The following is a 57,671-nucleotide window of genomic DNA, read 5'->3' on the forward strand; positions in this document are numbered from 1 at the left end:
TAAATGCTGAATATAATAACGCACCTTATACACGAATTGAAACTATTGTTATGAAGGCCTTTGAAGGCATGTTAAAGCCTGCAAAACCCAATTTAACTTCACCTATGAGCGAACGCGTTTATGAACTACGTAGCTATGAAAATGCAACGGAAAAGCTAGGTGATAATAAGGTTGAGATGATGAATGTTAGGGTGATAGATATTTTTACAGATTTAAATTTTAATGCAGTATTTTATGGTCAGGTAATTTCAGGTAGCACTATGCCTAATTTAATGTATATGACAACTTTTAATAATAAAGCTGACAGAGATGAGCATTGGAAAGCATTTTCTCCGGCATATGAACCTGTAAGCAAATTGCCACAATACCAAAATAATATTTCAAAAATTGTTACCTTGTTTTTATACCCAACAGATTATTCCGATTATTAATCGATCGTATAAAATAAAAGATCCTTGCATTGAACAATGCAAGGATCTTTTATTTTAAGTCAGTTCTTCTTTTTTCACCTCTTCCTTTTTCTTTTCCTTACTAATAATTAAGCGTAGCGTAGGATCATTTGTAGCGAAGGCAAAAAACCAGTTAAACATGAGGGTGAATTTATTTCTGAAGCTGGCAATAGGTATCAAGTGGATAAATAGCCATACCAACCAGGCAAAAAAGCCTTTGAAGAACCCTTTCGGTAAATCAACTACAGCTTTGTATTTTGCAATGATGGCCATACTTCCTTTATTATTGTAGCTAAAGGGCCGCAAAGGTTTATTTTCAACCATTCTTTTCAGGTTTTCTCCCAATAGGTCTCCCTGTTGAATAGCAACCTGCGCTAGTTGAGGATGGCCATTTGGATAGTGCTTATCAGATGTTTGATAGCAGATATCGCCAATTGCAAAGATATTCGGTGTTGAAAGAACCGTATTATACTCATCAACCAGTATTCTTCTGCCTCGACCAATTGATTCTGGAGGCAGACCTTTTACCTCGCAAGCTATAACGCCTGAAGTCCAGATCAGTGAATTTGTATGGATTGTTTCTCCATTGCTTAAAAATACCTTACCGTCTTTATAATCTTTTACCGGTGTGTTCAGCTTAATCTGAACACCTAATTTTGTTAAGACATTGGCAGCTTCATCTTGAGATTTTTTGCTCATCGGTCCCAATAGAGTTGGAGAGGCATCAATCAATATGATATTAAGACTTCGGTCGGTAATTTCAGGGTAATCTTTAGCTCCGATGCTGTGCACCATTTCTGCCAGCATTCCTGCAATTTCTACCCCTGTCGGACCGCCACCTGATATTACAATATTGAAATACTTTGTTTTTTCGAATTTGTTGACAGCACGTACCGCTTTCTCCATGTTCAATAAAAGATGATCGCGAAGTTTCAGAGCATCCCTAATAGTTTTCATAGGTAAAGCATTCTTCTTTACATTCTCAAGGCCAAAATAATTGGTCTCTGTACCTAAACTTAAAACCAGGTAGTCGTATGGAACAATCCCTGTGTCAGTTTCTATTGTATTCTCTTCCTGATTTACTTTAAGTAGTGAACCTATATGGAACCGAACGTTCTTTCTGTCTTGGAACATTCTTCGGAAAGGGTAACTTATATTAGAATTTTCAATAAATGCTGTAGAGACTTGATACAAAAGAGGTGGAAAGAAATGGTAATTGTTTTTATCGACTAAAGTCACATGAAACTGAGGATCATTTGTAAGCTTCTTGATAAGGTTTACACCTGCAAAACCTCCTCCAACAATGACTACTTTCTTTATATATTGTTCCATATCTAAATTAAAGATTTTTGTAAATTAAATGTTGTTGCTATACGAGAACTTCTCTTTCTCCAATTTGTTGTCGCCACATGGCATAGTAGAGCCCTTTTATGTCTAACAATTCAGTATGGCTTCCTGTTTCGATAATGTGGCCTTTCTCTAAAACATAGATTCGATCAGCATACATAATGGTAGATAGCCGATGTGCAATCATGACGGTTATATGTTGTCTTTCAGCTGTAATTCTTCTAATGGTATTGGATATTTCTTCTTCTGTAATAGAATCAAGTGCCGAAGTTGCTTCGTCAAAGATAATTAAATTAGGTTGCCTTAGCAAAGACCTTGCAATGGAAAGACGTTGTCTTTCACCGCCTGACAGCTTAAGCCCTCCTTCACCGATGACCGTTTCCAATCCATTTTCAGCACGTTGCAATATACTTTGGCCGGATGCTTTTCTTAAAGCTTCTAACATCATTTCTTCAGTAGCCTGTGGATTCACAAATAAGAGATTCTCTCTAATTGTTCCTGAAAATAGTTGGGTATCTTGAGTAACGAAGCCAATTTGATGCCTTAAGCCTTCAAAATCGACTTTGTTTTCACTAATATCATTATAGTAAATATTGCCTGCTGTTGGTGTATACAGACCTACCAGAAGTTTCACCAGCGTTGTTTTTCCGGCACCAGATGGACCAACGAATGCAATGGTTTCGCCACGTTCTACTTCAAAGGTTACATTTTCCAGCGCAGGTTGTTTTGCAATATGATGTTGGAATTTTACATTATTAAAACGAAGACTCGTGATGGAGTCAATCTTTTCTGGTATCAAAGGTTGATATTCAACCTTCTTTGAGAACAATGTTTCCAAGTTAAAGAGGGATGCTTCAGCCTCACGGTAAGACATAATGATATTTCCCAACTCTTGTAAGGGGCCAAAAATAAAGAAGGAATACATTTGCATCATCATGAGTTGGCCGACAGTTATTTGATCGTAAAAGACAAAGGAGATTAAGGCGAACATGATGACCTGTTGTAAGAAATTTACAAAGGTACCTTGAACGAAACTGATTGCTCGTATGCTTTTAACCTTTCGTAATTCTAGGTTAAGGATCTTCATGGTGGTGCCGTTGAGGCGGAGAATCTCTTGTTGGGTAAGGCCTAAACTTTTAACTAATTCTATATTACGTAAAGATTCTGTGGTTGAGCCTGCAAGGGAGGTTGTTTCTTTGGTAATATTTTTTTGGATAAACTTGATCTTTCTGCTTAAATAGCTCGTCAGAAATGCTAAGGCAAAGGTTCCTACTAAATAGATTAGGGGAAGTAAAGGACTTAAGCGAAATGCAACGATTGTTACGAATACGATCCCTACAATGGTTGCGAAGAGAACATTGACAAAGCCCGTTATAAAATTAGAACAGTCTTCCCGCGCCTTTTGCAGGATGGATAATGTTTCACCGCTTCGTTGGTCTTCAAAATCCTGATAGGGCAGGCGCATAGCATGTCGCAAGCCATCGGTATAGAGCTGTGCTCCAAACTTCTGGATAATAACGTTCACCACATAGTCTTGAAAGGCTTTGGCAATTCTTGAAACCATGGCAGCACCTATAATCATTAATAACCCTATGGCTACTCCTTTAAAGAATTCATTGTTAGTGCCCGCGGTTCTGAATTCTGCGGCCTTATTTGCAAAGGGGTCAATTAAGAAATTACCCAGAATGTATGGATTTAGCAGAGAAAATATCTGATTTATGGCTGCTAGAATGAGTGCTATAAAGATAAGTAGCTTATACTTACTTAAGTACTTGAGGAGTAGTTTCATGAATAGAGTCTTTGCCTACAGTGACGTTTTTTGCAAAGTTAGATTAATTTAAATAGATTAATTTATATTTGGATTATCAAAACCAAATATGTCACCTAAATTATAGAACGATGATTTTTAAAAACTTAATTTTGTATGCTGTGATTTCAGTCATATCCATTCCGGTTTTCGGGCAAGAAACTATTAATTTATATGACGGTGCTGTTCCTAATTCTAAGAAAAGTGAAGTCGTAGAGACTAAAACATTTGATGGGATTGAGCGGATCGCGGCTGTTACAGTTCCTCAAATCATTGCTTTTTTTCCTGATAAGAGTAAAAACACCGGTAAAGCAGCTATTATTTTTCCGGGAGGAGGCTATTCTATTTTAGCTATCGACCATGAAGGTTATGCTATCGCCAAACGCTTGAATGAAGAGGGTATCTCAGCTTTTGTTGTAAAATACAGACTTCCGAGTGATGTAACGATGGAAGATAAAAGCATCGGACCTTTGCAAGATGCGCAACGGGCTATACAGCTTGTTCGTGAGAGAGCTGCAGAGTGGGGCATTTCAAAAGATGAGATTGGGATTGTGGGATCTTCAGCAGGAGGGCACTTAGCGTCTACGCTTGGGACACATTATCAAAAAGCATTGATTCCTAATCCTAAAAACACAAGCTTACGTCCGGATTTTATGCTATTGCTTTATCCGGTAATAAGTATGAGTTCGGACATTACTCATAAGGGGTCTCAAGTAAATTTACTGGGACAGAATCCTTCTGCTAGTCAGCTTGATAACTATTCCAATGAGAAACAGGTAACGGATGATACGCCTCCAACATTTATGGTTCATGCAAAGGATGATAAAGTTGTGCCTATTGCAAATAGTGAGCGGTTTCGGGATGCGCTTATCAGCCATCATGTGCCTGTAAAGCTACTTGAATACGATGAAGGCGGACATGGTTTTGGACTGAACAACAGAACCACGGAAGATAAATGGTTCAATCATTTTATGGAATGGTTCAAAAATCTTGATTAACGTTTGTATGAATATTGATAATTTCTATCAATTCTATCATAAAAAAGAATGGTCTATTGATTTAATCAATAGACCATTCTTTTTTATGATACTTTTATTAAGAAGCGGGATCAGGAGTATAGCGTAAATATGGCTTTACTTCACGAACTCCCTTTGGAAATTTGTTAGTTGCATCTTCCGTTTTAATAGCGTTAGAAACAATAACATCGTCACCTGGTTTCCAGTCTGCTGGTGTAGCAACACTGTGGCTATCTGTTAACTGCATAGAATCTATTACTCTGATTATTTCAATAAAGTTCCGTCCTGTAGAAGCAGGATAAGTAAGCGTTAATCGAACTTTTTTATCTGGTGAAATAATGAATACGGATCTTACAGTATGAGTAGCTGATGCATTTGGGTGAATCATATCGTATAATTCTGCTACTTTATGGTCTTTGTCTGCAATAATAGGGAAATCAACATCAGTAACTTGTGTTTCATTGATATCCTTAACCCAACCCAAGTGATCTTCAACAGAGTCAACACTCACAGCTATTGCTTTGACATTTCTTTTCTTGAACTCGTTGGCTAGTTGTGCAGTTCTACCAAGTTCTGTAGTACAAACTGGCGTATAATCTGCAGGATGCGAGAATAGAACTCCCCAACTATCTCCAAGGAATTCATAAAAATCTATTTCACCAATTGTTGTAACGGCTTTAAAATTGGGAGCCGTATCCCCTAAGCGTAAACTCATAAACAATTATTTTTTAGATTAATGAATGAATATATTTTATAGACGATTAATTTTATAGACTATAAATTTTATCCAAAGATACAATAATTTTTATTTCTTATATATTCGTTTTTCCTCATGTTCAAATTGTAGATTATCGGGTTTCTGAAGATTTAAATAATAATCTTAAATATTGTATATTAGAGTTTACTTTAAAATATTAATCGTTATAGCTTTTTAGAGAATTATGGAAAAAAAAGATGACAGGTTAACTTCCACCAATGGAAGACCTATTGCGGATAATACGAATGTTCAGACCGCTGGGCCTAGAGGTCCTGTTTTATTGCAGGATGTTTGGTTTTTGGAAAAATTAGCTCATTTTGATCGTGAAGTGATTCCCGAACGAAGAATGCATGCGAAGGGATCCGGTGCTTATGGCACATTTACGGTTACACATGATATTACGAAGTATACCAAGGCTAATTTATTTTCACAGATTGGAAAGCAAACGGATATGTTTGTTCGCTTTTCTACGGTAGCAGGTGAACGCGGTGCCGCCGATGCTGAACGTGATATACGTGGTTTTGCTTTGAAATTCTATACCGAAGAAGGTAATTGGGATTTGGTAGGAAATAATACACCTGTATTCTTTTTTAAAGACCCTTTAAGATTTCCTGATCTGAATCATGCGGTAAAGCGCGATCCTAAGACAAACTTGCGAAGTGCGAATAATAATTGGGATTTCTGGACATCCATACCTGAGTCCTTGCATCAAGTGACTATTGTAATGAGCGATCGGGGTATTCCTAGGTCTATGCGACACATGCATGGTTTTGGAAGTCATACCTTTAGTATGCTGAATGCGAACAATGAACGTGTATGGGTTAAATTTCATTTTATTACGAAACAAGGAATAGAGAATTTCAGTGATCAGGAGGCTGCTGAGCTTGTAGGTTATGATCGTGAAAGTGCACAGCGCGACTTGTTTTATAGTATTGAGAAAGGTGAATTCCCGCGTTGGGAAATGAAGATACAGGTTATGACAACAGAGCAGGCTAAGGCTCATTATCATAATCCTTTTGATTTAACGAAGGTTTGGCCTAAGGGTGAATTCCCATTAATTGATGTTGGATTTTTTGAATTAAACAAGAATGCTGATAATTATTTTGCTGAGGTAGAGCAAGCAGCCTTTAATCCTGCAAATATTGTTGAGGGAATTGGTTTTTCGCCAGATAAAATGTTACAAGGACGTTTATTCTCCTATGGTGATGCACAGCGTTATCGTTTAGGGGTCAATCATAGTTCGATTCCGGTTAATCAGGCCAAATGTCCGGTAAATTCTTTCCATCGCGACGGAGCGATGCGTGTAGACGGAAATTATGGTGCGAAGACTCATTATCAACCAAATAGTTACGGTGCATGGAATGATACACCAAGTGCGAAAGAACCACCATTACCATTGGATGGAGATGCTGATAATTGGGATCATTACCAAGATGATAATGATCATTATACACAGCCTGGAAATCTATTCCGATTAATGACTCCGGAGAAACAACAATTGCTTTTTGATAATACAGCGAGAGCAATTGATGGAGCTGAAGAATTTATTAAGATTAAACATGCTCAAAATTGCTATATCGCTGATCCTGCTTATGGAGAAGGTGTTTCTAAAGCTATGAATATTGATATTGACAAGGTTGTAACCAGAGAATTATGCGATTGGTTTAGGGCTAATCCACGGTTCATGGTTAAGAAGCCTTAGCAGTAAAATGTTTTAATAAAAAAAGTAGTTGTTCTAAAAGAATGACTACTTTTTTTATGGAGATTGCTCTGTTTTTTTATTCTTTATTCGCATCTTTGAATATCTGACAAGAGAGTCTGATAAGTCTAATTAATATTAGAAAATGAAAATTGAAACTATTGCAATCCATGCAGGAAATCAGGTAGATGCCGCTACCGGGGCAGTTATTGAGCCCATCACATTATCAACAACATATGAAAGAGGAGAAGATGGAGGTTACCCGAGCGGGTATATGTACACGCGTATAGGGAATCCGAATCGTACTTCTTTAGAGAACGTTCTTTCTAAGCTAGAATGTGGGGTAGCAGCGAGTGCTTTTTCTTCTGGGAATGCAGCAGGTGCTGCAGTATTTCAAGCATTGTTGCCTGGAAGCCACGTCTTGGCTCCAACGGATATGTATCATGGTTTGCGTAATTTATTGAATGTAGTTTATAAGGGAATTCTGGAAATCGACTATGTTGATATGTCAGACCTTCAGGAAGTACGGAACTCAATCAAAGAAAACACTAAACTGATCTGGCTGGAAACGCCATCGAACCCTCTTTTAAAGATCACAGATATTCAGGCGATTACTAATATTTCAAAAGAACATCAAATAATTGTTTGTTGTGATAATACCTTTGCTACTCCCATCTTCCAGAATCCATTAAAACTTGGCGCAGACCTGGTTATGCACTCTACCACCAAATATTTGGGTGGCCATAGTGATACACTTGGTGGTGCTTTGATAAGCAAAGAAAAGAATGATTTCTGGGAACGGATTCTTAAGGTTCAAGAGCTATCCGGAGCTGTATTATCTCCTTTTGATTGTTATTTAACTGTAAGGGGAATAAAAACTCTTCCTTATCGTATGCGTGGTCATTTAGAAAATGCCAAACAGCTTGCTGCATTTCTGGAATCTCATTTACAGGTAGAGGAAGTATTCTATCCTGGCTTTGGTGGAATGTTATCGTTTTTGGTAAAGGGGGGAGAGGTTAAAGCGGCTAAAGTAGCTAATTCTACAAAAATATTTACGCAGGCTACCAGCCTTGGAGGTGTAGAAAGCCTGATTGAACACCGTGCTACTATTGAAGGTCCGAATACCAAGACGCCTAGAAATTTGTTAAGACTCTCGGTTGGTTTAGAAAATATAGAAGATTTAATTGAGGATATCAACTTAGCTATTAGCTAATATCCTCAATTAATTATAAGATACCTCGGGTGGTGTTATAGAGTTCATACCAATCTTGATGATCAAGATCGATATTAAAGGCATTGGCAATGTTTTTAATGCGCTTTTCGTCTGTTGTTCCGATTAATGGAAGAGCGCCGAGTTTGATTAACCACGCTGCTGCTACTGATTCTATGTCGGTATTATACTTTGAGCTTATTTCTTCCAGTTTCTCACGAACGCGGATAGCCTGGTCATCCTGACCGGTTGCAATTCTTCCATCAGCTAAAGGGGTAGAAGCTAACGGACGCATATAACGTTGTTTAATATAATCGACCTGTCCATTATCCATCGCTTGAACATTCAACAGGTTTAGTTCAATATGATTGGTTACAATAGGAGTGTTCAGATAAGTCGCCAGCAGCTGATGCTCAAATACAGAGAAATTAGCTACACCGATATTTTTAATCTTCCCTGATTTTTTAAGATTTTCCAGGGTTTGAGCGGTAGTCTCTAAGTCTGAAATAGGATCTAAGTGATCAAGTAAAAATATGTCGATATAGTCTGTCTTTAGCTTCTTCAGTGAGGACTCAACGCTTTTTATAATGTGGTCTCCTGATGTGTTATAATGTTTGATGCGTGTTTCAGGATCATTTGCATTCGGAGTTTTGAGTCCGCATTTTGTAAATAGAACAACGTCATCTCTTTTTATTGTTTTTTTATAAAGAAGATCTCCAAAGACCTCTTCACAGTGATAAGCGCCATAGCTGTCTCCATGATCGAAGGTATTGATTCCTAGATCAAGGCATAGGTTTACAATTTTTTCCATGGTAGAAGAAATATTTTCTACCTCATTCCACCTATAAAACCCGTAAATAGCTGGAGAAACCTTTGGTCCGGCATCACTCAAGTATATTTTCTTCATGATACAATTGTTATTAAATTATGGATCATTATATATTAACGATCCGTTAACGAAATTAATAAAATGTGCTCATGTTAAGGAATAAACTTGTGTTAATCGTTAAAAGATTTTAGAATAGTTGATGGATGCCTTGCCATTTTCTTCATGTATCCAAGCAACAAGTACCTGATCGTTTAGGGGTGTAATAACCGCGTGATGATCGGGATATTTCCCATCTGTTACTTTAACAGTCTCTGTCTTGTTTCCATTTTCAATAAGCTGAAGAACTATTTGTGCTTTACCCACTTCTGCCATAGCTGAATGATCCATCTTCATATCTGCAGTATCCATGTTCATATCCATGCTTGCATGTTGCATCTTCATGTTTGAATGTGAATTAGACGAATGCGCATCATTTCCTGACATTGTATGCGAAGTTTCTTCTGCATTTTCTTCATATACCACTGCCAGTTTATCTTTAGCGAAAGCAGTCATTTGCGGGTGTCTTCCTTTGATACTGAGTAAAGAGCGAGTCTTGAAATTCTCCGATAAGTTTGGAGAAGAAGTATAATATAGACCCGCGCCTCCTCCAGCGGTAAACCATACTGCATTTACCTGTTGGTTGATTACTGCAAGGCTTGGGCCGGTATGCGGACAGCCTTCAATCTGCCAGTTATCTTCACTAATTGGCTTTGTATTTGAAAAGGTTTTTCCATTGTCATCAGAAGCGAGATAAACCATATCTCTAACTTGTTTTCCAAACATCTTGCTTGGGAAAGCAAGACTTCTATAGGCGATATGGATATTGCCTAAATCATCAGAAAGGATATTTGTTCTACAGCATTCGCAAGTGTTCTTATCTAAAAGGGTATCCATTCCGAAGCTGGTACCCGTTGTTTTTGCGAAGAATAGGGCAGATCCTTCTTCAGATGTGCCAAATCGCCCATCTAACCAAACTGCTGCCAGTTCTCCATCTTTCAAGGTTGCTATATCAAAGAAGCTATGGCTTGTATTCTGCGAGGTATCTGAGTGGATGATTTTTTCTTCTGACCAGCTTTTACCATTATCTGTAGAAACACTGTAGTAAACTGCTCCAGCAAAAGAGTTTAAGGGACTCTCTATCCTTTTCCCGAAAATAGCGAAAATAGTACCATCAGCTTTAAAAGCAACCTTTCCCATGCTCTCTGGCGATGTACTTAAGTCGGCAGAAGTCGGGATGGTTATAACCTCGCCAAATGTATTATCGCTTTCATTATATATCGCATATTTTAATCGGTATACTGAATCAGAAGGATCTTTGGAAGTCCAGCACATCACTATATTCCCATTCTGATCTTTTGTAAGATAAGGGTTAATGGCATCGGCACTTTCATTATCTATGGCTTTTATATCCATACTTTTTTCTTTATTCTGCTCGCATGATGCAAGCAGAATAAGGAAAAAAGAAGCAACGATTAATTGAATTGTATGTTTCATTTTCATTATGATTTAATTCTTTTTTTACAATAGGTATTTTATACTAAGACCCGCATAACCGTTTCTTTCAGGAGAAGGGTTGTAGTAAGCAGGAGCAGCACCTCCAAAACCAGTTGCATTTAACGATAGAATAGAACTGTATTTTTTGTTTAATAGGTTATCTATCCCTCCATACACATCTACAACAAATGCCTTGTTTAGCTGTTTCTTGAATCCAATTTTTGTGTTTATAATGTGATAAGACGGATGATAATCTATGTTAGCGTCATTTAATGGAGTTTTATCATTGTAAAAATAACTACCATAAAAATACAATCCTAATTTTGTTTCCAAGTCTAATCCCGCCATAACAACCCAAGGTGCAATACCAGTAAGTTCGTTACCATCGTAATTTGCTATGATCTCATCACTAGCATTAAGCTTTTTGTAATCATCAAATTTGAAATCAGAATAGGTTATCGCTGTAAATGGGCGCAGGCTGGTAATGATGTTATTATTTTCCTCGTTTAAAAGCTGATAAGACAAAGCAAGCTCTACACCATTATGAATGGTTTTTCCAGAATTATTATAGATTGTAATGCCTTGTTGAACCGATTGAGCAATTAACTCACCTTTCATGTCCATTTTGAAGAGTGAGAGGTCATAGGCAAGTTTTGACTTTAAGAGATTACCCTTTGCATTTATTTCATAGTTTATGGCTTTCTCTGCTTGAATGGTAGAATTAATAAGACCATCGACGTCCTTTATTTCAGAACTTGAGGGAGGAGAGAAGCCTGAACTGACACTTCCATGCAAACTTAATACATCGCTAAATGTATGGCTTATCGCTATCCGTGGTGAGACTTGCGGATCGAATTTCTTAGAGCCACTTTGTGTGCTATTCAAATAGTTTTTAATGTTATAATTTAAGCTATTATAACTTAATCCAACTATAAAATCAGTGTTTTCGCTTAACTCTGTGATTGATTGATAGAACAAAGAAAAGTTATTGTTGTCATAATCAATGGTAGAGTTAATAGCACCTTCTTTGCCTTGATTGTTCACAAATTGAGACCCTTTAGTAATTCCATTATTGTATTCTGCCCCCAGAGTAAACTGCGTAGGAAGCACAGGAAAATCTGCTTTGTAAGTAAACCGGGTTCTTCCTCCGTAACTTTGATAATAATTTCGAAGATAAGCATAGGGTAGAGGATGATCAAGATCATAAAAATAGGTAAAAACGCTGCTGCTATTCGAGAATTGACTGTTGAATTGATAGCGTTGGCCCAAGCCAATCCTTGTCCAGTTCTGATATCTTCCAGCTTGTTTATCTAAATTTGAAGCATTTGCCTGAGTAGGGTCTGCATTAACCTGGTCTAGCGTCAAACCTCCCGGTATTTGTGAATGTTGAGTTGTCCGATTTAAAAGTACAGTTATAATACGCTTGTCGCTCGGGAAAAGTTGAAAGTTAGCGGTTATAAATCGGCGCATATCGCTACTGTGCTCTCTATAACCATCATATTCCTGCCATCCTACAGATACATAGCTGTTCATTTTATCACCACCATTTCGGTAAGTTGTCGCAAAACGGTGCAGATTGTATGAGCCCACTTGTCCGCTCATTTCAATACTTTGTTCTTGATATGGAGATCGTTGTAATTGAAAGTTGATAACACCACCTACTCCTGCCCCGTAAATGCTGGATGCCGGACCTTTAATTATCTCAGCTCGCCCGATACTATTTATATCCAAAGCTTCAATACGTGTTGTTCCATCCGCTTCCGTAACCGGAATTTCATTAACATATATTTTAATATTTCGAATCCCATAGCTTGCACGAACTCCATTTCCTCGAATAGAAATTCTAGCTTCAGAGAGCGTACTTTGCTCCATTTTGACACCTGGAATTGAATTTAGTGCCGGTTGTATAGAAAGGCCATTTCCTCTTTCTATGTTTTTTGTAGTAATTAATCCAATTGAACCTGCAGTTTCTTTATTGCTTCGGCCTTCATTGAATCCGGTTACTCTAACTTCACTTAAGTTAATAGCATCTTCCTCTAATTGAATATTGAGGTCTGTATTATTTTGATCGATTGTAACCCATTGAGTTTTGTATCCAAGCATAAGGACTTGAATAAGGCTATCGGCTGAATTTAAGTTAATACTGAAATAGCCACCCTGTTCTGATTGAGCAAGTAATGCATCAGCTTGATTTTTGATTGTGACTCCAACCAAAGGCTGTCGGGTTTGTGAGTCGTAAATATGTCCTGTAATGATTCCATCTTGTGCATTCGCTGAAATTGAAAGCACCACAAAAGTCATCAACAGATAATAGTATCTGAAAGATTTCATTAAATTTTATATAGCGGGATTATATCCCTAGCATGAGAGTATAGGCCATAGACTATCTATAAGATATAAGTCTTGTGACGTTGATTATAATGTGGATAAATGAAATTATCCTATTAAAATGCTAGGATTGATCTTGGGAGGGTGGAAAATTGTTGCTGGCTGTATAGGAAGGTCGAAAGGCATTTCTGTAGCAGTAAAGACTTTTACATACGTAAAGGGAGTTATTAAAACAACCTTTTGAGTAATGAAAGCTTCCTGGTAGTTACCTTTCTTTTGATCCTGCGTGTTATTTTTCTCCTTTTCCTGAGCCTGTTGAATCTTCTTTGCCAGATAACATTGTCCGTTACAATGTAATTCAGGCATGTCTATATTCTCACAAAGGGTAGTAGAAATATAATCACGATTAAGCTCGAAGCCAGCATAAATAAAGAACCTGCTAAAACTAGAGGTCATTAATGCGAAGATTAGCATAAAAGCTATTTGACTGCGAAACATGTAACAAATGTAAGACTAAAATGAATATGTGGATAATTAATTTAAGTTTTTTTGAAAGTTTTTAATAAGAAATGGGATTACACAGACAATTATGAATTAAACGTTCTTTTTCCACTCATTAACCTATCAACCGCTTCATCAAATGATCTGCAGGGGTTACTTCTCCAGAATTAATGAAGAATATTTCATCAGCATTTTCTATTGTATTTAATCGGTGGGCTATAATAACGCGAGTTGTACTTTCGGGTAATTTTTTAAGAATTTTTTCCAGTAATTGCTCTGTTACGGTGTCAATATTAGCTGTTGCTTCATCCAGGATCAGTATTTCTGGATTTCTTAAAACAGCACGCATAAATGCAATTACCTGCCTTTGACCCAAGCTGATGCTATCTCCACTTGAAAGAACTTTAGTTTCAAGGCCGCTTTCAAAAATTGCTAGTAATTCACCTAAGCCGGAGGTTCGGATTAATTCAGTTAGCTGTTCACTGTTATAATTCGAGTAAGTTTCGTTTCCGTAAAGAATATTATCTTGTATGGTTCCACTAAATAGAAAAGGCTCTTGGAGAATGAAACCAATCTTTTGTGAGCGATCTTTTGGTTTATAAGATCTAATATCTTTGCCTTCCAGCAGAACAATTCCTTCTGTAGGATCATATAAACGTGCCATCAGTGATGCAGTCGTAGTTTTACCTCCACCTGTCGGACCTACCAATGCATAGGTTTTACCACGTTCTAATTTTAGGTTGATATCATGTAATATTTTCTTCCCATTTGGATAGGCAAAAGAAACATTTCTAAATTCTAGCAAAGAGCTCGAGGACTCTTGAACGCTGTTCTCAGAAATAACCAAATTGCTTTCTAAAGAAAGTATTTGAGATATCCGATCCCAGCCCGCCATTGCTACTTGAAATGTAGACCAGAGCGTAGCGAGCTGCCTTAAAGGATTGTATAAATTGACAGCATAAGAGAGGTAACTCACCAATAAACCGATTGTAAATTCACCAATAGAAATCAAATAAATTCCATAGGCCAAAACAATTAATTGGGCAATACTTGAGAATAAACCATAAACAGGCAGGAAAATATTATTGGCTAATCCGGCTCCAACAGCTGCACTGTAGTTCTCCTGATTGCTTTCTTTAAACCGATTGCGGAAATAATCCCGGCGATTAAATGCAATGATAACTTTAAAGTTATTGAGACTTTCCTGTATTTCAGCACTCATACCCCCAATGCTTTTAAGTGTAGCCGCATTTTTTCTTTTTACCCATGGAGAAACAAGTTGAGTGAAAATTAATATCAATATTGCCGGTAAAAGTGTTGCCAGCCCAAGCTTGAAATTGATTGATAGTAAAAATATACTTGCGCCTGTCATCATCGCAATGCTGCTAATAAACTGCATGAGCGATTGCGAGAAAAACTGGTTTAGCTTGTCGGTATCATTATTAACACGTGAAATAAGATCGCCGGCTTTATTCTGATTAAAGAAAGCTACCGGTAACAATTGAAGCTTGTTGAATATAGCGTTTCGCAGCGTATATAATAACCGTTGTCCGATGCTACCCATTAGTGTGGTTTGCAGGTATTTGGTAAACAAGGCCCCGATGTACATAGCCAGTAAAACTCCTGAAAACACCAATACTCCATGGTAATCTTTTGTTACCACGTGTTTATCAATGGTATAACCTATTATAAAAGGAGCAAAGAGGTTAAGGCTGGCATCTGTCAGGATGGTGAAGAAGGCTATTATCAGATTCTTCTTTTCGTGAGCTATTAATTTTAAGAGGCTTTTTAACCCGGCATAAGTCGATTTCTTTTTCTCTTGTTCAAAAAGTTCGTTCAGATTATAATTCATAGTTGCTGGTGCTTTTTTGTGAATTAGAAATCTGTACGTATTCGGGGCTTGTAGTCATTAACTCCTGATGCGTACCCGTTGCAATTATTTCGCCTTCCATTAGTAAGATAATCTGATCGTATTTTTCTATGGATGAAATTTTCTGAGTTACCGATATCAAGGTTAAATCCGGGTAGTTGCTTTGGATATTTGATAGTATTTTGCTTTCAGTCTGATTGTCTACCCGCGCCGTAAAATCATCCAGCAATAATATTCTTGGATTTACAGCTAAGGCACGAGCCAGCATAATCCTTTGTTTCTGACCACCTGAAAGGCTTGATCCACGTTCAGAAACAATTGTATTTAATTTATCAGGCAGTGCGTCGATAAAATTATTTAATTCAGCTGTATCAATTGCCTTTTTTAAGGACTCATCCGTTACCTGATCGCTAAAAGCGATGTTTTCACGAATGCTCATATTGAAGATAATGCTATCTTGAAAAACGAAACCAACCTGACTGTGGAAAGCTTCGGAGTTATACTCGTCTATACGATGGTCGTCGAATTCGACCCTTCCAGAATCCGGTTGTATTAATCCCGTAAGCAGATAAAGCAACTGAGATTTCCCTGCTGCAGTCGGACCTATAACTGCAGTTTTAGATCCCGGTTTAATGGAGAACGAAACATTCTTCAATGCAGGTTTCTGGCCGTAGCTTACATTAATAGCATTCAACTCAATCTTACCCTTTAAAGTGCTGGTTATTGTACCGCTTTCTTCTAAGGGCTGAGCTTCAATAATATTACTAATACGTTCATACGAAGCACTAGCTTGTGCTATTACGTTGCTCATAAAACCGATAACGAGTATCGGAAAAATCAAAAGAGCCAGGTAGCTGTTAAAAGCAGCAAAATCTCCTAAACTCATATCGCCATTAATTACAAATTTACCTCCAAGCAATAGAATAGCCAGTCCTGCCAGGTTAGCTGTGAAAATAATTAAAGGAATCAGTCCGGCGAAGAGACGAAGAATTGCCAACCCGAAATCTTTAGCCTTTGTATTTGCTTCCAGAAACTTATCATACTCTAGCTGTTGAGAGTTAATTACCCGAATAATTGCTGAACCCAAGATACTTTCACTGATAACTTTGTTAAGCCAGTCGATCACTGCCCTGCTTTGAATAAATAATGTCCTTACCTTTCCGAGAACCAAATAGAAAGTAATTCCAAGAATGGGGATGATGGCGAGAACAACCAAAGCGAGTTTCCAGTCGATGGAAAGCAATAAAATACTTGCTCCAACAATAATAAACAAGGATGATGCGAGTGATACAATAGCCTGAGAAACAAATGTTTTAATTGAATCTACATCGGCAGTCAGATTAGTTAACAGTTTTGATGGATTTGCTGTTTCGATAAAAGCAAAGCTTTGTTCAGATATCCGATCAGAAAGCCTGGCTCGTAAATCTCGCGCTACCCGTTCAGAGGCATAGGTTTGAATAATGCTTTGTAAATAAGTGAGGATAAATACAATGATGATAATAATTGAGAACTGTATAATTAAGGATTGGAATACAAAGGTCCCGTTTTCATAATCATCTATGCCATCACCGATAATTTTAGGTATCCATAAATTAAGCACATTGCTAAGTAAAGAAAGCAATATCAGCAGAAAGATCATTCCTGAATAAGGCTTTAATAGCTTAAACATACTTGAATTACCTTTTTTCTTACTTCTTTCTTGCTCCATCTTATTAGTTCGGATGCTCTCTTTCAGACTTTCTTTCTGCTATTTTTGTTACAAATAGGATTACAAATATAAACGCATGTTTGCTTTTTTAAGGTTAATGCAATTTATTTTTTACTCAAAATATATTCCGGTTGCGCAAAACGAATGGATACTATTCATTCCCTTATTGTAAATCTGCTTCTTTATTGTACTTGCTTCTATATGCAAGAGGCGACATCCCGGTGATTTTTCTAAATACTTCACGAAATGCCTTAACATCAGAATAGCCTACACCATACATTACCTCATTAATGGTTTTACGCGTAGCTTCAAACGCTCTTTTTGCAGCTTCAATTTTAACTCTTTGAGAATACTCGATAGGGGTATTTCCAGTTGCTTTAATGAATCTTCTGTCAAAAGTTCGTCTGCCTATAGAGAGAGTAGCGCATAAATTCTCGATGGATATTCTTTCGTCCAATTTATTTTCAATGTATTCTTGTGCCTCTTTTACGATTTCATCTCCGTGTGATTTCTGACCTGTGAATATTGTAAATTCCGATTGATTATTCCTATCCATTTCTATCTGGAATACTTTGGAACAATAAATAGCTGTTTGCCTGTCGTAATATTTTTCTATCAGATAAATGATCAGATTTAGGAAAGAGTAGGCACCTCCGTTTGTATAGATTCCCTGCTCATCAGTAATCAAGCGATCAGCTTGTAAGTTAACTTTTGGAAACATTGTCCTAAAAGTATTCGCAGCCGCCCAATGTGTAGAGCAACTTTTTCCATTCAATATGCCTGAAGATGCAAGCATAAACGCACCAGTACATATACTTGCAATATCAGATCCGTTCTTATATTGCTTCTCCAGCCAATCAATCAAAGGACGGTTTTCTTTTACTGCCCTTTCATAATTGTGGTTTAAAGAAGGAATGATGATAAGATTGGTCTTAGTTATTGTAGAAATATCTTTTTCTGGTTTTACGGTAAATAAACCACCATAGAAATCTACCTCTTTGGAAATGCCGGCTAGCTGGATAGTAAATAATTCAGTTCCGTTCTTTTCTTTCCAATGATCGTTAGCTCTTGTAAATATTTTGTATGATCCTACAATGCTACTCAAATTGTTTTGTCCATTAGGGACAATTATTGTTAGATGCTTCATTTTTTTTTAATAAAGATAGAAATATATGGTGTCCAAATCAACCCATCATAAGGTCTGTTTAGCACCTTATGAGTCTAGCTTCTGGACAGTACATTTGTTTATAAATTTTACTAATTAAACAGATAAAGTCATGGATAATCAAAATTTCACTACTACAGTCTTAGTGAATCAATCACCAAAAGAAGTATTTAATGCCATTAATAATGTCCGAGGCTGGTGGAGCGAAGACATTGAAGGTCGTACGGATAAATTAGGCGAAGTATTTAATTATCACTTTAAGGATATCCATCGTTGCGAAATTAGAATAGCTGAGATGATTCCCGATCAAAAAGTTGTTTGGTTTGTTGAAGACAATGATTTTAATTTTGTTCAAGATAAAAGTGAATGGATTGGAACCAAAATAGTTTTTGAGATAGCGAAGCAAGACAACAAAACCCAGATCGTCTTTACACACATCGGGTTAGTTCCTGAATATGAATGCTATAATGTTTGCCATGATGCTTGGACCGGATTTATACAAAACAGTCTGAAAGATCTGATCGTTACAGGCAAAGGGCAGCCTAATCCGAAAGAAGGAGTAAATAGCATTAATTCAGAGAATCTAAAAAAATGGAAAATAGATTAAGCAAATAAATTGCTGCTCATTTCGAGCAGCAATTTTCCTATATTTGAAGGAACTGATTATCAATATAAATCTTATTTTTAAAAGATGTTCCTATTATGAAATGCTTTACCCAACGAGTTTTTTTCATTTTCTCTTTCCTTTTAATAAACTTGTTGGTCTATTCGCAAGATAGGAACGACCAAATATCGGAGAATATACGCTTGAATCAATTAGGCTTTTATCCCAATGCACCTAAATTTGCTGTGATTTCAGCACCGAATGTTTCTGCCTATAGCCTGCTAACGAGCGATAGAAGTAAAACTGTATTAACCGCGTTTAAGTTAAAACAATCAGCAGATACTGCTTTAAATGGTAATAAAACCTTTTTAGCTGATTTATCATTTTTTAAAACTCCTGGAGATTATGTGATTTATGTAGATGGATTGGGATATTCATACCCCTTCTCCATTAAAGACTCGATTAATAATGATTTGGCGAAGGCTACAATAAAAGCCTTTTACTTTCAGCGTGCATCTACCGCTTTGCCTGAAGAGTTTGCAGGCAAATGGCATCGAGCAGCCGGCCATGCGGATGATAAAGTGTTAATCCACCCTTCGGCAGCATCAACAGCTCGTCCGGCAGGAACAATCATTAATGCATCCAGAGGTTGGTACGACGCAGGTGATTATAATAAATACATTGTAAATTCAGGTATTACTACCGCTACCTTACTTTCCACCTATGAAGATTTTCCTGCCTATGTAAAGGAATTAAATTTATCCATTCCGGAAAGTACAAATAAAGCACCTGATTTATTAGACGAGATTCTATGGAATGTTCGCTGGATGTTAAGCATGCAAGATCCTGCAGATGGAGGAGTATATCATAAACTTACCAATGCTTCTTTTGATGGAATGGTCATGCCCGAAGTAACACAGAAACCACGCTATGCTGTTCAAAAAGGAACAGCAGCTACGCTTGATTTTGCTGCGGTATTAGCTCAGGCTAGCCGTATTTTTAAAGAATATAAGAATGAGTTTCCCGGACTAGCAGATTCTTGCTACCAGGCGTCGCTTGCCGCCTGGAATTGGGCACAGAAGAATCCTAATGTTGCCTATAACCAGAATGAGATGAATACTAAGTATGAACCTAAGGTAACCACTGGTGCATATGGTGATAGAAACTTTGCTGACGAATTCATCTGGGCAGCCTCTGAACTTTCCGTTACAAGCGGCGACGGACAATATTTAAAAGCGCTCAATTTATTTCCAGATAATTCGATGCCGTTACCAACCTGGTCAAATGTCCGTGTATTAGGCTATTATAGCCTTGCTAAAAATGAAAAATTGCTAGATAGCATTGCTCCTGAAGCCTTTACTATTGTTAAGAATCGTATTATAAATATGGCTGATTCTTATATAACAGGTATTAATGGAAGTGCTTATCAAACAGTTATGGGTAAGACTAGTCGTGACTTTAAGTGGGGAAGTAATTCAAATGCAGCAAATCAAGGAATTGCATTGATACAAGCCTATCGTTTAACTGGGTATAAAGAGTATCTGAGATATGCCCTCGCAAACCTCGATTACTTATTGGGTCGTAATGCTACCGGGTATTCTTTTGTTACCGGACATGGATCTAAAACACCGATGTTTCCACATCATCGCCCTTCTGTTGCAGATGGTATCGGAGATCCGATACCTGGTTTGCTGGTTGGGGGACCAAATCCTGGAAAACAAGATGGTGTAGCTTTACCAAGCTCTGTTCCAAACGAAGCCTATGTGGATGTTTCAGAGTCGTACGCAACCAATGAAATTGCTATTAACTGGAATGCTCCGATAGTTTATCTTTCAGTTGCATTGGAAGCTATGCAAGATGAGTTTTATTAGAAAGTAACGGATTTCATTGTCACTAGCTTCAGTACTTAGATAGGGCTTGTTTTAAATGATTGATTCCTTCTCGTAGGCTTATTTAGCTGTATCTACGCTAAAACATGCAAAAAAGCGCTGATATAACGGAGTAATAACTCTTTAACAATACTAGTATGTAAAGCAAGGGTAGAGGATGGTATGGTCAAGACAAGATGAGTTAGTGAAAATTAAATTACTCATTGTCAATAAGAAACTCATCAAAATGAGATTAATTCAAGATTTCTTTGAAAAAACTTTTCAAAAATGAAAAAAGAAGCTACATTTGCATTCCTCAAACGGAGAAAATTAGTCTTTGTTTAGGGTGCCATAGCTCAGTTGGTAGAGCAAAGGACTGAAAATCCTTGTGTCGCTGGTTCGATTCCAGCTGGCACCACTCGAAGCCCCTTTATAGCAATATAGAGGGGTTTTTTGATTTAAAGAGGTTAAAATTCAAAGTCTTTGATTCATACATATCTATAGGGCAATATTTTATTATATTTACATAAATATAAACCTAAAAACAGAATGAATCCACAAAAAGTCGACATGTTTATCATGACAAATGCGAAGTTTTTCGAGAGTCGCCAACTCGGTTTAATAAGAGACAGGTTGCTGGCTCTTGATGACTCAAAATGGGTACTGATTTCAAGCGTTCAGTTGAAAGATCCAACCATAAGTTTAATTGTTTCCATTTTAGTTGGTACACTTGGTGTTGATCGGTTTTTGATTGGCGATACTGGACTTGGAATTGGAAAACTTGTAACCTGTGGCGGATTGGGGATTTGGACGGTTATTGATTGGTTTTTGATTCAAAAGGCCACAAGGGAAAAGAATATGGATACAATTCAACAGCTTTTGTTTTAAATGATCTTGCAATATAGGGATAAGCTATATTCAACCATGTTTTTAGCATGTATAGGTGGATATGGCTGGCTTTATTTCAGCAAAGCGCACTATTTGACGGGACACAAATCAGTTGAAGTTTGCTTAATAAAGTATCTTACAGGCATACCTTGTCCTTCTTGTGGTGTAACCCGGGCAATTATCTTATTAACAGAAGGTAATATTGCCGAAGCTCTCAAAATAAATCCCTTAGGCTTTATCGTTGCAATTATTATGCTTGTAGCTCCAATTTGGATTGTGCTGGATGTAGTAGCAAAAAGCAGTACTTTGTTTGATTTTTATCGGAGAGTAGAATCTTATTTAAAGAGCCCTTATTATGCAGTACCGCTCGTATTGTTAGTAATGAGTAATTGGGTTTGGAATATTATGAAAGGGCTATGATTATGCGTGCAAGGAGTTGCATCATTGAACGACGAATAACCTTATAAATAGAATGAAAAGAATATTTTTAGCTGCAATATTAATCGGATTTATAATTCAATCTGCTATTGCTCAGGATTTTGATAAAGCTAAACTGGATAACTATTTTGACGCTCTAGAAGCAAATAATAAGTTTATGGGAAGTGTAGCAGTTTCTCAAAAGGACAGGATAGTTTATGCCAGATCTGTGGGGTTTTCTGACGTTGAGAATAATGTTAAGGCGAATGAAAATTCGAAATATAGGATTGGTTCTATTTCTAAGACGTTTACTTCTGTATTGGTATTGAAAGCAATTGAAGAAAAGAAATTAGACATAAATCAAACTATTGTAACGTTTTTTCCTTCAATTCCAAATGCCGGTAAAATAACTATAAAAGATTTGCTGAGCCATAGAAGTGGAATACATAATTTTACGAATGAAGAAGACTATCTGACCTGGAATACACAAGCCAAGTCGGAAAAGGAAATGGTTGAGATTATAGCAAAAAATGAAAGTGATTTTGAACCTGGAAGCAAAGCTGAATATAGTAATTCAAACTTTGTGCTATTGACTTATATTCTTGAAAAGACTTTTAAGAAATCGTACGCTGAACTTTTAATAGAATATATTGCTAGGCCTGTTGGTTTGACTAATACGTATTTAGGGACTAAAATTAATGTAAAAAACAATGAAACTAAATCTTATAGTTATGCTGATAATTGGAAGGTAGAGAAAGAAACTGACATCTCTATACCACTGGGTGCAGGTGGAATTGTTTCGACACCAAGCGATTTAGTGAAATTTAGTGATGCGCTTTTTAATGGTAAGCTTTTGAATAAAGAGAGTCTTGAACTTATGAAAACAATTAAAGACAATTTCGGAATCGGACTTTTCCAAATTCCATTTTATGATAAGATCGGATATGGGCATAATGGAGGGATTGATGGCTTTTCATCAATATTTAGTTACTTTTCTGATGGTGATATCTCATACGCATTGACCTCTAATGGAACAAATTTTAATATTAATGATATCTCTATAGCTGTTTTAAGTACTGTCTATAATAAGCCTTATGATATTCCTGATTTTAAGATGTACGAAGTGCGTTTAGAAGAGTTAAATCAGTATCTAGGAGTTTATTCATCGACTCAGATCCCATTAAAAATAACTATAACGAAAGAGAATATAACTCTTATAGCACAAGCAACAGGGCAAGCTTCATTTCCCCTTGAAGCAACTGAAAAGGATAAGTTTAAGTTTACCCAGGGAGGAATATCATTAGAATTTAATCCGACTGAAAAAACAATGATCCTGAAACAAGGAGGAGGGCAGTTTCTGTTTAAGAAAGATTAGTGAAAATGTTGTTTAAACAAATCTCGCCTTTTATAGACTTCATTTGTAAATAGGAAGTGAACTTGCAATAATCCACCGGGAACTGAAAATTATATGTACCTTAGTGTCAAGTATGTGCAAATTTGTATGTTAGTTGATTAAAAGAATGTATAGTTGATTATCAGTACTTTACTATGAAAAATAAAGTAAAAGATTGTCCCGTTATTACAACCTGCTCGGTTGATTATGCGTTTAAACGTATCGGAGGAAAATATAAAGGCCGAATTTTGTGGTATTTACATGAACAGAGGGTTTTGCGTTATGGAGAATTAGGTAGGACTTTACCGGATATTACCACCAAGATGTTGACACAAACGTTAAGAGAATTGGAGGCCGATAGTTTAATCAGCAGAAAGGTATATCATGAAGTGCCGCCTAAAGTGGAATATACATTGACTGAAATAGGAGAGGAACTTATTCCATTTATCAGTTATCTTAAAGAATGGGGAGATAAACAGATTGAGAAAGAAAATTTAGTAAGTCAAACCATATAGTTATGATAACCATTACACAGCTTATATATATTATTGAAGGGCAAGAGCAAGTTTTTGACGAATTTGAAAGTGTTGCTATGCCAATAATTGCAAAATATAATGGAAGGCTTTTATTCAGAGCCAGGCTAACAGAAGATAATTTTATAGAAAGTCATATTGATAAGCCGTATGAGATTCATCTTGTGGAATTTGACAGTCAACAAGATTTTGACAATTTTAAACAAGATGAGGAAAGAAAGAAATTTTTGCATCTAAAAGAACAATCTATAAAAGCATCAATTTTAATTCAAGGAACGCAATTGTAATGAAAGATGGATTAGTTAAACTAAAAGAACAAGGAGTTAATTCATTGAATGATGAATAAACCTACGAAAACAATATTTACCGAAACGATTAGAGAAGAACTAATTAACAGAATTTCTTTACTGAATGATAATAGCAATGCTCGGTGGGGTAAAATGAATGTTTTTCAAATGGTTAAACACAATACCTATTGGAATGGTTGGATTTTGGGGGAAGATAATCATAACTATAAGCAAGCTTTTATGGGGAAAATATTCGGGGGAATAGGGTTGAGAAAAATGATAAAAGATGAAAACCCATTTGACAAAAATATTCCTACTTCTTCTCAATTTAAAGTGAGAGAAATGGATGGGGACCTGGAAGTGGAGAAACTGAAATGGATTTCGTTAATGAAGGCATACGAAAACTATGATAACCCAGATTTTATACACGATTTTTTTGGAAAAATGACTAGAGCGCAGATTGGTATTTTAGTATTCAAACATTCTGACCATCATTTGAGACAATTTGGTGTATAACGAGCTGATAACGACGGCGGAAAAGAAAAGATAGAGCAAGCAATCAAATTTCTAACGTGTAGTATAACAAAAGCTATGAAAACTACTGATATACATAATCAGCGTTTTGCAAAAATGACTTTTGCTTCGGTCTACCCACTTTATCTGGCGAAAGTAGAGAAGAAGGGTAGAACAAAAGAAGAATTAGATCAAGTTATAGAGTGGTTGACAGGTTTTGATAGTAAGAAAGTTCAAGAGCTTATTAAAAATAATATAACTTTCGAAACATTTTTCGAGCAAGTTTCACTAAATCCAAATGCGCATCTTATCACTGGTGTAATCTGTGGTTATCGTGTAGAAGAAATCGATAATACTTTAACGCAGCAAGTCAGGTATTTAGATAAGTTGGTGGATGAGTTAGCAAAGGGAAAGAAGATGGAGAAGATATTGCGGGGCTCATAGGTTGAAGTTTAATCGTTATTTCGTAGCTTAGTTTTTGAAAATACCTAAAAATATGATGAGAAAGCATAAACCTTATAATTTCATAGCAATTGCAATAATTGCATTGATTTTAATTAGTTCAACTTCGTTTGCGCAGAAAAGTGAAAAACTACCTCGACCAAAGTTAGTGGTAGGGATTGTAGTAGATCAAATGCGATGGGATTATTTATATCGTTATTATGATCGGTATGGTAATGACGGTTTTAAGAGAATGATTAATGAGGGCTTTAGTGCTGACAATACCAATATCGACTATGTACCAACTGTAACAGCCATTGGACATACTACAATTTATACAGGTTCGGTGCCTTCTATACACGGAATAGCTGGGAATGATTTTATTATAAACGCAACTGGTGAAACGATGTATTGCACGGAAGATAGTACGGTTAGCACTGTTGGAAGTACTTCTGATGCTGGAAAGATGTCGCCAAGGAATTTGCTAGCAAGTACAATAACGGATGAGTTAAAGTTAGCTACTAACTTCAGATCGAAAGTAATTGGTGTAGCTATTAAAGATAGGGGAAGTATTTTGCCTGCAGGGCATGCAGCAGATGCTGCGTACTGGTTTGATGGAGAAACCGGTAATTTCATTACATCGACCTATTATATGGATAAGTTACCAGCATGGGTTGAGGGTTTTAATCAACAAAAATTAGTAGAGAAGTATTTGAACCAGGGTTGGGAAACTTTATATCCTATCGCTAGCTATGTGCAAAGTGCTGCTGATGATAATAGATATGAAGGTAAATTTAGTGTATCAGAAAAGCCTGTTTTTCCAGTTAATACTGCAGAGCTTTATAAGAAAAGTGGAGCAGGAGCAATTAGGACTTCGCCTTATGGAAATACAATCAGCTTTGATATGGCAAAGGCTGCGGTTGAGAATGAAAAATTAGGTCAGAATGTAGTAACTGATTTTCTGGCTTTAAGTCTTTCATCTACTGATTATATAGGGCATCAGTTTGGGCCAAATGCAATAGAAGTTGAGGATACTTATTTACGCTTGGATAACGAATTAGCTGAATTCTTTAAGTACCTGGATGAGAAGGTTGGTGCGGGTGAATATACCGTGTTTTTATCTGCAGATCATGGAGGTGCTCATAATGTGAACTTTTTAAAAGATCATAATATTCCTGCCGGAGCTTGGGGTACAGGTAAAATCTTAACAGAATTGAATAAGGTGTTGCAGGCTAAGTTTGGAGAAGACAAGCTGGTTATAAGTTTGCTAAATTACCAAGGTCATCTTAATTATAAAGTGATTGAGGAGAAAGGTCTGGATAAAGAAGCTATAAAATCGGTAGCTATTGATTTTTTGAGAAAACAGGAAGGGGTAACTTATGTTGTGGATATGGATAAAGCTCAAACAGCTTCGGTTCCTAAGGTTATTCGTGAGCGGATAATTAATGGATATAATTACGACCGGAGTGGTGATATTCAGGTTATTTTAAATCCAGCTTGGTATAGTAGCGGTTCGGCAAATCCAACCGGTACTTCGCATGCTGCCTGGAATCCATATGATGCTCATATTCCTTTGATATTTATGGGATGGGGGGTTAAGCCCGGAAAAACCAGCAGACCTACAGGTATGACAGATGTTGCGGCAACACTAGCTGCTATTTTGAAAATTCAGCAGCCAAATGGTTCTATTGGAGTCCCTATCATGGAAGCAATAAAATAGTAAAACATCAAATGTTATGAGAAACCTCTTTCTTTATACCCTAGTTCCGATTGTAGTTTTGTTGTTAATTCTTACCGGATTTTATCCTGGTTTAATATGGTTGACCATTTTGGCTCTAGCTATATTAGGATTAGGTATTTATAACCTGATTCAGAATAAACATGCTATCTTAAAGAATTTTCCGGTTATAGGTTATTTGAGGTATTTCTTCGAATTTATTTCTCCAGAGATCCAACAGTATTTTATAGAAAGAAATACGGATGGAAAGCCATTCTCCCGTAATTTACGATCTATCGCCTACCAGCGTTCAAAAAATTTAGAAGCTACATCGCCTTTTGGTACTCAGCTTGAAATTAATAACCGCGATTATGAAGGCTTGCGCCATTCAATTTATCCGGTACCTATTGTTGAAGAGCTACCGCGCATAATTATTGGTGGAAAGGATTGCAAACAGCCTTATAGTGCTTCGCGCTTAAATATTTCTGCCATGAGCTATGGGTCTTTAAGCTCAAATGCTATTATGGCACTGAATAAAGGAGCTTTACGAGGAAATTTTTATCATAATACAGGGGAGGGTGGCATTTCAGACCATCATATGCAAGGTGGTGACTTGGTATGGCAGATTGGAACCGGTTATTTTGGGTGTCGGACAGAGCAAGGTAATTTTGATCCGGAAAGTTTTCGAGAGAAAGCGCGACGCAAAGAGGTTAAGATGATAGAGTTGAAATTATCACAGGGTGCAAAGCCCGGTCATGGAGGAATTTTGCCCGCTGTTAAGAACACAGAAGAGGTAGCCAGGATTCGAGGACTTATACCTTATACTTTAGTGCTTTCTCCGCAGCATCATACTGCTTTCTCAAATGCAAAAGAGCTTATTCAGTTTATTGGAACATTGCGTGAATTATCTGATGGAAAACCGGTGGGTTTTAAACTATGTATAGGAAGAACGGATGAGTTTATTGAGCTTTGTGAGACCATGAACGAGTTAAATATTTATCCGGATTTTATAACTGTTGATGGGGCAGAAGGTGGTACAGGAGCTTCTCCATTAGAATTTGCAGATGCGGTAGGTATTCCTTTAGAACCGGCATTGATTTTTGTTCATCAGTCTTTAGAAAAATTTGGAATTAGGGATAAGTTGAGGATCATTAGCAGTGGAAAAGTTCTATCAGCAGCTTCTTTCTTAAAAATTCTTTCTTTGGGAGCAGATGTATGTAATAGTGCGCGCGGATTTATGTTTTCTTTGGGTTGTATACAGGCTTTGAGATGTAATACGAACGAATGTCCAACGGGTGTTGCAACGCAAGATAAAATGCTAGTAAAGGGGCTGGCAGTATCTGATAAGAAAGATCGAGTTTATTATTTCCACCTGAATACACTGCTTGCTTCGATGGAGTTACTGGCTGCTTGTGGAAAGAAAAGTTTTGATGATATTAGTATGGATATTTTTATGCGGGGTGATGAATTTATGCATTTATCGGATCTTTACTTCCCCAATTATCTGGATGACTTCACAAAAATAAGAACTGATAAATCAACATTTAAACGTGTGGGCGACCGTCCTGACGAACAAGTAAATAATTAATGTTAACACCTGCAACAGCACATTAAGTGTCAGATTTATTAATTAAATTTGACTGATTCATCGATTTAATAAGGTAAACAGTTTGTAATTATGATATCTAAAGAAGAGATTATTGAGAAAGTTGGAGTTTTATTAAAGGAACTTAACGACAAGTTTGAGTATATATCAAATCCTAATGAGGATGTGAACCCACTTGAATTTCAGCTTTTTGAGATAAACGCTGCTTACTTTGCGGAACATACAAATCTTCTTCGTAAGCTTGAAGAAGAGTATAATAGAAGTCGTGCTGAACAGCCTGTAGAGGAAGAAAATTTACCTATTGCAGATCAGGAGGTAGAGCCAACAATATTTACTCCAGCATCAATTAGTGAGTCTGCCGAAGAAGAAGTTTTAGATTCTCAAGAAACAGTCGAAGAAATTCAAGAAGAAGATGGTTCTCAAGAAGAGGATCAAGTTGCTGAAGAAGAAGCTTCTGAAGCTGTTAATAATAAAGCAGAGGAAGAAGAAAATGAGCCTGAGGAAGTTGAAGCTCAAAGCAAGCCTGAACTTGAACCTGAACCAACTCCTGTGTCAGAGCCAACTCCAGAACCTAAGTCTGTTCCTGAAAGAGAGGTAGAATCTACTCGTGAAGTGATCAAAGAAACTACCCATGAAGTTATAATTGAAGAGAAGACTTTGAATGTTCAAAGTGAGCGTCCAATGAGTTTGAATGAACGACTTTCAGAACAAAGAAAGGCTATGGATTCGGAGAAGCACCATTTAGAGTCTCCACGTAGGATTAGAGATATTAAAGCGGGAATAAATTTGAATGATAAACTGATGTTTATCAAAGATTTATTTAATGGATATAGTTTGGCATATAGTGAAGCTATTGAGTTATTAAACCGATTTGAGAGCTTTGAGGATGCTGACCGCTTTCTAAAAACTAACTATGCTCAAAAGAATAGTTGGGATACAAAGCAAGCTAGTGTAGAAAAACTGTACGCTATATTAAGACAGCGTTACGGTTAGTTTATACCTTTCCGGTTTGCATCTAACTTAATCAATATAAAGAGCAGTATGGTGAAACTCCATAAGGAGGAACCTCCATAGCTTATAAAGGGTAAGGGAATACCGATTACCGGAACAATTCCAAGGGTCATTCCAATATTTATGAAGAAGTGAAAGAATATTATAGATACAACTCCATATCCGTATATTCTTGCAAAAGAAGATCGTTGCCGTTCTGCAATATGTATCAGTCTTAATAATAGACCTACATATATTAATACTAAGGTTGCAGATCCTACAAAGCCCCATTCTTCGCCAATGGTGCAAAAGATAAAATCAGTACTTTGTTCAGGTACAAAGTTGTATTTTGTTTGTGTGCCTTCAAGGTAACCTTTACCAATTAATTGGCCTGATCCGATGGCGATTAAAGATTGATTAACATTATAACCTTCTCCTCTCGGATCATCAATTTTTCCTAGTAATACCTCAACACGATTGCGCTGATGGCTTTGGAGAATGTTATTATAGGCAAAGTCTACTCCCAGTACATATATCGCAGCTGAAATAAAAATAACGATACTGGAGATGATGTTACTCTTGGTTTTCCTGGAGAAATAGAATACTATAATAGTAAGAAGACCTACTATTGCAATTACAATCCATTCTGTATAAAGTAGGGTAAAAACAAATAAAGCAATGCTGATTCCACCAATTAGTAAAACCCTTCCTGATACATAACCCTCCCGATAAAAGACAAAAACTAGCGCAAAGAAAGTTAGTGCGGAACCCGTATCCGGCTGTAGCATAATTAAAATTACGGGAACTATGAGCAAGAGGGTTCCAATACCTAGAGTTTGGAGATTAGGATTTTTGGTACTGTTGATATTCAGGTACTTAGCGAGTATTAAACAAGCTGCTAACTTTGCGAATTCTGAAGGTTGTAAGCGAAATAAGCCAAGTTCAATCCAAGCTTGATTACCCCCAACGTTCCGTCCGATGAATAATACAACAATTAATAAAAGGAGGGTAATTATATAAAGGACCGGTGCTGCAGAGCTATAAAATCGACTATCAATAATCAGGATGACTGCTCCTAATACAATGGCAGATAATATGAAAATAAACTGTTTCCCGTAATTTGTATCTAAACTCAGAATACTGGGGTTTTCAATGTCGTAAACAGCCGCATGGATATTAAACCAGCCAATAATGCAGAGAGCCAACCATAGAAATATAGTAAGCCAATCAATGTTAGCACCAAAGAAATTACGATTTGTATTTATCATTTTGAGCTAATATAGCGTTGTTGTTTTGCCTGATTCTCTGGGCTTGTTTTTGTTCTAGCGGAGTTTGCTTTGCGGTATCTGTTTCTTTCTCTGTTGTCTCCTTTTTTATTACAGTAGGTTTTACAGCCGGCATCAGATTTCCATTGTAAATTCGATCCTGGATGTACTTAGGCATGGTAATCGTATCGGTTAAATATTGCTCAACCATCATACTTGCAATTGGAGCAGCCCAAACACCTCCATAGCCTGCATTTTCAACAAATACAGCAATAGCAATCTTTGGGTTTACGCGAGGAGCAAAAGCAAAGAACACAGCATGGTTCTCTCCATGTGGATTTTGAGCGGTCCCTGTTTTTCCCGCCATTTCTATTCCATTTATTTTTACAGAGTAAGCAGTTCCGCCAGGTCGGTTTACGGCTTGGCTCATTCCTTCAATTACCGGTTCAAAATATTTAGCATCTACTCCTACAGAAATTTTTTCAGTGAACTCTGGTTTAACGATCTTTTTGTCGCCAATTGATTTGATTAAATGAGGCCGGTAATAAAAGCCACGGTTGGCTACAATGGCCATAATATTTGCCATTTGTAAAGGGGTTATTCCCATTTCTCCCTGGCCTATAGACAATGATATGTTATAGGCAGAAGTCCAACTATCATTACCAAAATGTTTGGTGTAATAATCGGCAGCCGGAAGGTTACCAGCATTTTCTCCTGGTAAGTCAATGCCAAGCTTTACGCCAATACCAAACTTCTGTACAGCCTCCCTCCATTGATCGTAAGCTTTGGAGGATTTTTCTCCTCTTCCATCAATCATCTTTGCATAAGTATACCCGTAATAGGTATTGCAGGATGTCTGAATGGAAGATACTAAAGAAGTTGATCCATGAACGTGTGTACAGCCCATAAATCCATTTCTGCCATAACGATAGCCTCCCGGACAGTAGAAAGCAGTATTTTCGTCTATTATTTTAGCCTGTTGTGCGATTAATGCACTAACAACTTTAAAGACCGAGCCTGGTGGATATTGCGCTTGTATTGGTCGGATAAACATTGGTTTATTCGGATCATACAATAATTTCATGTAATTATTGCCTCGTTCTCTCCCCACCATCATATTTGGATCGTAAGACGGACTGCTAACAAAACTTAATATCTCACCCGTCTTAGGTTCGATGGCAACGATAGTTCCTACTTTGTTTTTTAATAGTTTTTCACCTAATATTTGCAGTTCTTTATCAAGAGATGACATTAAATCTTCGCCCGCTACGGCAAGGGTATCATATTTTCCATCTGCAAAGTGTCCCTTTGGACGGTTAAATGCATCCACCATTACATTCTGAATGCCTCGCTGTCCGCGTAACAGTTCTTCGTAAGCACTTTCTACTCCACTTACGCCTATGTAATCTCCTGGTCTGTAAAAGCCGTTGCTCTGCTCGATATTCTTGTCAGTAACTTCGTTTATATAACCCAGAAACTGAGCAGCTATGCTATCTGGATAGCTTCTTACTGTACGGTTTTGTACGTAAAATCCTCTGAATTTATAGAGATGTTCTTGTAAACGAGCATATGTTTCTGCTGAAAGTTGCTTCTCAAAGATGGACGCCCGGTAGGGAGAGTAGTTTTTTGCTTTTGTAAAACGGCTGATGAATCCTTTTTTATCGATATCAATCAGTTGACAGAAAAGTGCCGTGTCAATATCTTTTACATCTCTTGGTGTAACTAAAAGATCGTAAACAGGTTCATTCTGAACAAGAACTTGAGAGTTCCTATCCAAGATTACCCCACGTGCAGGGTAAATAATGACTTTACGAAGAACGTTGTTTTCTGCAGAAAGATAATAGGAATCATCAATCACCTGAATATAGAACAGGCGCAATAAAAGAACTATTGCTGCTGCAATGATAATACCTTGTACAATGAATTTTCGTGCAAAAAAACTATTCACCTTTTCTTCCTTCTATAAAAGATTAACTCAAAGAGTATGATTAGAACTGTTGTAAATATACAACTAAAAAGAATGCTTGTTAAAGTGGAAAGTATGTTATTTAGGGAGAAACTCTCTAATAAATATAAGGTTAGGTGATGGAAAAAGCTTAATATAAAGACATAAATTAAAAACCAGCGGAAAGACATTTGTGCGATTCCCGGTGATACAGAATCATGATCATCGTCTTGTAAGGTTAGGTTTAGAAAGATAATTCGAACCCAGGCTAATGTAACGCATGCAGCTGCATGGATACCCAAAGTGTCATAGAAAGCATCAATTGTAAGACCTGTTAAGAATGCGATTAAAAAGAGAAGGCCTTTTGAAATACGAACCGGAATTAACATAATGGCCATAATATAAGGGAATGGGATGGCCAGGTTATAATAACCCATGTTCTTGAAAAGAAGTATCTGTGCTAAAATTAGCAGTATAAAACGTAGAATATTTTCTAATAGCAGCTTAGTCATTTTCTAAATTTTGTATTTCTAGTGCTTCTTTCTCTTTGGAGAATCTATCTACAATTATATAAACATATCTTAATGTACTGAAATCGTTGTTTAATAATACGCTGATATCGAGGAAACTACTTCCACTGCTTAGTCCGGTTTCGAGTACAGTTCCGATTACTATTCCCGGAGGAAATAATGAGAATCCGGAAGTTATTACCTGTTCCTTATCTTCAACTTTGATGTGGTTGGGAATATCTTTTAAGAGTGCTTTTTGAGGATCATATGATTGAGTTCCCCAAACTAATGAACCAAAAGCCTGACTTTTTGCTAAACTAGCACTGATTTTTGTGTCTGAATGTAATAAAGATTGGATGGTAGAAAAGTTCTCGGATACGTTCAAAACAATTCCTACAATTCCTTTGGATGAAATTACTCCCATTCCTTTTTTTATTCCGTGCTTAGATCCTCGGTTTACTGTGATATAATTGTTTTTCTGATTGACACTATTATTTATTACTCGAGCTTGGATATAAGAATATTGGGGTTGTTGTGCAGTATCCCGTGCAATATTGGATATGACCTTGTCATCATAATTAGAACTTTTTAATAAAGCTCTAAGCGCCGCATTTTCACGTGCAAGTGCCAAATTGGTTTCATTTAAACTCAGGTAGCCTTTGAAATAATCTACCTGTTGATATATGGAACCAATTATTTCGCTAGAAGAATTTATTGCATTTGCGCGTTGGAAGGTATTATTACGGACAACTAAAACTATAGAACCACCGAAGAACAGGATAAACAAAAAGAATGTACTGTATCTATTTATGAATACCCAGAGATTATGCATATTTTAAAGTTGAGATAGAGATCTGAAATTATGCTTTGGTTTATTCGAAACATCATTCGCCAATCTTAATCTCATAATCTCTTATCTTTTTTTATTGCATTAAAAATTTAAACTTACCAATATTCTTTAGAGAAATCCCTGTTCCTCTTACAACTGCTCTTAAAGGATCTTCTGCAATGTGTACCGGAAGCTTAGTTTTCGCATGAATACGTTTGTCTAAACCACGAAGCAAGGCTCCTCCACCTGTTAGATAAATCCCTGTTTGATAAATATCGGCAGAAAGTTCTGGAGGAGTGATTTCTAAAGCCTTTAATATTCCTTCTTCAATTTTGGAGATGGATTTATCTAAACAATGCGCAATTTCAGTATATGAAACCGTAATTTGCTTTGGAACACCAGTCATTAAATCTCTTCCTTGAACAGCGAAATCTTCTGGGGGATCCTGTAGTTCAGGTAAAGCTGATCCTACCTCTATCTTAATCTTTTCTGCAGTACGTTCACCGATCATGATGTTATGTTGACGACGGATGTAATTGATAATATCAGAATCGAAATTATCTCCTGCAACACGAATAGATTGATCACATACAATACCAGAAAGAGCAATAACCGCAATTTCAGTTGTTCCTCCACCGATATCAATAATCATATTTCCCATGGGTTCATCTACATCTATTCCAATCCCGACAGCAGCAGCCATAGGTTCATGAATAAGATAAACTTCTTTTGCTCCTGCAATTTCAGCTGAATCACGAACAGCACGTTTTTCTACTTCAGTAATCCCTGAAGGAATGCATATAACCATCCGTAAAGAAGGGAAAAACCAACCTTTTCCATTGTTGATTTTCTTGATCATTCCGCGGATCATATGTTCTGCAGCATTAAAGTCGGCGATAACACCGTCTTTTAGAGGACGTACAGTATGGATATTTGCATGTGTTTTACCTTCCATTTGCATAGCCTGACGGCCTATTGCAATTATTTTATTAGTTGTGCGATCAAACGCAACGATAGAAGGCTCATCAACAACAACTTTATCGTTATGTATAATAAGTGTATTGGCAGTACCTAAATCAATGGCAACTTCTTGAGTGAACCAGTTAAATAACCCCATTCAAATAATTTTTTATAATTTATATTGGTTGTAAAGTTAATTCCTTTTTGCAAAAATGCTTACAATTCCTATTAAAAGATGAATATTAATATCATGATTGCAATAGCAAGATAAAAATAATAATTGGCTTAGTGTTTAAAGTGACGTACTCCGGTAAGAACCATAGAGATATTCTTCTTATTAGCCATGTTAACCGACTCTTTATCCTTGATAGATCCACCTGGCTGTAATACGGCAACTACACCTGCATCTGCTGCAATTTCTACACAATCAGGGAAAGGGAAGAATGCATCGGATGCCATTACAGCACCTTCCAGGCTAAAGCCAAAATGCTTTGCTTTATCGATTGCTTGTATCAGTGCATCAACCCGAGATGTTTGTCCAACGCCGCTTGAAATTAATTTGCCATCTTTAACAAGAACAATGGTGTTTGATTTGGTATGTTTAACAATTTTATTGGCAAATACTAAATCGGTTAATTCGCTTGCTTGAGGCTTGCGATCGGTAACACATTCCATTTGATCAATGCTTTCAATGGCTGTATCTTTATCTTGTTGAATAATTCCATTCAATAAAGTCTTGAATTGTATAGCTGGTAATTCAATTTCTTTACGTCTTAAGATAATCCGATTCTTTTTTGAAGTTAGAATCTGAATTGCTTCGTCACTATATTCGGGCGCAATAAGAACTTCAAAAAATAGATGGCTGATTTCATTTGCTGTATCTTCTTCAATTTTTGTATTACTTATCAATACACCACCGAATGCAGAAACAGGGTCACATGCAAGAGCTGTTTTCCAAGCTTCTAAGATTGAAGCATTGCTAGCTATACCGCAAGCATTTGTATGCTTTAAGATTGCGAAAGTAGGTTCAGTGAATTCATCTATTAAAGATACCGCAGCATCTACATCTACCAGATTATTGTAAGATAGTTCCTTTCCATTCAGTTTATCGAACATAGCATCCAAGTTGCCATAAAAACTTGCTGTCTGATGTGGGTTTTCTCCATATCGAAGAGCCTTAGATTGAGTTTCACTATGTTTGAAAACATTCAATGGGTCGGGCTGATTGTTATTAAAATAGCCAAAAATGCTTGTATCATAATGAGAAGAAACATGGAAAGATCTTTTTGCAAAGTATTTGCGATGTTCAAGGCTTGTAGATCCTTCGTTTGCTGCTAGAATATTTTCAAATTCTTTATAATCATCCCTTGAAGATAGCGTTACAACATCTTTAAAGTTCTTAGCTCCTGCACGAATTAGAGAAATTCCACCGATATCAATTTTCTCAATAATATCTTCCTCACTTGCTCCTGACTTTACAGTTTCTTCAAAAGGATATAAATCAACAATAACTAAATCAATCTCGGGGATCTCATATTGTTTGATCTGTTCTTTGTCACTATTATTATCACGTCTTGAAAGAATTCCACCAAACACGGATGGATGCAAAGTTTTTACTCTTCCGCCCAAAATGGATGGATAGCCTGTTAAATCTTCAACTGCAGTAACATCAACTCCCAAATCACGAATGAACTTCTCTGTCCCTCCGGTTGAGAAAATTTTCACCCCGTATTTGTTTAGTAAGTGGATAAGAGATTCCAGGTTGTCTTTATAATAGACTGATATTAAGGCGTTTTTTATTTTTACCGGCTGATTCATTTATTGTGTTTGTTGAGATGATGTATTTAATTCTTTTATAATATTTTCAATTACCTTAGGATAATGCAAGTGTTCCAACTGTTGACCTTTAAATTGAATTAATTCTATGGTATCATCGGGATCGATTCTATATTTTGCCTGATAGATAATTTTACCCTCGTCAAATCTTTCATTTACATAATGTATGGTGATTCCGGATTCGGGTTCTTTTGCTTCCAAAACAGCTTGATGTACATGATTTCCGTACATACCTTTTCCTCCATAGGATGGGAGGAGAGCAGGGTGGATATTGATTATCCGATTGGGAAATGCATGAATTAAGTTTTTAGGAATTAACCATAGAAAGCCTGCTAAAACTACTAAATCAATTTGAAGGCTTGTTAATAAATTCAAAATGTTATCACTATGATAGAATTCATCTCTATCAAAAACATGGGTAGGTATTTCGAAATTATCCGCTCTTTGTAATACATAGGCATCAGGATTGTTGCTTAAAATAATAGAAATTTCAGCAGAACTGTGATCTTTGAAATATTCTAAGATTTTTTGAGCATTTGACCCCGATCCGGATGCGAAAATGGCGATGCGCTTCTTCAAATTATGAATTTTTCACAAAGATATTAATATAGACTGACATAGGAAAAGTATATAAACTTAAATTGATTTATTTTTATATTTTTGGCAATAGAATTTCATTACTAATTATTATAAACGTTAAATCACAGAGTTTATGCTACGTGTTGCCTTATTTACATTGTTATCGATATTTGTTTTTGCAGGTTGTAATAGTAATAGCGGTGAAGCTACTAATGCTCCTGCATCAGTTCCAGAGTTTACCTTTCTGAATATAGCTGATAATACTCCTGTTACAAGAACAAGTTTAGCAATACAGGGTAACGTTGTTTTTGTATTTTTTGATACAGGGTGTATCCACTGTAGAAATGAAATTACCGCAATGGGAGAAAATTTCTCTCAATTTAAAGACGCTACCTTTTACATGGTTTCTCAACAGGATAAGGCAATCATTACTGATTTCATGAATACTTATGGAAGTAAAATGCGTGATCAGCCTAATGTTCATGTGTTATTAGATAGCAAATACGAGTTTCTTTCCAAGTTTAAGCCAATGCAATATCCTGCGTTATATGTATATGGACCAGATCGTAAATTAAAAGCCTTTATGGAAGGCGAAAATAGCATTGATCAGGTAATTGCTGCAGTTAATAAATAGTATCTAACCTTCTAATGCTTTTTTAAGCTTAGAATAACCGGATTTACTTACGCTAACAGAGGTTTTGTCTTTAAGAATAACCTTGTGTCCATCTTTATCATAAGGTTCGATACGTATAACTTGATTTATCCGTACGATAAATGAACGGTGTACTCTTACGAATTCTTTTTCATCGAGATTCTGTTCGAAATAAGAAAGCGTATTCTTCTTTAAAGAACTTCCTTCATCTGTATAAATGCATACGTAATCATCATCCGCAGCCAGATAGTTTATTTTGCTTACTGGTATTATTTTGATATTGTTTCCTGTTCGTACCAATACGCGGTCTATATAGCGATTGCTATCAGCGACTTTTTGAATGAAAGACTTTGTTTTTTCTTGATAACTACTAGCATTGTTCTGTGCTATAAATTTCTGTACAGCTTTAGTAAAGCGGGCTTTACTGATAGGCTTCAGAAGATAATCAATGGCATGTTGTTCAAATGCTTGTATGGCAAACTCTTCATAAGCAGTTGTGAATATGACAGGAGGAGGGTTCTCAAGCAATTCCAATAATTCAAACCCCGTTATTTTAGGCATCTGGATATCCAGGAAAATTAAATCCGGTTCAAATTCTGCAATTGCTTTCGCCGCTTCGAACCCATCATTGCATTCTTTTACAACTTGAATTTCCGGGAAATCTGTTATGTATTCTAATAAAATACTTCTAGCAAGAGGTTCGTCGTCAATGATTAATGCTTTGATCATGGTTATTGTGGAATTGTAATAGTTGCTGTAAAGGTTTCCTTTTCAGCACGGGTTTGTAATAAATCTGTCCGGCCATAGATTAAAAATAGACGTCTTTCAACACTTCTAAGTCCAAATCCAGAGCTTTTTTGTATATGTATATTTTCTGGGTCAAAGGGGTTGCTAATTTGAATCATCAACATGTTGTCTTTCCTCTGAACGTTTATTTTAATATCAACTTGTGAAATGGTGTCATATAGTCCATATTTAATAGCATTCTCCAATAGTGGCTGCACAATCATTGCTGGTAGTTGTGAATCCCTAATAGTTTCATCAATATGAATATCTACATTGAGACGATGCCCAAAGCGAACTTTTTCGATATCAAGATAAAGTTGAAGATGTTCTACTTCCTCCATAAGCCCCAATAACTTTTGATCGTCTTTATGTAAGGTTCCTCGCAGGAAATCAGATAGTTGGAAAACCATCGTTCTTGCCTGTTCTGGTTTGGTGCTAATTAAAGCAATAACAGAGTTTAAACTATTGAAAAGGAAATGAGGTTGTAATTGCTGTCTTAAATTATATAGCTCTGCCTCCCGGGCTATCTTTTCTGCATCAACTTTACGCTTTTCTGATTCGCTATTGTTTTGTTGGATATTCCATAAAACATTCATAAGAGCCATCCACCCGATTAATAAACTTGCTGCAAGAAATCTTAATAGAATAGAATAGTCAACAAATTGCTGATAATCATTATTCGGGATGCTCCATCCAATTCCATAACGGATAATGACGATGCTGAAAACTGAAAGCGATAAAACCCAAACTAGAATATAGAGAACCTTCTCATTTCCGGGTTGGTAGTAATGTAATGCATTTGCAACTACATAGCAAGCTACCGTTATAGTAGCCGCAGATATAATACTATCTATTATTGCAATATAAAGAGGAATTTCATACCAGAAGAGTGTAATAGATTGCACAATTGTCCAGCCACCGAATATGATTGCACAACTTAGGAGTAAAGACCTATGCCTTAAAATAGGTTGGCTAGATTGAGACATACTTGCAAGTTAGATACTTTTAATAGTTATACCTCCGAAGATAGAGGTTCCCTTGATGTATAATACTTTTGTTCTGTCGGGTGCTGCATGTGTACGGAAACGTTTATCTTCAATTCCTCCGAAAACGGATGCCATTTCTGGTTTGATAACCCAATGCGATGGGGTAATTATGGTAGTGCCGCCAAAGAGCTGAACAACCTCCAAGGTTGCCGGCTCTTTAAGGTCAGCCCACATCAAATTGATGGTTGACCCTCCCATAATATTTACTATTTCGCCCCCTTTAAACTGTTGAGAAACGACCGAGTGTTTAGCATCTCCAAAAATGGAGGTAGAATCTATATAGTCATCTGTATATTCATGGTAGTTTTCTGAGCCTCTTTTGTTGTAAGAGTTATTTTTATTCCAATCGTCTTCATTCTTGTTTTCACCTTCATCATTTACCGGTGAAGGCTCCTGGGGCTGTTCTTCTTCAACATCATTTTCATCTTTAACTCTTCTGTCCCAAACGAAATCATCAGATGGTGAATCAGGAGGTATAGGTGGAATGCCTGAACGATTCCTTTGTGGCCGACCCTTAATAAGCCAAAAACCAACAAAAATAAGGATGATTGGCCAAATTAAGGGCCCCAGTCTAAAGTCGAAAAAGTTATTTAATAGGAAAAAGCTCCCCAGTATAATTAGGATATAAGAAGCTACATTTTCAAACTTGGAATTGGCACCGATAAATAACCCGACGATAATTAATATCATCGGCCAGCTAAAAAGCCAACCTAATGAAAGTGCCGGGATGATTCTATCAATAAGCAATAATCCTCCTAGAAGGATAATAATTAGCCCGATGAATTTTTTTCCTGAACGAGAGCCTTGGATTGATTGATTTCTTCTTTTCATTATATTAATAATTTCTTCAAATATAGTTACCTCAATCAAATGCCTAAAGAGTAAATAGTTATATCACCTTAATAAATCGGTGAACTAAGTAATTTTGTCGGTAAATGGTAATTGATATCTTAAGGTTATAAACCATATCAGTTTTATGTAAACTAATATAAGCATATCTTATTATATTGTGCTGGCTTAGTTTTTGTGTGCAGTTCTTTGTCAACAAAAAATATGAAACGAATTATTATCTTCTATTTAGCTTTTTTTCTTTCCCTTATAAGTGTTCCACTATCATCAATTGCAGAAAACTATCCAGAGGTTCTGTTTGAGAATAGTATTTTACCAACTAGTTATTCTGGTAGTGAGGTTCAATATCAAGGAAATAGTTGGATCAGAAACATTAGAAATAGTTTGCCTGTTTCGGATTCAGTTTTCTTCACTCCAAATAATGCTTTGTCTTTAAACTATATCTCATCTGCACAAGGCCATTGGCATGCAGATGTTTTCTATCCTGAGAAATATCAAGTTTCCAGGAATGGAGTGTTAATCTTAAAGTTATATGTTGAGTCTAAAACTACGATCAATGAACTGCCTGCATTTCAATTAATTCAGACGGATTCGTTAATATCAGAACCGATACTTCTTGAAGGTTATATAAGCGACTTCAAGGAAAATACTTGGCTTTCAATTGAGGTTCCTATAAGTAAGATTCGAGGTTTAAATGATAATCCTGAAATTACTGCTATACGATTTCTTCAACATGGAATGGATACTAAAGAGCATCAGATCTATATTGATCAAATTGAAATATTGCCTTCTAGAACCCCAAGCAATAAATTAACAAGTGCAGCAGTTTTAAAATCTGTTCTTCCATTTGAGAGACATATTGATGTATCGTGGCAATTACCTTTAACTCCAAGTATACGCTATATTAAAATATACCGATCCGAAAATAATAAGGATTTTCAACCCGTTGCAATCCGTCCAATTTTTGCAACAAAGTACAGTGATGTTATTTCGGAAGTTGGAAAGACGTATTATTATAAAATTGCCTGGCTTGATTTCCAATATAGAGAATCGCCTTATAGCTCGGTGAAGGAAACTAAGACGAAAATTCTTAGTAGTGATGAACTGTTGAACATGGTTCAACACGCCAATATTGAGTATTATATTGATGGAATGGAGTTTAATAGTGGTATGCATCAATTCAGAAGAGCGCGTAATGACGCAATCGTGTCTCCCAAGCTTACCGGAATTGGCATAATGGCATTAATTAGTGGTGTTAATCAGAAAATAATTCCTCGTAATGTTTTTGTTGACAGACTCAATAAAATAAGTAGCTTTCTTACATCCGCTGAATCAATTCACGGTGCTTTTCCTGCTTTAATAGATGGAAGAACAGGAAAGGGGGTTTTCTCTGATCCATATAATCCGGTAGTCGACTTAGATGGAACTTCCTACCTAATACAAGGTTTATTAGTAGCGAAGCAATTCCTAAATCCGCAGGATCCAACCGAAGCGACCATTAGAAATAAGATTACAAGCATTTCAAAAGCGGTAGAGTGGAATAAGTTTATACAGCCCCAAAGCCCTTTCTTATATACTGATTGGTCAGTAAACACAGAATTTTCACAAGCTAAACCTCTAATGGGTAGAGAAGCATTATCTACATATTTGATTGCCTGGGCTTCTCCAAATTATAATATTCCCTTTAATGATTCCATTGCAATAGTTAAAAACTTATCAGAGGAAATTCACTATGGTTTGCCATTAACAATCGGAACAACAGACGACCCGCTTGATTCTTTATTAACCGCATTTGCCGTGTTTGATCCAAGAGATAAACATGATAAGGGAGCTAATTATTATAATGAGCTACATAATCTGATTCTAATCAAGTACCGAAAGTCATTGGAAGAAGGTTCGTTGCCTGATGGTTTAGGAAGCAATTTAACTGTTGACTCAAAAGGGTGGACTGATCCTTCATCAATTGTTAGTGCCTATCCTTTTACACCCCATTTAGCTCTTAGGAATTTAATGGAAGTTTATCGAAAATACCCAACTTTATTTTGGAGTGAGTATGGATTTAGAACAATCAATCTAAAAGAAAATAAGCTGTCCTTAAACACACAAGGAATTCGTTTCGGAACGGAGGCTATCATGATCGAGAATGGAAAGACAGATCTGATATGGAAGCTATTTGCTCAAGACCAAGATATTAATAGAATTGTTAATGCTTTATTTGAAGCAGACTCAACGAGTTTAAATTAACACAATATTATTTTCTTATTTATAATATTATAAAACAAAAATATTCTATCTTTGCAATCTGAAATTTAACAACTGAAAGGGGGTACTGTAAAACTATGATTATTATTAATGTAAAAGATGGTGAGTCTTTGGATAGAGCTTTAAAACGTTTCAAGAAGAAATTCGAGAAAACAGGAGTTCTTAGAGAGCTACGTTCACGCCAAGCTTTTGAGAAAAAATCTATTACCCGTCGTGTTCAGGTAAAGAAAGCTGTTTATAAACAACAATTGAATCAAGACCCGATTTAATTATAATTGTTTCTACATAATTAAAAACTATTTGTATCTTCAACTTGTTGATTATACAAATAGTTTTTATGTTTTTAGACCGTTTTCTTAGTTTTTTAAAGTACGAAAAAAATTACTCCGTTCATAGCATTACAGCCTATAAACAGAATATTAGTGAGTATTTGACGTTCCTAAACGAACAAGAATTCGATATTCAAACTGCCACCCATCATCAAGTTAGAGCCTATCTTGCCAGCTTGATGGAAAAGAAGCTTCAAGCTCGAAGCATCAACCGTTGCATATCATCCTTAAAGACATTTTACAAGTTTCTAATCCGTGAAGGTATCCTTCATGATAACCCTATGCTGCTTGTTAAAATGTTGAAAACACCAAAGAATTTACCAGAGGTTATACAGGCAGAGAGTATTATTCAATTATTGGAAGCAGACAATATTTTTGAAGATGGATTTGAAGGACAAAGAGATCGGATAATTATAGAATTGCTATTTGGAACAGGTATCCGAAGAGCTGAATTATTACACGTTTCTGAGAAAGACATCGACTTTCTTCAGCGCACAATTCGTATATTTGGTAAAGGCAGTAAGGAAAGATTAGTACCGATTACGAATACCTTAGCCAAGTCATTAAATAACTACATACAATTAAAAAAGGATAGAGAATTTGAAAATACAAGCGACAAACTTATCGTTACCAATACCGGAGCTGATGCTTATGAAACGCTAATATACCGAACAGTTATCGATCGGTTAGCTCTCATATCATCAAAACAAAAAAGGAGTCCCCATATACTCCGTCACAGCATAGCAACGGCTTTGCTTAATAATGGGGCTCAGCTAAATGATATTAAAGAACTTTTGGGTCATGCGAGCCTTGCTTCAACGCAAATATATACGCATAACTCAGTTGAACGATTGAAATCTATTTATAAACAGGCTCATCCAAAAGCCTAAAAAAAGGAGGAATGATGATGAATATCAATGTGCAATCTATCCATTTTGACGCAGATCAAAAGTTAATTGATTTTATTCAGCGCAGAGCTGATAAATTAACACAGTTTTACGACCAATTATTGGACGGGATATGTTATCTAAAACTGGAAAAAGGAGAAAGTGAGGCGAATAAAATCGCGGAGTTTAAAATTAATATACCTGGTCATCAGCTATTCGCTAAGGGACAAGCAAAAACCTTTGAAGAAGCTACTGATTTAGCAATGGAGTCGTTGCGCAGGCAGATAAATAAACAGAAAACCAAAGAAAATAAAACTATTTTAAGTAATCATAAGGAAGTTCTTGTAGAGATAGAAAACAAAGAGGATTTCTAATTGAAACACATTTCCTATAAAAAAAGCCATGGTAATTACCAGGGCTTTTTTTATAGGAAGAACTATTCATCCAAATATTCTTGTATGGTATCATAACGGCTAAGGGTCAATAATTAGCTTGAGTATTTTTAAATGTCGTTCTTGACTTTTAAAGGCAGAGAATTGAACACTAACTCATAGCTATGATCAATCATTATATTGCTTGATCCAGGGATATTTCGCCATCAAGAACTACCGTATTCCAATGTTTCTTATTCATATGAAAGCCTGGTAAAACACTGTTCGGGTATTGTTCGCGAAGGTTAATTGCCTCTTCCGGATCGCATTTTGCATTGAAAGACAAGGGGTGAGCATCCAGTCCTGCTAATAGAAAAATCTTATCACCTATTTTAAAAACTAGCGTCTGTTCACCAAATGGAAAGCTTTCTGTTGCTCCCTTCTTCTTTAAACAATAGGTCCTTAATTCTTCTATATTCATTTCTGTGCAATTAACAGTAAATTCTAAACAGGCTTGCAACAACTAATTTAAATAATTAATGGATAAATATTCAAGGAAAAGAGCCTGTATCATTAATTAATGATACAGGCTCTTTTCCTTGATTTTAAAATATCAGTTCTTATTTAGAATTTCAATCCAAGAGTTAAGAATATGTTGTCCCGTGAGTTCTTAACGGTAGCCGGATCAGCCGGAAAAGTAGTCGACTGATAAGGAGTATAGGTTAAATCCTGTCTGCTGTTAAGGTACGTTAAGTCAACATAAATATTGCTTATACGATAACCTAAACCTCCCGATACAGTTTGTTTTGTAGAGGTGATATGTTGATAAGGATTGCCTTGATAGTTAAAGCCTGCTCTTAATAAAAAGGCAGGAGTCAATCTATATTCTCCACCTACTCTGAAATTAGCAGCTCCTTTGTATTCACTACTAACTATATCTGCTGACTGACTATCATTTGCGGGGCTATTTGTAGTAACTCGCATGCTGGTATAGTCAACATATTCAATATCAGCACTAATCAAACCATCTTCAAATTTTGCAGATACACCTGCATTTAAACGGTAAGGAGTCCTAAGATTATATTCTTCATAATATACCTCCTCATTTGGGTGGTATTCTGCCGTTTCAGTTCCATCAGTTGGGTCAATCCAGCTATCAAAGTACATGTTGTAATCATCCGTTACCACATACCAAGTTGGTGAAGTGGCTGAGAAACCGATTTGAAACATATTATCGGGGCGGTATATCATTCCGACAGTTCCGTTAAAGCCGGTACCATTTGTTTTCTGAGAACTAGTTAAACTCAGGGTATAAGGAGCACTCAAAAGTCCCGCATTCTCTGGTTTTAAGAAATTAGAACCTGGGTTTATAGCCAAGAATTCGCTTGCGCTTTTTGTATCTCCAAACTCATCAAATCTCCTTTCTGACCGATAGCTAAAGCCCGTAATACCAACCGATGCACCTACGTAAAATTGATTGTTGTAGTTTGCTCCAAAACTAAAGTTAGTTTGATATTGGCTGCCTGTTCTCTTGTCATTATTTTTCTGGTCATTTGTCAGGCTTTCGCTGGCAGAAGTATAATAATGATCACTCGGGTCAACTTCCAATAACCAACTATTTACACCCCAGTCTTCAAATACTGGATCAGTTGCTTCAGTTAAGAAGTTCGTATAGCTGCTGTTGTTATTTTCTCCTTCAAAGTGAATCGTAGAGGTAAAGTCATTTGTTTTTGCATAACCAATTCCAATGTTAAAATTTAACCAACCCGATTGTCTATAGGCATTATGACGATTAGGCATATTAAAAACTATTCCAGCCTGATCAAAGTTGAATTTTTCAGCCTGTGCTGAAGAGGAGGTTCCATAATACTTACTATTGTTATTGTTATTGGAATAGTTCAAGCTAAAACCAGCATCAGAAGTATTAAAGAAACCCAAGCCTGCCGGGTTTCCAGTTATAGAGCTTAAATCGCCACCTAGTGAAGTGCTTGCATTACCGATAGCTTTAAAACGGGCCGTTGAACCAAGTTCTGTTTGCGAAAAGCGCATTGCATCTTCAATATATTGAGCTTTGCTCAGACTTGCCATGCAAATTAAAGCAGCCAGAAGGGGGAGTGTTTTCTTATTCATAAAGGGTGTTTGTGTATCAGTAACTAAAGCCGATGATACTGATACCATCGGCTTTAATTAAATAATTTAAATTATCTTGAACGAGTGTTCCCGTTAGAACCTCCAGACGATCTTGCAGGAGCAGAACTCGTTGGACGAGAACTACCGCTACTTGGTCTGCTTATCGATGGAGCAGGTCTTGTTACCGGTGCTGTCCTTGTTTGAGTAGGACGTGTTTGTTGTGTCGGTCTTGTTGTTTCCCTCGTAGGCCTTTGTGTTGCGGTTGGTCTTTGGGTTGCAGTAGGTCGTGTATTTGTATTAGCCGGTGTTCTGGAACCTGCCCTTGTATTACTGTTAATAGTTGGGCGACTTGTTGAAGAGGATGGCCTGTTCGGTCTGATATTGTCAGTTCCTATTCGGGTAGGGCGCGTACGTTCGTTTCGAACATTCGCAGGATATCCTCCGCCATAGTAAGAATAAGGACCCCAATAAGAACCATAATAAGGATTTCCCCAACCAAAACGTGAATAACCGTAGTATCCATAACCCAGATATCCATAAGGATTATACCATGAATTAAAAGGACTATACCATGGACTGCCAAATCCTAAACCAAGATAAAAGCCTGATCTGAAAGGACTGTATTGAAATGGACTATAATAGTAAGGACTATAGTAATCATAGCTATTCATCCATGAATCATAGAATGGCATGCCATAATAAAAATCGTTCATACGATTTCCATATAGAAACCTATCGTTATAACCGTAGTAATAATCATCAAAATAATTATCTACATACACCTCATCACTGTATTGTTCATTTTCATCAGAATCGGTGTTTTGAACTACAGCCTGCGGTTCAGGTGTTCGTCCATAAACATCATCAGGAAAGCTTTGCTGGGCTGTTTGCAGCGTAGTACAAGAGGCCAATAAAGCAAGTATCCCTGAGAAAGCTAAGCCTTTAAACATATATTTTCTCATCTTCATCTCTTTTCGTTTTTTTTATCGTTGCTGAATACAAAAGTACGGACTATATTTATATGTAATCGTTTAATTGATAAACGTTTTTTATTCATTATACGCTACATTATTAATAAATCCGTATAACTTTGTCAATGAGTATAATTTACGAATAAAAATTGAGATTATAAAAAAATGAGTAAGGGTATTGTAAGCAGAAAAGAAGATTATTCCCAATGGTATAACGAGTTAGTAAGTAAGGCTGATTTGGCAGAGCATTCTGCTGTCCGGGGCTGCATGGTTATTAAACCTTATGGCTATGCAATTTGGGAAAAGATGCAGGCCGCTTTAGATAAAAAGTTTAAAGATACAGGTCATAGTAATGCCTATTTTCCTTTATTCATTCCTAAGTCATTTTTCTCAAAGGAAGCATCTCATGTTGAAGGTTTTGCCAAAGAGTGTGCCGTAGTAACACATTATAGATTAAAAGACGACGGTACCGGCAATATTGTAGTTGATGAGGATGCCAAATTAGAAGAAGAACTAATTGTAAGACCGACTTCAGAGACGATTATCTGGAATACCTATCGTGGTTGGATTGAATCTTATCGCGACCTGCCTATTCTCGTTAACCAATGGGCAAACGTTGTCCGCTGGGAAATGCGTACCCGTTTGTTCTTAAGAACAGCAGAGTTCCTGTGGCAAGAAGGGCATACTGCCCATGCTACTGCAGAAGAAGCGATTGCAGAAACAGAACAGATGCTTGACGTATATGCAGATTTTGCAGAAAACTGGATGGCAGTTCCTGTAGTGAAAGGAAAAAAAACAGAGACTGAGCGTTTTGCCGGTGCACTGGATACCTATTGCATCGAAGCTCTTATGCAAGATGGAAAAGCCCTTCAGGCTGGAACATCACATTTCCTTGGTCAGAACTTTGCAAAGGCATTTGATGTTAAATTTACTTCAAAAGAAGGTAAGCAAGAATACGTATGGGCAACCTCATGGGGAGTTTCTACTCGTTTAATGGGTGCTTTAATCATGGCGCATTCTGATGATGCCGGATTGGTTTTACCACCAAAATTAGCTCCTATACAGGTGGTTATTGTTCCTATCTACAAAACGGATGAGGAGAAGGCGGAGATTGTTGAGCTTGTAGATCAAATCATTAGTGAATGCAAGCAAAAAGATATCTCCGTTAAATTTGATGACAGAGACAGCTATCGCCCTGGATTCAAATTTGCAGAATGGGAACTTAAGGGTGTTCCATTAAGAATAACAATAGGAGCAAGAGACTTGAAAAACGGATTGGTAGAGCTTGCCCGTCGTGATAACCAAAGCAAAGAAACCGTTTCTAAAGAAGGACTGTCGCAACGTATTGAAAACTTACTAGAGGAGATACAACAGACGATTTATGAAAAGGCACTGAAGTTCCGTACCGATAATATTACCCTTGTAAACTCTTATGATGAATTTAAAGAAGTTTTAGAAGGAAAAGGTGGTTTTATATCTGCTCACTGGGATGGAACAGCTGAAACTGAAAAACGCATTAAAGAAGAAACAAAAGCTACCATTCGTTGCATTCCGCTAAACAATAAACAAGAGGAAGGTCAGTGCATCTTGACTGGTAAACCGTCTACCCAACGGGTTCTATTTGCCCGGGCTTATTAGTCCTTCCTCCAAAGACTATCTGCGAACCACTTTTTTGAATCAAGAAAGTGGTTCGTTATTTTAAAGCCTGTATTTAAAGCCAACTCTTCAATTTCCTCTATACTATACTTCTTTGATATCTCCATAAAAACAGCCTCATGCTGTTTGAATTGAATACTAAACCTATCCGTTCCCTCACCAATAGTTACTTCCTGATCTTTTGCACTAATCAAATGGCTTTTACAAGCACCACTAATAGGATCGTAGTTTGGATAATGATAAAAAGCATCTAAGTAAAAATTACCCGACAGTTCTTTATTTATTCTTCTCAAAAGATTTAGATTGAAATCACGAGTTAAACCTGCTCTATCATTATAGGCTGTCAGAATGGTAAAAGGATTTTTCTTTAAATCAAAACCAATAAAAAACAAGTCGCCCGGATTCATGAGATCCCGTACTTTCTCGCAAAAGAGAGCAGCCTCATCTAAGTTCATATTCCCGATGTTCGATCCCAAAAATAATATCAATTTAGGTCTGCTGCCATGCTTAGCTAATTGTTCAAGCATCGCTATGTACTCACCATTCAACCCCTTAATTTTAATAGAAGGTAGAAGTTTCGGTAGCTTAGCCTCCAATAATTCAATAACATTTTGTGAGATATCGACCGGATAATAAGTAAAATCAGAACCGTTGTCTAACAAGGCTTGTAGCAAAAAGATAGATTTGCTCGCATCACCCGCACCAAGTTCAACTAAATCAAACTCGTCAAATTCTATATTTATATCTTGGGCAATACTTGTCGATTGTAGCTGCAATATTTCCAGTTCACACTTGCTCAAATAATAGTCAGGCGAATGCATAAGCTGTTGAAATAATGCATCACCAATTTTATCATAGAAATATTTAGAATAGAGTCTTTTAGGGTTACTTGACAAGCCGTATTTTACATCTTCATAAAATTTATTCATAGCTAATTTACGGGTTTAAAATGAGTCTGATACCCGTAAACTGCCATCTTGCAGAAGGATAGAAAAAATTACGATACGTATTCCTGCTATGATCTTTTGAAGTGACCTCAGACGCGCCGCGCAATACCATTTGACTTACCATGAACTTTCCGTTATACTCTCCAATGGCTCCTTTTTCTTTTTTAAAGCCGGGATAAGGCAGGTAAGCACTTTCGGTCCATTCCCAGCGTTTACCCCAATTAAAATAATAGGAAGCAACTTCCCATTCAGCTTCAGTTGGTAAACGTGTACCTTTCCAGCTTGCAAAAGCAAAAGCTTCATAATAGCTAACATGACATACCGGCGATTCAGGATCAACAGCTTGAAAGCCGCTAAGAGTATAATAATGCCATTTGTCGTCTACTTTATGCCAATATAAAGGTGCAGTAATGCCATTTTTCTTTACCCATTCCCAGCCGTCTGCATGCCAATAAATAAAGTTAGCGTAGCCGCCATCCTCCATAAATTCTAAATATTCTGCATTGCTAATCAGCTCATTTGCTATTGAAAACTCTGGAAGGTATACCTTATGCCTGCCCCGTTCATTATCAAAGTTAAAACCATCTTTATCATCATTCCCGATCTTATAAACCCCTTCAGGAATCTTAATCGGACTGGAAGGCTTAGACTTGGTAATAATTTTGGAAGAAATATTGTAAACCGGAAAAAGCGGATTATTTCCTAAAATATATTTAATATCCGTTAGCAGTAGTTCCTGATGTTGCTGTTCATGGTTTAAACCCAATATTATTAAGCTTTTTAAATCATCATCTAAAGGTGTGCTTGTCAGAAAACGATTCATCTCCTGATCCACATGTTTTCTGTATTCATAAACCTGTGTTACAGTCGGGCGACTCAAGTTACCTCTATCTACACGAATAATACGTGCACCCACTGACTCATAATAGCTGTTAAACACAAAATTATATTGTGGATTATAGGCTTCGTAATCTTTAAAATGCTTCAACAATATAAAGGTTTCGAAAAACCAGGTAGTATGGCCCAGATGCCATTTCGGCGGACTTACATCAGCAATAGGCTGTAGTACATAATCTTCAATTTCTAAAGGCTCACATATCTTTTCTGAAGTCTTTCTTACATTTATATATTGATCAATTATTAGGGAATTTGAAACGGTTATAGTGTGACTCATAATTTTTATTTAAAAAATGATCTTTATAAATATCGCAAAACTTTATTAAAAAACTATATAAGTCTATTGAAACCAATGAGTTTATGTACTGTATTAAGTTTTGTATATTTGTTATCTTACCATTTGTAACAATAAAAACGTTTAATTGATTTATATAAATATGAAATTTGCAACCAAGGCCATACACGCTGGCCAAAGTCCGGATCCTACTACCGGAGCGATCATGACTCCGATTTATCAAACATCCACCTATACTCAGGCTGCTCCGGGTAAACATAAAGGCTATGAATATTCGCGAGGAACAAACCCTACACGTACAGCATTAGAAGATTGCATTGCTGCTTTGGAGAACGGTAAATTCGGATTAGCGTTTTCAAGTGGAATGGCTGCAACAGAAACAGCTTTAAAACTGCTTAAGCCTGGTGATGAAGTAATTACCGGAAATGATTTATACGGTGGTTCATACCGGATATTCACCAAACTATTTGAACCCTACGGAATCAAATTCCACTTCATTGATTTTTCTAATCCTGAAACTATCCGTGAGTATTTAAATGAGAAAACACGGATGATATGGGTTGAAACTCCAACCAATCCAACCTTGCAGATTGTAGATATTTTAGCAGTTTCAAAAATTGCAAAAGAAAAGAATATTTTACTAGCAGTAGACAATACCTTTGCGTCTCCTTATCTTCAAAATCCATTAGATTTAGGTGCTGATATTGTTATGCACTCAGTTACGAAATACATCAGCGGCCATTCAGATGTTGTTATGGGAGCTTTAGTCGTAAACGATGAGGAGCTTTACAAGCAGCTATTCTTCTACTATAATGCTTGTGGTGGTACACCCGGACCTCAAGATTGCTTTCTGGCATTAAGAGGTATTAAAACCCTTCATGTAAGAATGAAAGCTCATTGTGAAAACGGTCGTCAGGTAGCTGAATATTTACGGAACCATCCAAAAATTGAGAAAGTATATTGGCCTGGTTTCCCAGATCATAATAACCACGATATCGCCAAAAAGCAAATGCGCGATTTTGGTGGAATGATATCTATTGTCTTTAAAGATAGTTCCATTGAAAACACATTCCGCGTCGCTTCTTCCTTTAAAGTATTCTCTTTAGCTGAATCGTTGGGCGGAGTAGAATCTTTAATAAATCACCCTGCAACCATGACCCATGGTTCCATACCAAAAGAAGTTCGTGAAAAGGTAGGAGTAGTTGATAATTTAATCCGCCTAAGCGTAGGTATTGAAGATATCGACGATCTGTTAGAAGATTTAAAGCAAGCTTTAGCCTAATTAAACTCTAGATATACTCTAAAAAAAGTCAATCCTATTTAGGATTGACTTTTTTTGTTTTAAATTTCGTGTATAGTTTAGAAGCATGTTGGTTCTACCTCGTATGTACCACGTCCATACCTCGTAATACATGCTAGCAATCTTAATGAGTTATTACAGTGGTATGTCTACGCTTTTCGGGCCTAAAAAGCGTAGACATATCACTGTAATAGAGCTGGAAATGACCTCGCATGTATTACGAGGTACGTTCATGTCTCTTACTTGGTCCGAATCAAGTCCTTCTTCCTAATCTCTTTTCCTGACAAAGTATAATTATCTTAAGTGAATTGTAACAATTATGAGAATTGATTAAAATAAATTTAATTGTATGTTAATAATATATATTTATTTTGTTGTATATTTAGGCAGCCAATTAGACTAAGCCATTTATTATTAATCGTGCAAACGATTGTGTAATGGAGATTAGTTTTCGAACAATTAGCGATATTTCCTTTAAGTTAAGTGATTCTTAATTAAAAAATTAACCTTGTAAAATTCAAATGCATGATTTCTTATAAAGTATTCATGACATCAAGATGGCTATTTTTTCTTTTTGTCATTCTTGCTTCTTGTAGTCAACCTAAACAATTTTCAATAACTATTACAGGAGAAGGGGATCTTAATAATACTCAAGTATCGCTAAAGACTCAAGATTTAAAAATAACTTATGATTCAAGCATTGTTAAAAACAATGCTTTTACGTTACAGGCTAATAAAATAAGCGCAGGGTTTTATTATCTAGCTTTTAAGAATAAAGCTCCAATTGATAGCACTCAAACCAAGTGGAGTCAGTTAGTTGAAATCTATATTGAGGAGGGGAAGGAGTATGTATTTTATGTTAAAGATAAGGATGCTGTGTTGTATAATAATTACACTATCAAATCAAATTCTCACGAACAGAATAAACTCAATGAGTATAAGCAGCTATCTAAAATTTACTACGATAGTTTAAAACAAGAGCATACACGTTTAACTCTTGCCCGCAATTCAATTCTTTATGAAGAGCCCTTCTATGGACTTTATACCGATTCTATATTGGATGTTGAAACAATGATGAATGAAGTTCCTGCAATCACAGTTCGTCAATTTATTTCGGATAATAATAATACTGTTATGATCCCTCATTTAATCAATCAAGAGAACAAGTTTTTTAATAACTATTCATATTATGAAGAAGTTCTTGATAGGTTGAACGATGATTACAAGTCTAAGCCTGAAACAAAAAAGGCTTATAGGAATTTGAAAAAAGCAAGTAAACTTCATTTGGGTTTTGTACTGCCCGATATAGCCGGAAAGGATCCATCTGGTAATTCTTATAACTATGACTTTTCTAATAAAAAAGTAGTGTTAATCGATTTCTGGGCATCCTGGTGCACACCGTGTAGGATAGTAAACCCGGAACTTAAGCAGCTGCATGAAAAATACAAGGATAAAGGTTTTGATATTATTAGTGTTTCCATGGATCAGAACATATCGAAATGGAAAAATGCAATTAATGAAGATGGTCTTACATGGACGAACATTTGTGAAGGGGTACGGCCATCAAAATCTGTCAATTACGTGAGGTTCAATACGCGCTACATACCGTTAAATTATTTAGTTGATAACGAGAGTAGAATTATTGGGAGAAACATAGCGCCCGACTCCATTGAAAGGATAATGCAGGGGTATAAGCTAAATTAATAATTGCTGATGAGAAATATAATCCTAGCCCTTTCTCTGCCATTTTAATTCGTACAATAATTAAATACTTATGAAAAATATATTATTATTATTAGGATTACTCTATAGTTTTACAGCACTTGCTCAATCAAAGCAAAGTCTTAAATTCGATAGACAGGCAATCTATAAAATGACCTATCAAATTGATAGTACTAATAAAAGTTCTATCAAGGAGGAGTATATGGAATTGTTGCTAAATGATTCACTCTCTTTGTTTGAATCAATAACCAAAAGAAGGATAGACTCGCTTGAATTACTGAGAATAATGAATGAGAATTATCGCATTGCGAGTCTGCCTTATTCTTATTTTCATTATCAGGTATTAAAGCAAAACAATGCCAATGCAATTATAACCTTTGATGTTCTTGACAATGAAACTTCTTATAGGGGACCTAATCATTATTACTATACCGAGGATAAGGAATCGTTTCAATGGGAAATTAAGGAAGACACCCTAAAAATCAATAATCTTTTATGTCAGAAAGCTGAAGTGGATTTTGGAAACAGGAAATGGGTAGCGTGGTTTACAACAGAAATACCCATTTCTGACGGTCCATATAAATTCTCTGGATTACCGGGTTTAATTGTTAAAATAAATGATACGGAAAACTTCTGGAATTTTGAATTAGTAAGACTTGAACCCACTTCTAAGGTTATTACCATTAATTTCAAGGAGGACAAGCAGCCAGTGCTTACTACAAAAAGGGAATTTCTTGCAAACAAAAAGCATTATAGAGAGAATAGCTTGCAGATAAAAGAAATGTATGGGTTTAAGATTATATCAGGCCGTTCGGAAATGCAAAAAAGTGCTAATGATTTTAATAAAAGTCATAATAACTGGATAGAAATGCCATTCTAGTAATTAAATTATGAGAACCATAGTTATAGTCTTCTTACTTTGGTTCCCTTTTTTAGGGAATGCTCAGAATATTATTTCCGGGAAGATTATTGATACGCAGGAAAATGGTATTGGCAATGTTAATATCACTTATAAAAATGTAGGAAATACAGCAATAGTAGGATTTACCAGAAGTGAGCAAGATGGCTCGTTCAGGCTTGAAATAAAAGGTAATAAAGATATGGACAGTCTAGAACTCGATCTGAACCATTTATCTTATGTTAAAAGATCTGTTATTATTCCCAATAAATCAGGGAGTTATACGTATGTTTTACAAGAAGGAGTACGTGAGCTCGACGTTGTTAACATAGGGAACATTCCGATATTCAGAAAAAGGGATACAATTAATTATAATGTTGATGTGTTTGTTTCTAAGCAAGATCGTGTTATAGCAGATGTAATCAGGAAGCTGCCGGGGATAGAAATGCGTGGTGATGAGATATTGTATCAAGGGCAACCTATTCAAAAATACATGGTCAATAAGCTTGACCTAATGGAGGGCCGCTATGGTATAATCAACAATAACCTGCCAATTGATGCAGTAAGTAGGGTTCAGGTTATTGAAAATGACCAGCCTATAAAAATCCTGGACTCTTTGGTATTTTCAGATAGAGCTTCTTTAAACATTGAGCTCAAAAAGTTTACGACGACAGGAACTGGTAAGCTGGGTGCCGGGTTCTCTCCTGTTTTATGGGATGTAAATCTCACTCCCATGACATTCGGAAAAAACTTCCAAATGCTCAATTCTTTTCAAACAAACAATACCGGAAATGATGTAAGCAAGGGTCTTAGGACATTCTATTCAGGAGGATCGTTCTTTCGTGAAAGTGACAATACCCCTGGTCCCTCTTTCTTGTCGATTCAGGAAGTTAGCAGTCCTGAATTTGAAGAAAAGAAATGGTTAGATAATCGCCTCTTTCTTACTTCTGCTAATCTTTTACAGAAATTGGAAAATGGAATAGAGCTAAAGGGTAATATTTCATATTATAACGATTATAGAAAAAGATCCGGCTATACGCTTACTGAAGCTTTCGCGCCTGATCAATCTATATTTTTGAGTGAATCTGTGGATAATAAATATCGTATCAATGATTTTGCGACCGGTTTAATAATTGAGAAGAACGAGAAAACTGTATACTTACGCAATAGTTTGAAATTTCATAAGCGATGGAATGATGACAATGGAAGTTTGTTGTTTAATGAGGCGAACAACATTAATCAGAAACGAAATTACAACGACCAAAGCTTATTGAACAACCTTTCTCTGGCACGCTTTATAGGGAAGCAGCTGATCAGTATCAATTCGGTTTTAGAATGGACCAAAACACCACAAACTCTCACTGTTAACCCCGGCTCATTGGAGGATATACTTAATGGCGGCGTTCCTTACAACCAGCTCCAACAACAAATTGATTATGGTATTTTTAGTACTAGAAATACATTGTCTTTTGTACGCGGGGTAAAAAGGTTTACCTTCTCACCTCAGTTTGGTATAAACTATCAGGTCAATGATCTGTCTTCTATGATTCACATATTTGATGAAGGAAAGGAAAATGTCCTTGGGAATGATTATGTGAATGCAATACGGTTTCAAGAGTTGAAAACAGAAGTGGGGACAGTTATTCAATATGAGGAAAACAAATTGAAATTCTCAGTAAACCTACCAGTAGCATTTTTTCTTTTCAATGCTAGTCAGCGAGAAATTAAAACATTAGATCAGACAAGTAGGTATAGTTTTAATCCTTCGGGAAATATACGGTATACGATTGACCATTATAATGAGATTAACATCAATGGAAATAGAAGTGTAAACTATAGCAATGCAAATAATTTCTATAATGCTTATATCGTAAATACTTACCGAAACATACAACGATATGAAAGTAATTTGTTGACTAACACGAATTTTAGCTCTGGCTTTCAATATAGTTACAGAAATGTAATAAAAGCATACTTTGCTACTGCCTCTTATCAGTATACACAAGGTAAGCGAGATTATATTTTTCAGCATCAATTCAACCCCTCAGGACAGTCGCAAATAAATATTCTAAACCGAGAAAGCACTAATTATAGTCACAGCTTAGCCACGCAATTATCCAGGCTCTTCATGCGAATTAAAACTACGGTTAAATTGAGCGGTAATTTATCCTTTGGTGAATCAGATTATCTGTTGAATGATGTTATGGGGAAGCAACAGTTTAATACCTATGGAGGTAAGCTGGAAATCATGAACAATAAATGGGATGCCCTAGG

At 36.4% G+C, this 57,671-nt stretch carries 51 protein-coding genes and 1 tRNA gene (1 of these 52 running past the window's edge); 27 read left to right on the top strand and 25 right to left on the bottom strand.

Features of this window, described 5'->3' with window-relative positions:
- Positions 1-431, top strand: a 431-nt coding sequence (locus VL047_RS03805; protein ID WP_325358686.1) for an NIPSNAP family protein, incomplete at its 5' end; no start/stop codon positions are given.
- A 54-nt stretch (positions 432-485) separates the two neighbouring features.
- Here the strand turns inward: VL047_RS03805 and VL047_RS03810 are convergent.
- Together VL047_RS03810 and VL047_RS03815 are read right to left on the bottom strand one after the other, a co-directional pair.
- Positions 486-1,781 carry an NAD(P)/FAD-dependent oxidoreductase gene (locus VL047_RS03810; protein WP_325358688.1) on the bottom strand — a complete coding sequence of 432 codons (1,296 nt, stop codon included), beginning with the start codon at positions 1,779-1,781 and terminating at the stop codon, positions 486-488.
- Positions 1,782-1,818: 37 nt separating this feature from the next.
- Positions 1,819-3,585: an ABC transporter ATP-binding protein gene (locus VL047_RS03815; protein WP_325358690.1), complete on the bottom strand. Its 1,767-nt coding sequence runs from the start codon at positions 3,583-3,585 to the stop codon at positions 1,819-1,821.
- 110 nt (positions 3,586-3,695) lie between these two features.
- On the opposite strand from VL047_RS03815, the gene VL047_RS03820 reads away from it, so the two are divergent.
- Positions 3,696-4,601: an alpha/beta hydrolase gene (locus VL047_RS03820; RefSeq protein ID WP_325358692.1), complete on the top strand. Its 906-nt coding sequence runs from the start codon at positions 3,696-3,698 to the stop codon at positions 4,599-4,601.
- A 97-nt stretch (positions 4,602-4,698) separates the two neighbouring features.
- Here VL047_RS03820 and VL047_RS03825 read toward each other — a convergent pair whose 3' ends face one another.
- Complete coding sequence (locus VL047_RS03825; RefSeq protein WP_325358694.1) at positions 4,699-5,334, bottom strand: peroxiredoxin; 636 nt, start codon at positions 5,332-5,334, stop codon at positions 4,699-4,701.
- Positions 5,335-5,560: 226 nt separating this feature from the next.
- On the opposite strand from VL047_RS03825, the gene VL047_RS03830 reads away from it, so the two are divergent.
- Both VL047_RS03830 and VL047_RS03835 read left to right on the top strand, forming a co-directional pair.
- A complete protein-coding gene (locus VL047_RS03830) occupies positions 5,561-7,078 on the top strand; it encodes a catalase (protein ID WP_325358696.1) in 1,518 nt (505 codons plus the stop codon).
- 142 nt (positions 7,079-7,220) lie between these two features.
- Positions 7,221-8,288, top strand: coding sequence for a trans-sulfuration enzyme family protein (locus tag VL047_RS03835; protein ID WP_325358698.1), 1,068 nt, complete (start codon positions 7,221-7,223; stop codon positions 8,286-8,288).
- A gap of 13 nt (positions 8,289-8,301) precedes the next feature.
- Here VL047_RS03835 and VL047_RS03840 read toward each other — a convergent pair whose 3' ends face one another.
- The 7 genes from VL047_RS03840 to VL047_RS03870 form a co-directional block, all read right to left on the bottom strand.
- On the bottom strand, positions 8,302-9,192 hold the full coding sequence (locus VL047_RS03840; RefSeq protein ID WP_325358700.1) for an aldo/keto reductase: 891 nt from the start codon (positions 9,190-9,192) through the stop codon (positions 8,302-8,304).
- Positions 9,193-9,291: 99 nt separating this feature from the next.
- Positions 9,292-10,647 carry a sialidase family protein gene (locus VL047_RS03845; RefSeq protein WP_325358702.1) on the bottom strand — a complete coding sequence of 452 codons (1,356 nt, stop codon included), beginning with the start codon at positions 10,645-10,647 and terminating at the stop codon, positions 9,292-9,294.
- Between the two features lie 24 nt (positions 10,648-10,671).
- Entirely contained in the window at positions 10,672-12,978 is a 2,307-nt protein-coding gene (locus VL047_RS03850) for a TonB-dependent receptor domain-containing protein (protein WP_325358704.1), read from the bottom strand.
- 105 nt (positions 12,979-13,083) lie between these two features.
- Positions 13,084-13,473, bottom strand: coding sequence for a hypothetical protein (locus VL047_RS03855; protein ID WP_325358706.1), 390 nt, complete (start codon positions 13,471-13,473; stop codon positions 13,084-13,086).
- Between the two features lie 118 nt (positions 13,474-13,591).
- Positions 13,592-15,328: an ABC transporter ATP-binding protein gene (locus VL047_RS03860; RefSeq protein WP_325358708.1), complete on the bottom strand. Its 1,737-nt coding sequence runs from the start codon at positions 15,326-15,328 to the stop codon at positions 13,592-13,594.
- Complete coding sequence (locus tag VL047_RS03865) at positions 15,318-17,054, bottom strand: ABC transporter ATP-binding protein (RefSeq protein WP_325358710.1); 1,737 nt, start codon at positions 17,052-17,054, stop codon at positions 15,318-15,320. Before VL047_RS03865 ends, VL047_RS03860 begins: the two co-directional genes overlap by 11 nt.
- Before the next feature lie 163 nt (positions 17,055-17,217).
- Complete coding sequence (locus tag VL047_RS03870) at positions 17,218-18,201, bottom strand: GlxA family transcriptional regulator (protein WP_325358712.1); 984 nt, start codon at positions 18,199-18,201, stop codon at positions 17,218-17,220.
- A 130-nt stretch (positions 18,202-18,331) separates the two neighbouring features.
- On the opposite strand from VL047_RS03870, the gene VL047_RS03875 reads away from it, so the two are divergent.
- The 13 genes from VL047_RS03875 to VL047_RS03935 all read left to right on the top strand — a co-directional run bounded on the left by VL047_RS03875 (position 18,332) and on the right by VL047_RS03935 (position 29,479).
- Positions 18,332-18,826, top strand: a complete 495-nt coding sequence (locus tag VL047_RS03875) for an SRPBCC domain-containing protein (RefSeq protein ID WP_325358714.1) — start codon at positions 18,332-18,334, stop codon at positions 18,824-18,826.
- Positions 18,827-18,921: 95 nt separating this feature from the next.
- Positions 18,922-20,694: a glycoside hydrolase family 9 protein gene (locus tag VL047_RS03880; RefSeq protein WP_325358716.1), complete on the top strand. Its 1,773-nt coding sequence runs from the start codon at positions 18,922-18,924 to the stop codon at positions 20,692-20,694.
- Between the two features lie 342 nt (positions 20,695-21,036).
- Positions 21,037-21,109, top strand: a tRNA-Phe gene (locus tag VL047_RS03885).
- A gap of 131 nt (positions 21,110-21,240) precedes the next feature.
- Positions 21,241-21,579, top strand: coding sequence for a TM2 domain-containing protein (locus VL047_RS03890; RefSeq protein ID WP_325358718.1), 339 nt, complete (start codon positions 21,241-21,243; stop codon positions 21,577-21,579).
- A gap of 36 nt (positions 21,580-21,615) precedes the next feature.
- Positions 21,616-21,999: a DUF2752 domain-containing protein gene (locus VL047_RS03895; RefSeq protein ID WP_325358720.1), complete on the top strand. Its 384-nt coding sequence runs from the start codon at positions 21,616-21,618 to the stop codon at positions 21,997-21,999.
- 52 nt (positions 22,000-22,051) lie between these two features.
- The gene (locus VL047_RS03900) at positions 22,052-23,371 is read left to right on the top strand and encodes a serine hydrolase domain-containing protein (protein WP_325358722.1); all 1,320 of its coding nucleotides are present in this window, start codon (positions 22,052-22,054) and stop codon (positions 23,369-23,371) included.
- A gap of 173 nt (positions 23,372-23,544) precedes the next feature.
- Entirely contained in the window at positions 23,545-23,904 is a 360-nt protein-coding gene (locus VL047_RS03905; RefSeq protein WP_325358724.1) for a helix-turn-helix domain-containing protein, read from the top strand.
- Positions 23,905-23,906: 2 nt separating this feature from the next.
- Positions 23,907-24,209: a hypothetical protein gene (locus tag VL047_RS03910; protein ID WP_325358726.1), complete on the top strand. Its 303-nt coding sequence runs from the start codon at positions 23,907-23,909 to the stop codon at positions 24,207-24,209.
- 48 nt (positions 24,210-24,257) lie between these two features.
- The gene (locus VL047_RS03915; RefSeq protein WP_325358728.1) at positions 24,258-24,725 is read left to right on the top strand and encodes a DUF1569 domain-containing protein; all 468 of its coding nucleotides are present in this window, start codon (positions 24,258-24,260) and stop codon (positions 24,723-24,725) included.
- Positions 24,726-24,800: 75 nt separating this feature from the next.
- The gene (locus tag VL047_RS03920; RefSeq protein WP_325358730.1) at positions 24,801-25,166 is read left to right on the top strand and encodes a DUF2200 domain-containing protein; all 366 of its coding nucleotides are present in this window, start codon (positions 24,801-24,803) and stop codon (positions 25,164-25,166) included.
- 52 nt (positions 25,167-25,218) lie between these two features.
- Entirely contained in the window at positions 25,219-26,883 is a 1,665-nt protein-coding gene (gene pafA / locus VL047_RS03925; protein ID WP_325358732.1) for an alkaline phosphatase PafA, read from the top strand.
- A gap of 16 nt (positions 26,884-26,899) precedes the next feature.
- A complete protein-coding gene (locus VL047_RS03930) occupies positions 26,900-28,468 on the top strand; it encodes an FMN-binding glutamate synthase family protein (protein WP_325358734.1) in 1,569 nt (522 codons plus the stop codon).
- Positions 28,469-28,558: 90 nt separating this feature from the next.
- A complete protein-coding gene (locus VL047_RS03935; RefSeq protein WP_325358736.1) occupies positions 28,559-29,479 on the top strand; it encodes a hypothetical protein in 921 nt (306 codons plus the stop codon).
- Here the strand turns inward: VL047_RS03935 and rodA are convergent.
- The 7 genes from rodA to purN form a co-directional block, all read right to left on the bottom strand.
- Entirely contained in the window at positions 29,476-30,744 is a 1,269-nt protein-coding gene (gene rodA / locus VL047_RS03940; protein ID WP_325358738.1) for a rod shape-determining protein RodA, read from the bottom strand. The genes VL047_RS03935 and rodA overlap by 4 nt on opposite strands.
- Complete coding sequence (mrdA, locus tag VL047_RS03945; protein WP_325358740.1) at positions 30,725-32,689, bottom strand: penicillin-binding protein 2; 1,965 nt, start codon at positions 32,687-32,689, stop codon at positions 30,725-30,727. The genes rodA and mrdA overlap by 20 nt, the downstream gene beginning before the upstream one ends.
- On the bottom strand, positions 32,686-33,198 hold the full coding sequence (gene mreD / locus VL047_RS03950) for a rod shape-determining protein MreD (protein ID WP_325358742.1): 513 nt from the start codon (positions 33,196-33,198) through the stop codon (positions 32,686-32,688). The genes mrdA and mreD overlap by 4 nt, the downstream gene beginning before the upstream one ends.
- Positions 33,191-34,027, bottom strand: coding sequence for a rod shape-determining protein MreC (gene mreC / locus VL047_RS03955; RefSeq protein WP_325358744.1), 837 nt, complete (start codon positions 34,025-34,027; stop codon positions 33,191-33,193). The genes mreD and mreC overlap by 8 nt, the downstream gene beginning before the upstream one ends.
- Before the next feature lie 91 nt (positions 34,028-34,118).
- Entirely contained in the window at positions 34,119-35,141 is a 1,023-nt protein-coding gene (locus tag VL047_RS03960; RefSeq protein WP_325358747.1) for a rod shape-determining protein, read from the bottom strand.
- A gap of 128 nt (positions 35,142-35,269) precedes the next feature.
- Positions 35,270-36,802: a bifunctional phosphoribosylaminoimidazolecarboxamide formyltransferase/IMP cyclohydrolase gene (gene purH / locus VL047_RS03965; protein ID WP_325358749.1), complete on the bottom strand. Its 1,533-nt coding sequence runs from the start codon at positions 36,800-36,802 to the stop codon at positions 35,270-35,272.
- Positions 36,803-37,399 carry a phosphoribosylglycinamide formyltransferase gene (gene purN, locus VL047_RS03970; protein WP_325358751.1) on the bottom strand — a complete coding sequence of 199 codons (597 nt, stop codon included), beginning with the start codon at positions 37,397-37,399 and terminating at the stop codon, positions 36,803-36,805. It lies immediately after the preceding gene.
- A gap of 133 nt (positions 37,400-37,532) precedes the next feature.
- Between purN and VL047_RS03975 the strand changes: the two genes are divergently transcribed.
- Positions 37,533-38,033: a TlpA family protein disulfide reductase gene (locus tag VL047_RS03975; RefSeq protein ID WP_325358753.1), complete on the top strand. Its 501-nt coding sequence runs from the start codon at positions 37,533-37,535 to the stop codon at positions 38,031-38,033.
- 3 nt (positions 38,034-38,036) lie between these two features.
- On the opposite strand, the gene VL047_RS03980 is transcribed toward VL047_RS03975, so the two are convergent.
- The 3 genes from VL047_RS03980 to VL047_RS03990 are packed head-to-tail and all read right to left on the bottom strand — an operon-like array spanning position 38,037 to position 40,714.
- On the bottom strand, positions 38,037-38,780 hold the full coding sequence (locus tag VL047_RS03980; protein ID WP_325358755.1) for a LytR/AlgR family response regulator transcription factor: 744 nt from the start codon (positions 38,778-38,780) through the stop codon (positions 38,037-38,039).
- A 2-nt stretch (positions 38,781-38,782) separates the two neighbouring features.
- Positions 38,783-39,823, bottom strand: a complete 1,041-nt coding sequence (locus tag VL047_RS03985) for a sensor histidine kinase (RefSeq protein WP_325358757.1) — start codon at positions 39,821-39,823, stop codon at positions 38,783-38,785.
- A gap of 9 nt (positions 39,824-39,832) precedes the next feature.
- Positions 39,833-40,714, bottom strand: coding sequence for a LiaF transmembrane domain-containing protein (locus VL047_RS03990; RefSeq protein ID WP_325358759.1), 882 nt, complete (start codon positions 40,712-40,714; stop codon positions 39,833-39,835).
- A 222-nt stretch (positions 40,715-40,936) separates the two neighbouring features.
- On the opposite strand from VL047_RS03990, the gene VL047_RS03995 reads away from it, so the two are divergent.
- The 4 genes from VL047_RS03995 (at position 40,937) to VL047_RS04010 (ending at position 44,584) form a co-directional block, all read left to right on the top strand.
- Positions 40,937-42,976, top strand: coding sequence for a glucoamylase family protein (locus tag VL047_RS03995; protein WP_325358761.1), 2,040 nt, complete (start codon positions 40,937-40,939; stop codon positions 42,974-42,976).
- Between the two features lie 95 nt (positions 42,977-43,071).
- Positions 43,072-43,263, top strand: a complete 192-nt coding sequence (gene rpsU, locus VL047_RS04000) for a 30S ribosomal protein S21 (protein WP_325358763.1) — start codon at positions 43,072-43,074, stop codon at positions 43,261-43,263.
- 68 nt (positions 43,264-43,331) lie between these two features.
- Positions 43,332-44,213, top strand: a complete 882-nt coding sequence (locus VL047_RS04005; RefSeq protein ID WP_325358766.1) for a tyrosine-type recombinase/integrase — start codon at positions 43,332-43,334, stop codon at positions 44,211-44,213.
- 17 nt (positions 44,214-44,230) lie between these two features.
- Positions 44,231-44,584, top strand: coding sequence for an HPF/RaiA family ribosome-associated protein (locus VL047_RS04010; RefSeq protein ID WP_325359537.1), 354 nt, complete (start codon positions 44,231-44,233; stop codon positions 44,582-44,584).
- 193 nt (positions 44,585-44,777) lie between these two features.
- Here VL047_RS04010 and VL047_RS04015 read toward each other — a convergent pair whose 3' ends face one another.
- The 3 genes from VL047_RS04015 to VL047_RS04025 form a co-directional block, all read right to left on the bottom strand.
- Positions 44,778-45,062 carry an MmcQ/YjbR family DNA-binding protein gene (locus VL047_RS04015; protein WP_325358768.1) on the bottom strand — a complete coding sequence of 95 codons (285 nt, stop codon included), beginning with the start codon at positions 45,060-45,062 and terminating at the stop codon, positions 44,778-44,780.
- Between the two features lie 143 nt (positions 45,063-45,205).
- A complete protein-coding gene (locus VL047_RS04020; protein WP_325358770.1) occupies positions 45,206-46,759 on the bottom strand; it encodes an OmpP1/FadL family transporter in 1,554 nt (517 codons plus the stop codon).
- Positions 46,760-46,782: 23 nt separating this feature from the next.
- Positions 46,783-47,679 carry a hypothetical protein gene (locus tag VL047_RS04025; RefSeq protein WP_325358772.1) on the bottom strand — a complete coding sequence of 299 codons (897 nt, stop codon included), beginning with the start codon at positions 47,677-47,679 and terminating at the stop codon, positions 46,783-46,785.
- 168 nt (positions 47,680-47,847) lie between these two features.
- Here VL047_RS04025 and proS point away from each other — a divergent pair, with 168 nt between their 5' ends.
- Entirely contained in the window at positions 47,848-49,320 is a 1,473-nt protein-coding gene (gene proS / locus VL047_RS04030; protein WP_325358774.1) for a proline--tRNA ligase, read from the top strand.
- Here proS and VL047_RS04035 read toward each other — a convergent pair.
- Positions 49,317-50,267 (bottom strand): L-histidine N(alpha)-methyltransferase, encoded by a 951-nt coding sequence (locus VL047_RS04035; protein ID WP_325358776.1) that lies wholly within the window; start codon positions 50,265-50,267, stop codon positions 49,317-49,319. The genes proS and VL047_RS04035 overlap by 4 nt on opposite strands.
- Positions 50,268-50,274: 7 nt before the next feature.
- Positions 50,275-51,459, bottom strand: coding sequence for an ergothioneine biosynthesis protein EgtB (egtB, locus tag VL047_RS04040; protein WP_325358778.1), 1,185 nt, complete (start codon positions 51,457-51,459; stop codon positions 50,275-50,277).
- Between the two features lie 160 nt (positions 51,460-51,619).
- Between egtB and VL047_RS04045 the strand changes: the two genes are divergently transcribed.
- From VL047_RS04045 to VL047_RS04060, 4 genes are all read left to right on the top strand, one after another.
- Entirely contained in the window at positions 51,620-52,759 is a 1,140-nt protein-coding gene (locus VL047_RS04045; RefSeq protein WP_325358780.1) for a cystathionine gamma-synthase, read from the top strand.
- A 543-nt stretch (positions 52,760-53,302) separates the two neighbouring features.
- Positions 53,303-54,481 (top strand): TlpA disulfide reductase family protein, encoded by a 1,179-nt coding sequence (locus VL047_RS04050; protein ID WP_325358782.1) that lies wholly within the window; start codon positions 53,303-53,305, stop codon positions 54,479-54,481.
- A 70-nt stretch (positions 54,482-54,551) separates the two neighbouring features.
- On the top strand, positions 54,552-55,379 hold the full coding sequence (locus tag VL047_RS04055; RefSeq protein ID WP_325358784.1) for a GLPGLI family protein: 828 nt from the start codon (positions 54,552-54,554) through the stop codon (positions 55,377-55,379).
- 10 nt (positions 55,380-55,389) lie between these two features.
- A protein-coding gene (locus VL047_RS04060) for a hypothetical protein (protein WP_325358786.1) crosses the window boundary here: on the top strand, positions 55,390-57,671 show its 5' portion. It continues 361 nt past the right edge of the window; 2,282 of the gene's 2,643 nt are visible here — the first part of the coding sequence; the start codon lies at positions 55,390-55,392; its stop codon lies beyond the right edge, outside the window.

It is taken from the genome of Albibacterium sp., assembly GCF_035514885.1.
In the GTDB taxonomy this organism is placed as follows: domain Bacteria; phylum Bacteroidota; class Bacteroidia; order Sphingobacteriales; family Sphingobacteriaceae; genus Albibacterium.

Excerpts from the sequence above, each read along its gene's own strand:
- purH (WP_325358749.1), bottom strand. The coding sequence starts at position 36,802 with ATGAATCAGCCGGTAAAAATAAAAAACGCCTTAATATCAGTCTATTAT.
- VL047_RS03890 (WP_325358718.1), top strand. The coding sequence starts at position 21,241 with ATGAATCCACAAAAAGTCGACATGTTTATCATGACAAATGCGAAGTTT.
- VL047_RS03960 (WP_325358747.1), bottom strand. The coding sequence starts at position 35,141 with ATGGGGTTATTTAACTGGTTCACTCAAGAAGTTGCCATTGATTTAGGT.
- VL047_RS04045 (WP_325358780.1), top strand. The coding sequence starts at position 51,620 with ATGAAATTTGCAACCAAGGCCATACACGCTGGCCAAAGTCCGGATCCT.
- VL047_RS04015 (WP_325358768.1), bottom strand. The coding sequence starts at position 45,062 with ATGAATATAGAAGAATTAAGGACCTATTGTTTAAAGAAGAAGGGAGCA.
- VL047_RS03980 (WP_325358755.1), bottom strand. The coding sequence starts at position 38,780 with ATGATCAAAGCATTAATCATTGACGACGAACCTCTTGCTAGAAGTATT.
- VL047_RS03880 (WP_325358716.1), top strand. The coding sequence starts at position 18,922 with ATGAAATGCTTTACCCAACGAGTTTTTTTCATTTTCTCTTTCCTTTTA.
- mreC (WP_325358744.1), bottom strand. The coding sequence starts at position 34,027 with ATGCATAATCTCTGGGTATTCATAAATAGATACAGTACATTCTTTTTG.
- VL047_RS03855 (WP_325358706.1), bottom strand. The coding sequence starts at position 13,473 with ATGTTTCGCAGTCAAATAGCTTTTATGCTAATCTTCGCATTAATGACC.
- VL047_RS03865 (WP_325358710.1), bottom strand. The coding sequence starts at position 17,054 with ATGGAGCAAGAAAGAAGTAAGAAAAAAGGTAATTCAAGTATGTTTAAG.
- VL047_RS03935 (WP_325358736.1), top strand. The coding sequence starts at position 28,559 with ATGATATCTAAAGAAGAGATTATTGAGAAAGTTGGAGTTTTATTAAAG.
- VL047_RS03920 (WP_325358730.1), top strand. The coding sequence starts at position 24,801 with ATGAAAACTACTGATATACATAATCAGCGTTTTGCAAAAATGACTTTT.
- VL047_RS03845 (WP_325358702.1), bottom strand. The coding sequence starts at position 10,647 with ATGAAACATACAATTCAATTAATCGTTGCTTCTTTTTTCCTTATTCTG.
- VL047_RS03975 (WP_325358753.1), top strand. The coding sequence starts at position 37,533 with ATGCTACGTGTTGCCTTATTTACATTGTTATCGATATTTGTTTTTGCA.
- VL047_RS03870 (WP_325358712.1), bottom strand. The coding sequence starts at position 18,201 with ATGAAGCATCTAACAATAATTGTCCCTAATGGACAAAACAATTTGAGT.
- VL047_RS03995 (WP_325358761.1), top strand. The coding sequence starts at position 40,937 with ATGAAACGAATTATTATCTTCTATTTAGCTTTTTTTCTTTCCCTTATA.
- pafA (WP_325358732.1), top strand. The coding sequence starts at position 25,219 with ATGATGAGAAAGCATAAACCTTATAATTTCATAGCAATTGCAATAATT.
- VL047_RS04035 (WP_325358776.1), bottom strand. The coding sequence starts at position 50,267 with ATGAATAAATTTTATGAAGATGTAAAATACGGCTTGTCAAGTAACCCT.
- VL047_RS04005 (WP_325358766.1), top strand. The coding sequence starts at position 43,332 with ATGTTTTTAGACCGTTTTCTTAGTTTTTTAAAGTACGAAAAAAATTAC.
- VL047_RS04050 (WP_325358782.1), top strand. The coding sequence starts at position 53,303 with ATGATTTCTTATAAAGTATTCATGACATCAAGATGGCTATTTTTTCTT.
- VL047_RS03990 (WP_325358759.1), bottom strand. The coding sequence starts at position 40,714 with ATGAAAAGAAGAAATCAATCAATCCAAGGCTCTCGTTCAGGAAAAAAA.
- VL047_RS03905 (WP_325358724.1), top strand. The coding sequence starts at position 23,545 with ATGAAAAATAAAGTAAAAGATTGTCCCGTTATTACAACCTGCTCGGTT.
- VL047_RS03815 (WP_325358690.1), bottom strand. The coding sequence starts at position 3,585 with ATGAAACTACTCCTCAAGTACTTAAGTAAGTATAAGCTACTTATCTTT.
- VL047_RS03830 (WP_325358696.1), top strand. The coding sequence starts at position 5,561 with ATGGAAAAAAAAGATGACAGGTTAACTTCCACCAATGGAAGACCTATT.
- VL047_RS03900 (WP_325358722.1), top strand. The coding sequence starts at position 22,052 with ATGAAAAGAATATTTTTAGCTGCAATATTAATCGGATTTATAATTCAA.
- VL047_RS04010 (WP_325359537.1), top strand. The coding sequence starts at position 44,231 with ATGAATATCAATGTGCAATCTATCCATTTTGACGCAGATCAAAAGTTA.
- VL047_RS03810 (WP_325358688.1), bottom strand. The coding sequence starts at position 1,781 with ATGGAACAATATATAAAGAAAGTAGTCATTGTTGGAGGAGGTTTTGCA.
- VL047_RS04055 (WP_325358784.1), top strand. The coding sequence starts at position 54,552 with ATGAAAAATATATTATTATTATTAGGATTACTCTATAGTTTTACAGCA.
- mreD (WP_325358742.1), bottom strand. The coding sequence starts at position 33,198 with ATGACTAAGCTGCTATTAGAAAATATTCTACGTTTTATACTGCTAATT.
- VL047_RS04025 (WP_325358772.1), bottom strand. The coding sequence starts at position 47,679 with ATGAAGATGAGAAAATATATGTTTAAAGGCTTAGCTTTCTCAGGGATA.
- rodA (WP_325358738.1), bottom strand. The coding sequence starts at position 30,744 with ATGATAAATACAAATCGTAATTTCTTTGGTGCTAACATTGATTGGCTT.
- VL047_RS03875 (WP_325358714.1), top strand. The coding sequence starts at position 18,332 with ATGGATAATCAAAATTTCACTACTACAGTCTTAGTGAATCAATCACCA.
- VL047_RS03820 (WP_325358692.1), top strand. The coding sequence starts at position 3,696 with ATGATTTTTAAAAACTTAATTTTGTATGCTGTGATTTCAGTCATATCC.
- VL047_RS03835 (WP_325358698.1), top strand. The coding sequence starts at position 7,221 with ATGAAAATTGAAACTATTGCAATCCATGCAGGAAATCAGGTAGATGCC.
- VL047_RS03840 (WP_325358700.1), bottom strand. The coding sequence starts at position 9,192 with ATGAAGAAAATATACTTGAGTGATGCCGGACCAAAGGTTTCTCCAGCT.
- proS (WP_325358774.1), top strand. The coding sequence starts at position 47,848 with ATGAGTAAGGGTATTGTAAGCAGAAAAGAAGATTATTCCCAATGGTAT.
- VL047_RS03985 (WP_325358757.1), bottom strand. The coding sequence starts at position 39,823 with ATGTCTCAATCTAGCCAACCTATTTTAAGGCATAGGTCTTTACTCCTA.
- VL047_RS03910 (WP_325358726.1), top strand. The coding sequence starts at position 23,907 with ATGATAACCATTACACAGCTTATATATATTATTGAAGGGCAAGAGCAA.
- VL047_RS03895 (WP_325358720.1), top strand. The coding sequence starts at position 21,616 with ATGTTTTTAGCATGTATAGGTGGATATGGCTGGCTTTATTTCAGCAAA.
- rpsU (WP_325358763.1), top strand. The coding sequence starts at position 43,072 with ATGATTATTATTAATGTAAAAGATGGTGAGTCTTTGGATAGAGCTTTA.
- VL047_RS03930 (WP_325358734.1), top strand. The coding sequence starts at position 26,900 with ATGAGAAACCTCTTTCTTTATACCCTAGTTCCGATTGTAGTTTTGTTG.
- VL047_RS04020 (WP_325358770.1), bottom strand. The coding sequence starts at position 46,759 with ATGGTATCAGTATCATCGGCTTTAGTTACTGATACACAAACACCCTTT.
- VL047_RS03860 (WP_325358708.1), bottom strand. The coding sequence starts at position 15,328 with ATGAATTATAATCTGAACGAACTTTTTGAACAAGAGAAAAAGAAATCG.
- egtB (WP_325358778.1), bottom strand. The coding sequence starts at position 51,459 with ATGAGTCACACTATAACCGTTTCAAATTCCCTAATAATTGATCAATAT.
- VL047_RS03825 (WP_325358694.1), bottom strand. The coding sequence starts at position 5,334 with ATGAGTTTACGCTTAGGGGATACGGCTCCCAATTTTAAAGCCGTTACA.
- VL047_RS03850 (WP_325358704.1), bottom strand. The coding sequence starts at position 12,978 with ATGAAATCTTTCAGATACTATTATCTGTTGATGACTTTTGTGGTGCTT.
- VL047_RS03915 (WP_325358728.1), top strand. The coding sequence starts at position 24,258 with ATGATGAATAAACCTACGAAAACAATATTTACCGAAACGATTAGAGAA.